This is a genomic window from Pseudomonas sp. UBA3149 (assembly GCF_002364655.1).
Classification (GTDB): Bacteria; Pseudomonadota; Gammaproteobacteria; order Pseudomonadales; family Pseudomonadaceae; genus Chryseomonas; species Chryseomonas luteola.
In genome coordinates, this window is record NZ_DEYV01000005.1 from 340870 (window position 1) to 397054 (window position 56185).

Sequence of the window (56185 nt, forward strand, 5' to 3'; positions counted from 1 at the left end):
AGGCGTCTGCAACGGCTGCCAGATGGTCTCGAACCTGCGCGAGCTTGTTCCAGGCAGTGAATTCTGGCCACGCTTCGTGCGTAACCGCTCAGAGCAGTTCGAAGCGCGTATTGCGATGCTACAGGTACAGGAATCGCCATCCCTGTTCTTTGCGGGCATGGCAGGCTCGCGCATGCCGATTGCCATTGCGCACGGTGAAGGCCATGCCGAGTTCAGGGACGCCGCGGCCCTGCAGGCAGCAGATGCCTCTGGTACCGTCTCGCTACGCTTCGTTGACAACCATGGGCGTGTCACCGAGGCGTATCCGGCCAACCCCAACGGCTCGCCGCTGGGTATTACTGGCCTGACCAGCCGTGATGGTCGCGTCACCATCATGATGCCGCACCCTGAACGCGTTTTCCGCGCAGTTCAAAATTCCTGGATCCCGCGTGATTGGCAGGGCGAGGACGGCGGCTGGATGCGCATGTTCCGTAATGCGCGTGTCTGGGTAGACTGATAAGTCCGAGAAGGCCGGTCATACTGTTTCAGGTATGACCGGCCTTTTTGCATCTGGAGGATTTATGTACAAGTTATGCTTCTATGTGCCAGGCAGCTATCTGGAGTCCGTCAAGGACGCGGTATTTGCTGCAGGAGGTGGTCGCATCGGTAATTACGAGGCGTGCTGCTGGCAGGTCTTGGGGGAGGGGCAGTTTCGCCCATGTGCTGGAAGCAACCCTTTTCTAGGGAAGATTGGCGAGCTGGAGCGCGTGGTAGAATGGAAAGTAGAGCTGGTCGTGACCGATGACCATATAAAGCAGGCTGTCGAGGCGTTACGCAAAGCCCACCCCTATGAGACGCCAGCCTATGAGGTGTGGCAGCTGGCGTCATTCTAGATCAAGGCCGAACGTTGTGACTCCTGTGCTTCAAGGTGTGTACCGGAGCTTCAGGGGCGTATCTCGATCAACGTACCGTCCTTGACCAGCGTCCAGATTTCACGCATATCCGCATTGGTTAGTGCAATGCATCCATTCGTCCAGTTCAGCGAAGAGAAATACCACTCCGGGTATTCTTCATCGATAGGGGTGCCGTGAATCATGATCATGCTGCCCGGTGGCACGCCTGCTGCTTTTGCGCGTGCCAGGTCCTGTGCATTGGGGTATGAGATGTGCATCGACAAGTTGAACTTGTCGCTCGTCTTTCGCCAGTCTATCCAGTAGAAGCCTTCTGGCGTGCGCTGATCGCCTTCGCGAAACTTGGGCCCCTTGGGGAATTTGCCCAGTGATACCCGGTAGGACTTGATGGTTTCGCCCTTGCTGAGCAGCTCAAGCTTGTTCATCGACTTTATGACCAGCACCTTGTCGATTGTCCGCCCATCAAGTGTTGTTGTCGTGCTGGCAAGGCAGAGGGTAGAGAAAAACAGGCAACAGAAAGCAGTAAGCCAATACATCCGGCGCATTTGAAAAATAATCCCTAGCTAAGCGACTGCAGAAAGCAGCCAAGGCGTGCTGCTGTTCACTCTGTATATATCAGCTGGAACTAGCGTTCCAGCATGGGTGCGATGCCTTCATGATGCACTGAATAGTGACCGGTTCGGCGATCAGCAAAAAAGCATTCTAGGGTACGCGCAATGGTCGGAAAAGCGAGTGACGACCAAGGGATATCTGCTTCGTCAAACAGGGCTGTTTCCAGGCTTTCTTCACCAATGCCAAACGACCCGCCGACAAGCTCGCCGCGGAACAGCATATAGACCTGATTGATATGGGGCAGGTCGAATAAGGTATAGAGCTTGAGGTTGCCGACGTTAGCGCAGGCTTCCTCCCAGGTCTCACGGGCGGCGGCCTGTTCGATCGTTTCGCCGTTTTCCATGAAGCCGGCCGGGAGTGTCCAGTAGCCGCGGCGAGGTTCAATGGCGCGGCGACATAAAAGTACTTTATCTCCCCAGACGGGCAGGCATCCCGCCACAATGCGAGGGTTCTGGTAGTGCACCGTGTGGCACTGTGTGCAGATGTAGCGAGGGCGCGTATCCCCCTCGGGAATGCGCTGAACCAGCGTGCCGCCGCAATAGTTACAGAATTTCATGATGCCTCCTCGTCGTCCTGCCATCTTGCGAGGAGCTAAGGCTGCAAGCAAGGGGTTGGGCAAGCTGGATATTCCATGCCATGATGCCTCAAGAGTAAGCGTGTGGAGAAAGCATCGTGGATGAGTTGCTCCATCGATTGCGGCATTATCGACCGCGTCACCTGGAGACTGATCGTACACACCCCGAAGCCGCCGTATTGTTGCCTATTATTCGAGGTGATGATCCTGAGCTGGTTCTGACGCTGCGCGCCAGCAATCTGTCGACGCATGGGGGAGAGGTCGCATTACCAGGTGGGCGACGTGATCCGGAAGATCCGGACCTTATTCATACAGCGCTGCGTGAGGCGTATGAGGAGATTGGTCTGCCGCCGGGGCTGGTTGAAGTAGTCGGGCCGTTGAGCCCCTTGATTTCTTATTACGGGATCAAGGTAACGCCTTATGTCGGCATTATTCCCGATTACGTGGAGTACACGCCCAACGACGCTGAAATCGCAGCCGTATTTACGGTTCCGCTCAGCTTTCTGTGCGAAGTGCCTCCAGAGGTCACGCCGAGGATCGATGAGCAGGGGCGACGTTCCTATATCCCAAGTTATCAGTACGGTGAGTATCGGATCTGGGGCCTGACGGCTGCCATTATCGTGGAGCTGGTCAACCTGCTTTATGATGCCGGCATTTCGCTTCATGAGCCGCCTCATTCAGTTGAGAAATGATGCCTTTTGATGCACTTCTGCCATCAGGCCAAGTAGAATTCATGCCAACGATACGTTATCAGGCCGCTGCCTGTACGAGATGACAGCCTTGGACATGAATGAAAACGAAAAGCCTGTTCGCTCTCCCTGCGTGCAAGTCTGTGTGCTGGATGAGGCCGATATGTGCACAGGATGCCAGCGCACCGCTCAGGAAATATCTCAATGGGGACGTATGACCAACACCGAGCGGCGTAGGGTCTTGCAGCTGTGTGAGGAACGTGCCTGCGCCGCTGGCCACTATTTCTAAGGGCACCTCAGATAGCGATCGAGTGCGTTGTCGCTATGGGGCAGCCCGGTTAAACCCATGACTGTATACACCAGAGGATGCTGCATGACCCAGATAGGAACTCCATTGTCACCTACCGCCACTCGCGTTCTGTTATGTGGCTCTGGTGAGCTTGGTAAAGAAGTTGTCATCGAGCTACAGCGTTTGGGTGTGGAGGTCATTGCCGTCGATCGTTATGCCAATGCACCGGCCATGCAGGTAGCCCATCGTAGTCATGTCATCAATATGCTGGATGGCGCCGCGCTTCGCGCGATCATCGAGCAGGAAAAACCTCATTACATCGTGCCCGAGATCGAGGCAATTGCCACGGCAACCCTCGTTGAGCTGGAGGGTGAAGGGTATACCGTCGTGCCTACTGCACGCGCTGCGCAGCTGACCATGAACCGCGAAGGTATTCGCCGTCTGGCTGCGGAGGAGTTGGGTTTGCCCACTTCACCGTATCACTTCGCGGACACCTTTGAAGAGTATGCCGCTGCCGTCGAATCTGTAGGCATGCCCTGTGTCGTGAAGCCGATCATGAGCTCCTCCGGCAAGGGGCAGAGCGTTATCAAGTGCAGCGAAGACATTCAGTCCGCCTGGGATTATGCTCAGGAGGGCGGACGAGCGGGTAAGGGACGCGTCATTGTTGAAGGCTTTATCGACTTTGATTATGAAATTACCTTGCTGACAGTTCGTCATGTCAATGGGACATCCTTCTGCGAACCTATTGGTCATCGTCAGGTAAAAGGTGATTACCATGAGTCCTGGCAGCCGCAAGCGATGAGTCCCAAGGCACTTGCTGAGTCCGAGCGTGTTGCCAGGGCGGTCACCGAGGCGCTGGGCGGGCGTGGTCTGTTTGGCGTTGAGCTGTTTGTAAAAGGCGATCAGGTGTGGTTCAGCGAAGTCTCTCCACGTCCCCATGATACAGGCCTGGTAACGCTGATCTCTCAGGATCTCTCTGAGTTTGCCCTTCATGCCCGTGCCATTCTGGGATTACCGATACCGGTCATTCGCCAGTTTGGTCCATCAGCCTCTGCTGTACTGCTGGTTGAAGGACAATCTACCCAGACAAGTTTCGGCAATCTGGGTGCAGCGCTAAGTGATCCGGATACGGCCCTGCGCCTGTTTGGCAAGCCTGAAGTGGCAGGGCAGCGCCGAATGGGCGTGGCACTGGCTCGAGATGAGTCGGTGGAAGCGGCCCGTGAAAAGGCGACCAAGGCGTCGCAAGCCATCAGCGTAACGCTTTAATCCTTCGGGACGACAGCCCTGCCTGCACAGGGCTGTCGCTTGATTACAATTCCCGATCTCGTGTTTCCTTAAGGCACAGTACGGCAATCAAGCTGATCAGCGCCGCTGCGGAAACATAACCTCCTACCCAGCTCAAGCCTCCGGTATCGGCCAGCTTCTGCGCAATATAAGGCGCTACCGAGGCACCCAGGATGCCGCCAAGGTTATACGCGGCCGAGGCGCCGGTATACCTGACGTGTGTGGGGAAAATCTCCGGTAACAGCGCGCCCATCGGTGCGAACGTCATACCCATGAGAAACAGCTCCAGCGCCAGGAAAAGCGCAATGCTACCTGTTGAGCCATGGGTAAGCAGCGGCTCCATGGCAAAGCCTGACAGCAGGGCGGCGGCTGCACTGATTGCCAGAACTGGTTTGCGGCCATAACGGTCGGCAAGCCAGGCCGACAGAGGTGTAGCCAGAGTCATGAACAGAACGGCAAAGCACAGGAGCCCTAGAAAGCCCTCTCGGCTGAACCCTAGTGTTTTAACGCCATAGCTCAGCGAAAACACCGTTGAGATATAGAACAACGCATAGCACACCACCATGGATAAGGCGCCCAGCAGCATGGGATGCCAGTGCTTGGTAATTGCTTCGGTTAATGGAAGACGTAGCTTTTCGTGTCGCTCCATGGCTTTAGCAAACACTGGCGTTTCACTCAGTTTGAGGCGGACATAAAGACCAACCATTACCAAGGCGGCGCTCAGGATGAAAGGAATTCGCCAGCCCCAGGCCTTGAATTGCTCGTCCGATAGCAGCACGGCCAGCGCGAGAAACAAGCCGTTAGCCGCAAGAAAGCCGATAGACGGGCCCAGTTGAGGAAACATGCCAAACCAGGCTCGCTTGTTCTTCGGCGCATTTTCCGTTGCCAGCAGCGCGGCGCCACCCCATTCTCCGCCCAGCCCAAGCCCTTGGGCGAATCTGAAAACGCACAACAGCACGGGGGCCCAGCCACCTATGCTGGCATAGCCAGGGAGCAGGCCGATCAGAGTGGTCGAAACACCCATCAAGAGGAGCGAAGCCACTAGAGTGGATTTTCGACCAATCCGATCGCCGAAATGGCCAAACAGTGCAGAGCCGAGAGGACGGGCCAAGAAAGCGATGCCAAAGGTGATGAATGCGCTGAGTGTTTGCGCAATCGCAGATGTTTGTGGAAAGAACACCGGGCCGATGACGAGTGCGGCGGCGGTAGCGTAGACATAAAAATCGTAAAACTCGATAGCCGTGCCGATAAAGCTTGCCGTTGCGATACGGGCTGTAGAGTTTGCAGGCGCGGCAGACGAAACAGGTTCCGCCTCGTAGGTTGCGGTAGCAGTCATTGGAGATCCCAGGCGCTGTCGTTTTTTTATGGCCTGACTCGTACGCTTGCCCGGGTAGGGCACAGGTGCGTAATCATCCGGTGCGGATGTGAATCGTTAGCCTGTTATGACGCGGCTCTATCGACGAAGGGGTAACCGCAGAGAGAGACGTTTAGCTGGGTAAGCCTTTGGATTATGGACAAGCCTTGCCGTTTCCGGCAAGGCTTGCGAAGGGCAAGGTGCCTATGAGGCGATCTTCAGATATGCAGGATGAATTCACGCACCAGCTTGCTGCCGAAATACGCGAGCATCAACAGGCAGAAGCCGGCCAAGGTCCAGCGGATGGCCTTGTGTCCACGCCAGCCCATGCGATGACGCCCCCACAGCAGGACGCCGAACAAGATCCACGCCACACAGGACAGAACCGTCTTGTGTACCAGGTGCTGGGCAAGCATGTCTTCGAGAAACAGCCAGCCGGAAATCAGGGACAAGGACAATACAGCCCAACCCGCCCACAGAAAACCAAACAGCAGGCTTTCCATGGTTTGCAGAGGTGGGAAGCTCCGGATCAGCCCCGATGGGTGCTTGTTCTTGAGCTGCCTGTCCTGAATCAATAACAGCAACGATTGAAAAACAGCCAGTGTTAACAGACCGTAGGCAACAATCGAGAGCAGGACATGGGTTAATATGCCCGGCGTGATATCAATCGGTTGAACAGTGCCCGACGGTAACACGTCAGCCAGGAGCGTCGTGATGGCGCCTAAGGGATAAATCAGTACCAGTAATGTCTGTAACGGCATGCGGATGCAGCCGAGCAGAATCAGGAGTATGGCTACCGCCGCGATCAGGCTGGACGCATCAAAAAAGTCCAGCGAAAGACTGCTAGGTAGAATCAGCTGAATGAACAAGGCCGCGCCATGGGCGAGCAACGCCACTACGCCCAACGAGACCAAAAGGGTATTGTTGGGACGCTTGCGCGTGGTCAGACACACACTTTGATAGGCCGTGGCGACACTATAGAGAAGGGCAGCCGTCAGGCTGGGCAACAGGGATGACATAAATCCTTGAATCACTGAGCCGAAAGCGGATGAGTTTGGCACAGATGCCAGTGTTCAAGGAAGACTGTAGACGATGCCAGCCGACGTCCTCTTCGTTATACTTCACAACCTGCCGCCAGTTTTGGACGCATTTGCATGTTTGAAAACCTGACAGATAGACTCTCACAGAGCCTTCGCCATATCACTGGCAAGGCAAAATTGACCGAAGACAACATCAAGGACACGCTGCGTGAAGTGCGCATGGCGCTCCTTGAGGCGGACGTGGCGTTGCCGGTCGTCAAGGATTTCGTCAATAAGGTCAGGGACCGTGCCGTAGGCACTGAAGTCTCCAAGAGCCTCACTCCTGGCCAGGCCTTCGTGAAAATCGTTCGAGCCGAGCTCGAAGAGCTGATGGGAGCTGCAAACGAAGATCTGGCTCTCAATGTCTCTCCACCGGCCGTTATTCTCATGGCCGGTCTGCAAGGTGCAGGTAAGACCACTACAGCAGGCAAGCTGGCGCGCTTCCTGAAAGAGCGCAAGAAGAAAAGCGTTCTTGTTGTCTCTGCTGACGTCTATCGTCCTGCCGCGATCAAGCAGTTGGAAACCCTGGCTCATGAGGTCGGCGTTACGTTCTATCCCTCCGATATCAGCCAAAAGCCTGTTGCGATCGCCGAAGCTGCTGTGCGTGAAGCCAAGCTCAAGTTCATTGATGTCGTAATCGTGGATACCGCTGGTCGTTTGCATGTCGATGCAGAAATGATGGCTGAAATCCAGCAGGTTCATGCCGCAATCAAGCCTGCCGAAACGCTGTTTGTTGTGGATGCCATGACGGGTCAGGACGCGGCTAATACCGCCAAGGCCTTCAATGACGCGCTTCCCTTGACAGGCGTCGTGCTGACCAAGGTCGACGGTGATGCCCGTGGCGGTGCGGCATTGTCCGTGCGAGCCATTACAGGCAAGCCGATCAAGTTCCTGGGTATGGGAGAAAAGAGCGAGGCGCTGGATCCTTTCCATCCTGATCGTATTGCTTCCCGTATTCTGGGTATGGGCGATGTGCTCAGCCTTATCGAGCAGGCCGAGCAGAACCTGGATAAGGAAAAAGCCGAAAAGCTGGCCAAGAAGCTCAAGAAGGGCAAAGGGTTCGATCTGGAAGACTTCCGTGACCAGCTTCGCCAGATGAAGAGTATGGGCGGCCTTGGCTCGCTTATGGACAAGCTTCCTACCATGATGGGTGGTGTCAATTTGTCCCAGATGGGAAATGCTCAGGGAGCAGCCGAAAAACAGTTCAAGCAGATGGAGGCTATTATCGACTCCATGACGCCTGCTGAGCGCCGTGATCCAGAAACGATCAGCGGCTCGCGTAAGCGTCGAATCGCCATGGGTTCCGGAACCCAGGTACAAGATGTAGGACGCCTCATCAAGCAGCATAAGCAGATGCAGAAAATGATGAAAAAGGTGACCTCCAAAGGCGGCTTGTCAAAGCTTATGCGTGGCATGGGTGGCATGTTCCCAGGAGGAATGCCCAAGCTGTAAATCCCCAGGTTGCTGCCGTTGGGCGATCAGCCCTGCATAAGATAGGGAAAAAGAGTTTGCAATCGCTCGGATTATCCTTAGAATATGCGGCCTTTCGGGCCTGAGGCCCAGCGTGCGTAACATTTGTAAAGCACCGACTACAGGAACAAAGTTCACATGTTAACCATCCGTCTTGCCCGTGGTGGCTCCAAGAAGCGCCCCTTCTATCACCTGACCGTGACCAACAGCCGTAACGCCCGTGATGGTCGTTTCGTTGAGCGCATCGGCTTCTTCAATCCGGTTGCTTCCGGTAATGAAATCCGTTTGTCTGTTGACTCCGAGCGCGCTAGCTACTGGCTGAGCCACGGTGCACAGCCGTCTGAGCGCGTTGCTCAGCTGCTCAAGGACTCTGCTAAGGCAACTGCCTGAAATTTATGAGTCAGACGCCTGCGCCTGAAGAGGACCTGGTTGTCCTCGGTAAGATTGTCTCGGTGTATGGCGTGCGTGGCGAAGTGAAGGTCTATTCCTTCACCGACCCCTTGGACAATCTGCTGGAGTATCGTCATTGGACGCTGCGTCGTGATGGCGAAATCCGCAAGATAAGTTTGGTAAAGGGCAGCCTTCACGGCAAAGTCCTGACGGCCAAGCTTAAAGGTCTGGATGATCGCGAAGAGGCACGAGCCCTTTCAGGGTTCGAAATTTGTGTGCCTCGCCATGAGCTTCCAGGCCTGAACGAAGGTGATTACTACTGGTACCAGCTCGAAGGGCTGAAAGTGATCAACCAGGAAGGGCAGATGCTCGGCGTGGTGGATCATTTGCTTGAGACTGGTTCCAACGATGTCATGGTGGTAAAACCATGTGTCGGCAGTCTGGACGATCGCGAACGTTTGTTGCCCTATGTTTTGGAGCAATTCGTCAAGTCGATTGATCTAGTGGCAGGTGAGATGCGGGTTGACTGGGACGCGGATTTTTAAATCATGCGTGTCGACGTCATCAGTATCTTTCCTGAAGTATTCACAGCCGTCCGTGATTTCGGAATTACTGGTCGTGCGGTCAAGCAGGGGTTACTTCAACTCAATTGCCTGAATCCGCGGGACTATACCGAAGACCGGCATCAGACTGTTGATGATCGTCCTTTTGGGGGTGGTCCCGGCATGGTGATGAAAATTCAGCCATTGGAGCGGGCATTGAATGATGCACGCAGCAAGGCTGAGGGCTCGGTAAAAGTAATTTACCTTTCCCCTCAAGGGCGACAGCTGTCGCAGCAAGGGGTGAAGGAGCTGGCGAAAGAAGAACACCTCATTCTGATTGCTGGTCGTTACGAAGGTATCGACGAGCGCTTTATTGAAGCGCACGTTGATGAAGAATGGTCGATTGGTGACTATGTGCTGTCTGGCGGCGAGCTGCCAGCAATGGTCCTGATCGATGCGGTGACGAGGCTACTGCCTGGAGCGTTGGGGCATGTAGATTCCGCCGAGCAGGACTCGTTTACGGACGGTCTGCTCGATTGTCCTCATTACACTCGACCTGAGGTGTATGAGGGACGGCGGGTACCTGATGTGCTGCTCAGTGGTAATCACGAGCATATCCGGCGTTGGCGTTTACAGCAGTCCCTTGGAAGGACCTATAAACGGCGCGCTGATCTTCTGGAAAGACGCTCGCTTTCTGGAGAAGAGCAGAAGCTGTTGGCGGAATTCCTTCGTCAACAGGACGATAGTTAACGTATCGATGGCAGGTCTGACGGCTTGTCTTAGGAGCACACTAGCATGACCAACAAGATTATTGCACAGCTTGAAGCTGAACAAATGAACAAGGAAATCCCGGCTTTCGCGCCCGGTGATACTGTAATCGTTCAAGTAAAAGTAAAGGAAGGCGACCGTCAGCGTCTGCAGGCCTTTGAAGGCGTTGTAATTGGCAAGCGTAACCGCGGCCTGAACAGTGCTTTCACCGTTCGCAAGATTTCCAACGGTGTAGGTGTAGAGCGTACCTTCCAAACTTACAGCCCCATGATCGACAGCATCAGCGTCAAGCGTCGCGGTGATGTTCGTAAAGCCAAGCTGTACTACCTGCGCGAACTGTCTGGCAAGGCAGCACGTATCAAGGAAAAGCTGGCTTAATTCAGCGATTCTACAAAAAAGCAGCCCTAGGGCTGCTTTTTTGTTGCGTGGATGAAAAGTCAGTATGGTGAGTTAGCTAAGCGAGTTCCCGGATGTCCATGACCCCTAGAGAGCAAGAAATCGCACGCCGAACAGAGCTGTCTGAAACGCGCGTGGCCAAAGCGGTATTTCCTCCTAATACCAATCATCATCACACGTTATTTGGCGGGCAGGCGATGGCGTGGATGGATGAAGTCTCTTTCATTACGGCGACACGGTTTTGCCGTTTGCCGCTGGTAACAGTATCGACCGACCGTATCGATTTTAATCACGCCATTCCAGGTGGCTCTATCGTTGAGCTGATTGGTCGAGTGATAAAAGTGGGTAATACCAGCATCAAGGTGGGTGTCGAGGTTTACCTCGAGAGTATGTATAACGAAGGACGTGAACTGGCGATCAGTGGTGCTTTTAGCTTTGTTGCGATCGATGAGGATAAGCGTCCCGTCGCTGTTCTGCCGGACTTCCCTCAACACTCCTGAGTTGTAACACTGCCGATGCGAGATCATCCGTACATCAATCGATTTTTGGATGCCTTATGGCTTGAGAAAGGCTTATCCGAACACACGCGTGACGCCTATTCCAATGATTTAGGGCAGTTCAACGCCTGGTTGACGGAGCAGGGCGTTTCGCTTGAAAAAGCTGGTCGAGAGATGATTCTTGATCACTTGGCCTGGCGGCTGGACAAGGGTTACAAGGCACGCTCAACGGCGCGTTTTCTGTCGAGCGTTCGTGGTTTTTATCGATATGCGGTTCGTGAAGGACTGATCGATGTTGATCCTACGCTACAGGTCGACATGCCTCGCCTTGGCGCGCCTCTACCCAAAAGCTTGTCCGAGGCAGATGTCGAGGCATTGCTTGCCGCACCGGATACTGATGACCCGCTGGGCTTGCGTGATCGAACCATGCTGGAGGTACTGTATGCAACAGGTCTTCGAGTCAGCGAGCTGGTTGGGTTGACGCTTCAGCAGGTAAATCTGCGACAGGGCTCGATGCGGGTGTTTGGCAAGGGAAACAAGGAGCGTCTGATTCCTTTGGGGGAGGAGGCTATCAATTGGCTGGAGCGGTATGTGAAGGAAGCGCGCGGCCTGTTACAGAACGGGTTGGCATCTGATGTGCTGTTTCCGAGCCTGCGTGGGACTGAAATGACACGGCAGACCTTTTGGCACCGCATCAAGCTGCACGCCCAGGTGGCCTGTATCGATAAGCCGCTTTCACCCCATACGCTGCGCCATGCCTTTGCAACCCATCTGCTCAATCATGGTGCTGACTTGCGTACCGTACAAATGCTTTTAGGGCATTCAAGCCTTTCGACAACCCAGATTTACACACATATCGCCCGGGCTCGTTTGCAGGCTCTGCATGCGGAACATCATCCTCGCGGTTAAATTGTAGGGTCGGCCTCTGTGGTAGGCTGGCAGCTATTGTTCACAGGAGTTATTCATGCGCATTAGTCGTTTGGTGCTGGCGATTTGCCTGGGGCTCGCAAGTACTTTTGCAATGGCTGAATCCGAGCAGGCTATCCGTAAGACCTTGAGTGCATTACAGCCTGATCTGGGTATCGAGTCGATTGGAAAAAGTCCTTTTGAAGGCCTTTATGAGGTTCAGCTCAAGGGCGGGCGTATCCTGTATGCCAGTGCTGATGGGCAATACATCGTTCAAGGATACCTGTACCAGTATAAGGACGGTCACGCCGTTAACCTGACGGAACAGGCTGAAAATGCAGCAGTGGCCAAGCAGATCAATGGTTTGGACAAGCAGCAGATGGTCGTCTTTCCGGCCGTGGGCGAGACGAAAGCTCACATTACCGTTTTTACGGATACCACATGCCCTTATTGCCAGAAACTACACGCCGAAGTTCCCAAGTTGAACAAGCAGGGTATCGAGGTGCGTTATCTGGCATTCCCGCGTCAGGGTTTAAATTCGGCGGGGTATAAGCAGCTTGAGGCAGTATGGTGCTCCAAGGATCGGGCCGAGGCGATGGAGCGCATGTTCGAGGGTAAGGAAATCAAGGCTGCTTCCTGTGATGATCCGGTTGCGAAGCAGTTCACTTTGGGGCAACAGATTGGCATTCAGGGCACGCCTGCCATTATTCTTGCCAATGGACATATGATTCCTGGTTACCAGCCAGCGTCAGAATTGGTAAATGACGCGCTGGCAGCCGGTAAATAGGTATAGTGCAGTCATGACGGCCGAGCTAAGCTCGGCCGTTTGGTCTTGACGATAAGCCTGAGCGATACGTGGCAGCCAAGCGGCGTGCTTGAGGTAAACTCCGTTTCCAAGTTTTTATCAGCCCGGGTGTTCTACCGAGGCCTACAGCAGGGGAATAAAGCGTGAAACCGGTAAAAGTGGGTATTTGCGGACTGGGTACCGTGGGTGGCGGTACTTTCAATGTGCTCAAACGAAACGCTGAAGAGATTGCACGTCGTGCCGGCCGTGGTATTGAAGTAGCACAGATTGCTCAGCGTCGTCCTAATCCCAAGTGTGATACCGGTATTACCCCGATTACCGACGATGTGTTCGCTGTGGTGGATAACCCGGAAATCGACGTGGTGGTCGAGCTGATTGGTGGTTACACAGTGGCCCGTGAATTGGTCATGCGTGCAATCAACAACGGCAAGCATGTGGTTACCGCAAACAAGGCGTTGATCGCAGTGCATGGCAACGAGATTTTTGCCAGGGCGCGTGAAAAAGGCATCATCGTAGCCTTCGAGGCGTCGGTTGCTGGAGGCATTCCTGTTATCAAAGCTGTGCGTGAGGGCCTTGCGGCTAACCGCATCAATTGGGTGGCGGGAATCATCAACGGTACTGGCAACTTTATCCTGACCGAAATGCGCGAAAAGGGCCGTACGTTCGAAGACGTACTCAAGGAAGCTCAGGCGCTCGGTTATGCCGAGGCGGATCCAACCTTTGATGTTGAAGGTATCGATGCGGCGCATAAACTTACTATTCTGGCATCCATTGCCTTTGGTATTCCGCTTCAGTTCGATAAGGCCTACACCGAAGGCATTACCACGCTGACCACGGCCGACGTTGGTTATGCCGAGGCGCTGGGTTACCGCATCAAGCACCTGGGCGTTGCGCGCAGCACCGAGAAGGGTATTGAGCTACGTGTTCATCCCACCCTGATCCCAGCCGATCGCCTGATTGCCAACGTAAATGGGGTAATGAACGCCGTCATGGTTAACGGTGATGCGGTGGGTTCGACACTGTTTTATGGCGCAGGCGCTGGTATGGAGCCAACGGCTTCCTCCGTAGTGGCTGATCTTGTCGATGTGGTACGTGCCATGACGTCAGATCCGGAAAATCGCGTTCCGCACCTGGCCTTCCAGCCTGACGCTTTGTCCGATCATCCGGTATTGCCTATCGAAGCCTGTGAGAGCGCCTATTACCTGCGCATCCAGGCCAAGGACCATCCGGGGGTGTTGGCCCAGGTGGCAAGTATCCTGTCGGAGCGTGGCATCAATATAGAGTCGATCATGCAAAAGGAAGCCGAGGAACATGACGGCTTGATTCCCATGATTCTGCTGACCCACCGGGTACATGAACAGCATATGAATGAAGCCATCAAGGCGCTTGAGTCACTTGAGGATGTGGTAGGGGCTGTTGTTCGTATCCGAGTCGAACATCTGAACTGATCCAGGCCGGCCGGATGATGGATCCGGCTATCAGCTGCTCTAATTGAAGGTTAAATCGATGCGTTACATCAGCACCCGCGGCAATGCGCCAGCGTTGAATTTCGAAGACGTTCTGTTGGCTGGCCTGGCCAGTGACGGAGGTCTGTATGTGCCGGAAAATCTGCCGCGGTTTACTCAGGAAGAGATTGCTTCCTGGGCTGGGCTGCCTTACCACGAGTTGGCATTCCGCGTCATGCGCCCGTTCGTTGAGGGCAGTATCAGCGATACCGACTTCAAACAGATTCTTGAGGAAACGTATGGCGCATTCGCTCACAGTGCGATTGCGCCGCTGCGTCAGCTCAATGCCAATGAATGGGTGATGGAGCTTTTCCATGGCCCAACCCTGGCGTTCAAGGATTTCGCACTACAGCTGCTGGGCCGTCTGCTGGATCATATTCTGCTCAAGCGGGATGAGCGTGTCGTGATCATCGGCGCCACTTCGGGCGATACGGGGTCTGCAGCTATTGAGGGCTGCCGTCGTTGCGAGAATGTAGACATTTTCATTCTGCATCCTCACCAGCGTGTATCTGAGGTCCAGCGCCGTCAGATGACGACCATCCTTGGTGAAAATATCCATAACATCGCCATCGAAGGCAATTTTGATGATTGTCAGGAGATGGTGAAGGCGAGTTTTGCCGATCAGAGCTTCCTCAAGGGCACGCGTCTGGTTGCCGTAAATTCGATCAACTGGGCGCGCATCATGGCCCAGATCGTTTACTACTTCCATGCAGCGCTGCAGTTAGGTGCCCCAGCGCGCTCTGTAGCGTTCTCGGTCCCGACCGGTAACTTTGGCGATATATTCGCAGGATACCTGGCGCGTAACATGGGGCTGCCTGTAAGTCAGCTTGTTGTAGCAACCAATCGCAACGATATCCTGCATCGCTTCATGAGCGGCAACCAGTATTTCAAGGAAACGTTGCACGCCTCGCTATCGCCCTCCATGGATATCATGGTGTCGTCCAACTTCGAACGTTTGTTGTTCGACCTGCACGGACGTAACGGTGTGGCGTTGGCCGAGCTGATGAGCACGTTCAAGGCCACGGGCAGGCTCTCCGTTGAAGAAGATCGTTGGGTTGAAGCGCGTAAGCTGTTTGATTCATTGGCGGTAAGTGATGAAGACACGTGCGCTACCATCGCTGATGTCTTCAAGCGTACCGGCGAGGTGCTTGATCCGCATACAGCAATTGGCGTCAAGGCGGCGCGAGAGTGTCGTCGTAACCTGTCTACACCGATGGTAGTGCTGGGAACAGCACACCCCGTCAAGTTTCCTGACGCGGTCGAGAAGGCCGGTATTGGTAAGGCGCTGGAGCTTCCGGCTCACCTGAGCGATCTATTCCAACGCGAGGAGCGCTGCACTGTGCTGCCTAACGCCATTGAGGCGGTACAGGCTTTTGTCGCTCAACATGGTAATTGCGGCAGGCCGCTCTAAATAGCATTCAGGGGCGGATGCTGTTCTGGCATTCGCTCCTGACCAGCTTCCCCTTGCTCGTTTGATTGACACGCGTACTGCCAGGAGGGCTGCCGTGACTTTGAGCATGCCTACGCTACTTGTGACCAATGTGTATGTACTCGTTCTGCTTGGCGTGCTGATGTTATTTGCATGGGCAAGAGGGAGCCGCGAGGCAACTCTGGGCTTTCTGTGCGTGATGCTATGGTCGGGCGCGCTGGGGCTGGTAATAGGTAGCCTGCGTGGACGAGGAATGGATGCGTTGCCTATCGTGCTGGGGAACGTGCTTGTTCATGTCTGTTATGCCATGGGGTGGACTGCCATGCGGGCTTTTTCCGGACGACGAGTACTCTGGTCCGGAGTGTGGGCTGGAAGTGTCCTATGGTTGCTTGCCTGTCTGATTCCCGCCTTTTACGGCTCGCTGGCTGCGCGAATTCAACTGAGCTCGCTGGTAATTGTCAGCTATACCGTGTTGGCAGGTTATGAACTCTGGCGCTCCCGGAACGAAAATCAGGTATCGCTGGCGGCCTTGTTCAGTCTGTTTGGATTGCACAGTGCTTTTTATGTCGGTCGTTTCTTTCTGGATCGCTCACTGCCGTTCGCCGGGGAAAGTCATGGAATCGACTTTGCGGCGTTTCTGCTGCTCGAGACCTTGTTGTACAGCATTGGTCTGACGTTTGCGGCGACAGCCATGGTGCAGCAACGAACGGAGAGGCGTTACCGGCAAGCCTCGTTGACGGACTCGCTGACAGGTATTGGCAATCGACGGTCCTTCGTCGAAGACAGCGAAAACATGCTGCGTCACTGCCAGGTTCAGCATGGCCCTGTGACATTGCTACTGTGTGATATGGATAATTTCAAACAGCTCAATGACAGGCATGGTCATCAGGCTGGAGACCAAGCATTGGTAGCCTTTTGTGAGGTGGCCAGGATGCGGCTTCGAAAAGGTGATGTTTTTGGTCGTTTGGGCGGCGAAGAGTTTGCGTGCCTGCTACCAGACACCACTACTGAAGCGGCGTATCAAATGGCTGAGCGGATACGGAAGGAATTTGCTTCATGCTCACGGGTAGCAGGGGTTTCCTTGAGTATCAGCATTGGTGTAGCCAGTTCGGCGGAGGCGGGTTATGTGCTTGATTCGCTGATTGCCCTGGCTGATAAGGGATTATATGAAGCCAAGGGGCTCGGCAAGAATCGAAGTGTCATTAGCCAGCCTGTCTGAGCAAGCCACTTTTCAGGCGTTTTCACGGTACACTGGTCAGCTTTACTTTCGAGCGGACATTCATGGCCCTGCAAGCCACGCCTTATAAAGTTGAACTTAACCTGACGGATCTGGACCGCAGCGTCTACGAGAACCTGCGTTTTACCGTTGCTCGTCATCCCTCCGAAACCGAAGAGCGTCTGGCTGTGCGCATCCTGGGGTACGCCTTGTGGTACGGCGAGCAGCTTGGGTTTGGTCGGGGACTTTCCGATGTAGATGAGCCTGCCCTTTGGGAAAAGAGTCTCGATGATCGTGTACTGCATTGGATTGAAGTAGGGCAGCCTGATGCTGAGCGCCTGGTTTGGTGTTCTCGCCGTGCGGAGCGGGTCAGCTTGCTTGCCTATGGCAATTTACGGGTCTGGCAGAGCAAGGTAGTCGATTCGGTAAAGATGTTGAAGAACCTGAACATTGCAGCGGTGCCTGTTGAGCCGCTGGCTGCATTGGCTACTGACCTGCCACGCTCGATCAGCTGGAGTGTAATGATCAGTGAGGGGACTGTGTTCGTGACGGACGAGCGTGGTCAACACGAGCTTCATTTCGACTGGTTAATGGGTGAGCGTTGATTCATCGGAAAACGCTTTAAAAGCCATGGAAGCAGACGCATCTTGAATCTATCCATGGCTTGAGCCGTCTGTTCGGCCTGTTCTCTATTTCTGTTGTAATGCTTGAGTAATCAATGCGTATCGAACTTCGTTCCCTGCCGGATGAGTTGCCTGATCTGGGTGATCTTCCGCCGCTACTGACCCGTCTTTATGCCGCGCGTGGTGTGAAGAGTGCTGATGAGCTTGAAAAAGGGCTGGCGCGGTTACATCCCTATCGGTTGTTCAAGGGGATGGATGACGCCATCGAATTGCTGGTCGATGCGCTGGCCAAGCGTCAACGCATCCTGGTCGTGGGTGATTTTGACGCTGATGGCGCAACCGCTACCAGTGTGGCGGTTCTTGCCTTGCGCAGCCTGGGCGCCGCTTGGGTCGATTACCTTGTTCCCAATCGCTTTGAGTACGGGTATGGGCTAACGCCTGAAATCGTCGCGGTTGCCCGGGAGCGCCAGCCTGATCTACTGGTGACCGTGGATAACGGAATTTCCAGCATAGACGGTGTCGAAGCCGCCAAAGCCGCAGGAATGCGCGTGCTGGTGACCGATCACCATTTGCCGGGCCATGAGTTACCCGCTGCTCATGCGATCGTTAACCCCAACCAGCCTGCCTGTGAGTTTCCCAGCAAGTGCATTGCTGGCGTGGGCGTTATCTTCTACGTGATGCTTGCACTGCGGACGCGGCTGCGTGAAGAGGGCTGGTTCGATGCGCTGAACATCAAAGAACCTAATCTGGCTGAGCTGCTGGATCTGGTCGCATTGGGCAGTGTTGCCGACGTGGTCCCGCTGGACGCCAATAACCGGATTCTGGTCCATCAGGGATTAGCTCGTATACGTGCCGGTCGCGCTCGTCCGGGGCTTAGAGCATTGCTGGAGGTAGCTGGGCGGCAGCCGGGTAAGATTACTTCTACTGACCTGGGATTCATTCTGGGGCCGCGCCTGAATGCGGCTGGGCGGCTGGATGATATGTCGCTTGGAATCGAGTGCCTGCTGTGCGAGGACGAAGCCCTTGCACGGGACATGGCTGTCCAACTGGACCAGCTCAATAAGGATCGAAAACTAATCGAGCAGGGCATGCAGCGTGAGGCCTTGGCGCAGCTCAAGGAATTGCCCAAGGATGATATGCCGTTCGGGTTGTGCCTGTTTGATCCCGAATGGCATCAGGGCGTCATTGGTATTCTGGCGTCTCGTCTCAAGGAACGTTACCACCGGCCCACGCTGGCCTTTGCCGATGCCGGTGACGGCATGCTCAAGGGCTCGGCACGTTCGGTTCCGGGGTTTCATATCCGTGATGCGCTGGATGCTGTTGCGGCGCGTCATCCTGGGCTAATCACTAAGTTCGGCGGGCACGCCATGGCAGCGGGGCTGTCACTGCCTCAGGAGAATTTCGGTGCGTTTGCTGCCGCTTTTGATGCGGAAGTCAGACGGCATCTAGTCGAGGATGATCTGACAGGGCGTTTGCAGTCGGACGGTTCGCTGGAAACCTGCGATTTTCAGCTGGAGATTGCACGTACACTCAAGCATGCCGGCCCCTGGGGGCAGCATTTCCCCGAGCCGATGTTTCACGGTGTGTTTGAGGTCGTGCAGCAGCGTATTGTAGGTGAGCGGCATTTGAAGCTGGTTTTGAAGAGTGAGTGCGGAGGCATTCAACTGGACGGCATTGCGTTCAACATTAATCGCGAGGTCTGGCCGAATCCGCAAATTCGCTGGGTCGAAGCCGCCTACCGCCTGGATGTGAACGAATTTCGTGGTCAGGAAAGCGTGCAGCTGATTGTGGTTCACCTGACGCCCAAGTGAAGTAATAGGCCTCATAAAAATAGTTGCATTGCTATCGAATTGATCATTCCGGCAAAGTAAGGCTCTAATAGATTCAAGTCCTTGTGCCGAGAGCGATCATGAGCAAACTTTTTGAGCCTTTTACCCTTCGCCAACTGACGCTTCCGAACCGCGTTGTAGTTTCCCCCATGTGCCAATATTCAAGCGAAGACGGCTTCGCCAATGATTGGCACTTGGTCCACCTGGGCAGCCGTGCCGTTGGTGGCGCGGGTCTGGTCATCAGTGAAGCTGTTGCCGTTACGCCAGAAGGTCGTATTACTCCACAGGATCTGGGTCTATGGAAGGACGAGCAGATCGAGCCGCTGCGCCGCATCACTCAATTCATTCAGTCACAGGGCGCGGTACCAGGTATCCAGATTGCCCATGCCGGGCGTAAAGCCAGTACGTGGCGTCCTTGGGAAGGCAAGCACGGCAGCGTTCCCATCGCTGAAGGTGGCTGGGTTCCCGTAGCTCCGTCAGCGATAGCCTTTGACCCCCAGCACACACGTCCTACCGAGCTGGATGCTGAGGGTATTGCCGGTCTCACCAAAGCCTTTATCGCAACAGCCGAGCGCGCACTGGCTGCCGGGTTCAAGGTTGCTGAAATCCACGCGGCCCACGGTTATCTGCTACATCAGTTTCTTTCACCGATTTCAAACCAGCGTAGCGATCAATACGGTGGCAGTTTCGATAACCGTATCCGTTTCCTGTTGGAGGTTACACAAGCCATTCGAGCAGTCTGGCCTGATGAGCTGCCTGTCTTTGTTCGGTTATCGGCAACCGATTGGGTAGAAGATGGCTGGAATGTAGACGAGACGGTAGAGCTGGCCAAGCGCTTGAAACCCCTGGGTGTCGATCTGATTGATGTCTCCTCGGGAGGTACTGCGGCAAACGCCGAAATCCCGGTAGGCCCAGGTTATCAAACGCAATTTGCAGAGCGGGTTCGCAAGGAGGCTGAGATTGCCAGTGGCGCCGTTGGCATGATTACCGATGCGGCCCAGGCTGAGCACATCATTCGTACCGGTCAGGCCGATGTGGTACTGCTGGCACGCGAACTGCTGCGTGATCCGCACTGGCCGCTGCAGGCCGCTGAAGCATTGCGCGACAAGGTTTCCTGGCCCGCACAGTACGTTCGCGCGGCACACCGGGATACGCCCCTTCGCAAGCCGCTATCGTTCGATTGACCCTGTCAGGGCGAGCTTCCAGTAGGTTCGCCCTGTTTAATCCTCCCTCCAAGCGTCCTTGCAATATCTCGCAGCAGAAGAGCGCTCCGCTGCATGAACCATCTGCCGGTGTGTCTTGCCCTAATAGGTATCTGCCATTATCTGGAGAGCAATGATGCAAACACGTGGCCTGCTGGATCAATTACTCAAGACAGGGCAGGACATGCTCGCCAAGCAGGGCGGCCTGTCCGGTGCACTTGGAAAGTTGAATCAAGGTAATACGAAGTTTCAAACCCCTTCGTCGAAAGATCCTCTGGGCGGCATGCTGTCGAGTGCGGGCGGCGGAGCGCTGGCCGCCAGTGTGTTAGGGATGCTTTTGCGCGGCAAGGGCGCCAGCCGTATGGGAGGTGGCCGGATGGCCAAGTATGGTGGGCTGGTCGCGCTGGGTACCCTGGCCTACCAGGCTTATACAAACTGGCAGAAAAGCCAGGCCAATGCGCCTCAGACCGAGCCTCAGACAGTGGATCGTGCGCCGGAAGGAAAGGTGGAGCAGCACAGTCAGGCCATTCTGAAGGCACTTATTGCGGCAGCCAAGGCAGACGGGCATATCGATGATCAGGAGCGTAAGCTCATTGATGACGAAATGAATCGACATGCAGAGGATCCTGAGCTTCAGAATTGGCTGCGTCAGGAAATCAATAAGCCACTGGACCCTGCCGAAATTGCTGCCAGCGCCAAGACGCCGGAAATGGCTGCCGAGATTTACCTGGCAAGTCTGTTGATGGCCGATGATCAGCAAGTGATGGAAAAGGCCTATCTCGACGAGCTGGCGCGTCATCTAAACCTGGATCCTGCCCTCCGGGCTGAGCTGGATAGCAAGGCCAAGGGCTGATCATGCGTCCGGGCCGTCTTGCTCGGCGGCCTGGCCCATCAAGACATGTTGGTGTTGCTCGCACAGGCCAACCAGAAAATCCCAGACAACGCGCAGCCGCACCGTTCGATGAAGTTCTCGGCGCGATGATATCCAGTAGTGCCGAATGACGCGCTCCTGCGACAGGACTGGTATCAACAGGGGATCGCGGCTTCCCAGGTAGTAGGGAAGGATGGCAATGCCGATTCCCGCCTGAGCCGCCATTTGCTGAGCCAGCACGCTGGTGCTCCGGAATGCTACTTGCGGGTGCTTGCACATTGTCTGGAGAAAAAGCAGTTCTTTGGTGAATATCAGGTCGTCTACGTAGCCAATCCAGCGTTGGCGGGAGAGATCTTCCCGGGAGTGGAGGGGAGGTGCTTTTTCTAGATAAGCTGGACTGGCGTACAGCTGGAGACAATAGCTGCTGAGTTTTCGAGCGATGACCAAGTCAGCGCTAGGCCGCTCGAGCGTAATGGCGATGTCCGCCTCCCGGTTGGTAATACTGACAAAGCGGGGAACCGAGACCAGCTCGATTTCAAGGCCCGGATAGCGCTCCAGTAAGGTTGCCAGCCGCCCGGCCAGGAAGCCCGTGCCCAGTCCTTCCGTCACCCCAAGGCGAACCTGGCCCAGGGGATTTACGCTACAGGTCATTTCTTCCTGCGCCAGAAGGGCGGATTCCTCCATGGCCTCGGCATGCTTGAGTAATGCCTGACCGGCTGGTGTGAGCTGATACCCCTGGGTGTGCTGAACGAGAAGCTGCGTGCCCAGGGTGCGTTCGAGCGATTCGATGTGCCGAGCGACGGTCGTGTGGCTGGTTCCCAGACGCCTGGCCGCGGATAGCAAGCGCCCGCTGCGCTGTAGCTCCAGAAAGAAGCGGAGGTCGTCCCAGTTGAACATTCGCGTGACTCCTCACCTAGGTAACTGCTGTGCATTTTTGAACAACGGCTGCCTGAAAATGATTGTTCTTGTTCTGAAATACTCCGTCTAGCATGAAGAGCAATAACAAGTACAACAAGAGCAGATGTTCTGATGACCACTCTTCCGAATTCATACGACTATGTCATCGTTGGCGCAGGTCCTGCCGGTTGCCTGCTGGCCAATCGGCTATCGGCTGATCCTTCGGTTCGCGTGTTGCTTCTAGAGGCGGGCGGCCGTGATACCTATCCCTGGATTCACATCCCTGTCGGCTATCTCTACTGTATCAATAATCCCCGTACTGACTGGTGTTTCAAGACCGAGCCCGAACCTGGTCTCAACGGGCGGGCGCTGGGTTATCCGCGCGGCAAGGTGATGGGAGGTTGCTCTTCTATCAACGGCATGATTTATATGCGTGGTCAGGCGCGTGACTATGACGAGTGGGCGGCTGCGGGTAATGCCGGTTGGGGTTGGCAGGATGTCTTGCCGCTATTCAGGCGCATGGAGAATCACTACGCAGGAGCGTCTGAGCTGCATGGGGCGGGTGGTGAGTGGCGCGTCGAGAAACAGCGCCTGAGCTGGGATATTCTCGAAACATTCCGTCGCGCAGCGGCAGAGTCGGGCATTCCTTCGGTCGAAGACTTCAATACGGGTGACAATGAAGGCTGTGGTTTCTTTCAGGTCAATCAACGTAGCGGAGTTCGATGGAACGCAGTCAAGGCCTTTCTCAAGCCTGTCCGGCAGCGAGCCAACCTGACGATCGTGACCAATGCCGAGGCGGATCGGGTCATCCTGGAGGACGGACGGGCCCGTGCCGTTCAGGTCGTACGGAAGGGGCAATTGCAGCGCTTTATCGCGCGTCGGGAAATTATCCTGTGCAGCGGTGCCATAGGCTCTCCCGCCATCTTGCAGCGCTCGGGTATTGGCCCGCGACCGCTATTGGAGCGGCTCGGGATTGGTGTTCAACATGAACTGCCCGGCGTTGGTGCAAACCTTCAGGATCACCTGCAGTTACGGCTGATCTACAAGGTCTCGGGTATTCATACGCTCAATCAAATGGCCAGTAGCCTATGGGGTAAGCTGAACATGGGCCTGCAGTACGCATTCGGACGCCGCGGCCCGCTGGCCATGGCGCCGAGCCAGCTGGGTGCTTTCGCTCGCTCCGAGCCGAGCCAACCGTCTGCCAATCTGCAATACCATGTTCAGCCATTGTCGCTGGATCGCTTCGGCGAGCCGCTGCACACCTTTCCAGCATTCACGGCCTCAGTGTGCAACCTGCGGCCAGAGAGCCGGGGGCGAGTGGAAATTCGTTCGGCAGAACTAGATGCTGCGCCGCTGATCCAGCCGAACTATCTCAGCCATGAGGCGGATCTCAAGGTCGCTGCCGATGCTATTCGTCTAACACGACGTATTGTCGGCTCGCCGGCCCTGGCACCTTATGCACCGGAAGAGTACCTGCCGGGTCCGGACTTTCAGACAGAGGAGCAGCTAAGAATGGCTGCCGGCAGTATTGGTACTACCATCTTTCATCCTGTGGGGACCTGCAAGATGGGGGCAGGTCCCGAGGCGGTCGTGGATGCTCAGTTGCGCGTTCATGGGATACCGGGGCTACGTATTGCCGATGCGTCGATCATGCCCACTATCGTGTCGGGTAATACCTGCTCACCTACGTTGATGATCGCGCAGAAGGCGGCCGAACTGATAGTGGCAAGCCAGCGAGACGAGCGGCTGACCCATGCTGCCCAGACGATCCGACGTGAGCCGGAGCGGCTGGCAATCTGAGCAACACAAGGCAATCTCAACGAAGGCAGTACCGCTTGAACAGGCCGTATGAGGTTCTGGCGTCCCGCAGTGAATAACAATGACAACAGACACTGAGACCCCACGAGGGTCGGGAGACAAGCATGGCAGAGTATGCCCAGGCCAGCGGCTACAGCCGCACCGTCAGCAGCACCCGTGAAGAGCGCAAGGTTATCTTTGCTTCTTCTTTGGGAACTGTGTTCGAGTGGTATGACTTTTTTCTCTATGGCGCTCTGGCGGCCGTGATCAGCAAGCAGTTCTTTGCAGGTGTCAACGAAACTACCGCCTTCATTTTTGCCCTGCTGGCTTTTTCGGCGGGTTTTCTGGTCAGGCCGTTTGGTGCGCTGGTCTTTGGCAGGCTAGGCGACAAGATCGGCCGCAAATATACATTTCTGGCAACTATCCTATTGATGGGTGTTTCTACCTTTGGGGTTGGATTGTTGCCTACCTATGCCTCCATCGGACTTGCCGCCCCCATTTTGTTAGTTACGTTGCGATTGCTTCAGGGGCTGGCGCTGGGTGGCGAATATGGAGGAGCCGCCACTTATGTGGCTGAACACGCACCGGCTGGCAAGCGGGGTAGCTATACCAGTTGGATTCAGTCAACAGCAACCCTTGGGCTTCTGCTTTCACTGTTGGTCATTCTGGTCTGTCGAAAGCTGACCGGTGACGCCTTCGAAACCTGGGGCTGGCGCTTGCCGTTCCTGTTTTCGATTGTGCTGTTGGGTATCTCAACCTGGATTCGTCTGTCGATGCACGAGTCCCCGGCGTTTCTCAAAATGAAGTCCGAAGGCAAGACGAGTCATTCTCCTATTAGGGATTCGTTCACCCGCTGGAGCAATTTGCGCGTTGTGTTGATTGCGTTATTCAGCATCAATGCCGGCCAGGCAGTAACTTTTTATACCGCGCAGTTCTACGTCCTGTTCTTTCTGACGCAAATGCTCAAGATGGACGCCGCCCTGGCTAATACGCTGCTTATCATCTCGATTGTCATCGGTGCGCCTTTCTTTGTCTTTTTTGGTTGGCTGTCCGATAAGGTCGGTCGCAAGCCGATTATGATGCTAGGACTGCTGCTGGCAACGGTTTGCTATTTTCCAATCTTCAAGGCTTTGGGGCATTACGCCAATCCGGAGATTGATATGGCCAGCCGGCAGGCACCGATTACCGTCGAGGCGGATCCTGCCACCTGTACCTTCCAGTTCGATCCTGTCGGCAAGGCACGCTTCGACAGTCCGTGCGATCGGGTCAAGGCACTTCTGGTAAAGCGCGGCCTGCCTTATCAGACCGCTGAAGGTGCCGCTGGCAGTGAGATCGTCGTACGGGTAGGGCAACAGGAAGTACGCGGTTATGATGCGGCTACCCTGAGCGCAGCAGTGGACGCAGCCGGTTATCCACAAAAGGCTGATCCGGCGGCCATCAATCAGGGCATGGTCGTGCTGTTGATCGTTGCGCTGATTCTGATCGCCACAATGACGTATGGTCCATTGGCAGCATTGATGGTGGAGTTGTTTCCGACCCGTATCCGATATACCTCTTTATCGCTGCCATACCACGTTGGCAACGGCTGGTTCGGCGGTCTGTTGCCTACCGTGTCCTTTGCGCTTGTCGTGTATACCGGCGATATTTTTTATGGCCTGTGGTATCCAGTGCTTATTACTGGGGGCAGTCTGGTGGTAGGCCTGCTGTTCCTGCGTGAGACCCGTCATGTCGATATTCACGCAGATTAAGCGCACTCAAAGGTCTGGGCTGTGTAGGCCGCGCTGTAAACTGTGCCGCCTGTATCGAATGTCGTACCGGTAGGCGCCAAGCGGCATGAGTCGACTAGAGCCTGCAGCAGTGCTTTTCCATGCTGCTGTAGGCCACTCGGAGGGGCTGAATAACGGAGGGACGAACAAACACCGGCAAAGGCTGCCGGATCGTAGCCGGTTGCAGTATACTCGCAGGCTTTTCCACGTTTTCCGCGAGTGATTGCCAGCCATGGAAATCAACCCGATTCTGAACAGTATCAAAGACCTTACCGGACGTACCCAGACTATTCGGGGGTATCTTTGACTACGATCATAAAAAAGATCGTTTGACCGAAGTTGAGCGCGAGCTCGAAGATCCAAGCGTCTGGAACAAGCCTGAGTACGCTCAGAGTCTTGGCAAGGAGCGCGCCCAGCTGGCTCAGGTAGTCGAAACCCTTGATGAGCTTTCCGGTGGTCTGGCCGATGCAAACGACCTGCTGGAAATGGCTGCCGAGGAAAATGACGAAGGCGCTGTCAACGATGTGGCCACTGAGGTCGAGCGTTTGCGCGAGATTCTCGAGAAGCTCGAGTTCCGTCGCATGTTCAGTGGCGAGATGGATCCGAACAATGCCTACCTCGATATCCAGGCTGGCTCCGGCGGCACCGAGGCTCAGGATTGGGCTAATATGCTGCTGCGCATGTACCTGCGCTGGGCAGACAAACACGGCTTCGAGACGACCATCATGGAGCTCTCCGAAGGTGAAGTGGCTGGTATCAAGGGCGCAACCGTTCATGTGAAGGGTGAGTATGCGTTCGGCTGGCTCAAGACTGAAATCGGCGTACATCGCCTGGTTCGCAAGAGTCCATTCGATTCGGGCAACCGCCGCCACACGTCGTTTACAGCCGTCTTCGTTTCGCCGGAGATCGATGACAACATCGAAATCGAGATCAACCCAGCCGACCTGCGGATCGATACCTACCGTTCCTCCGGCGCGGGTGGTCAGCACGTTAACACCACGGACTCGGCGGTGCGTATCACCCACGTGCCCACCAACACGGTGGTCAGCTGCCAGAACGAGCGCTCCCAGCACGCCAACAAGGACACCGCCATGAAAATGCTGCGGGCCAAGTTGTATGAGCAGGAAATGCAGAAACGTACGGCCGCTTCCCAGGCGTTGGAAGACTCCAAGTCCGATATCGGCTGGGGCCACCAGATCCGCTCCTATGTACTCGACCAGTCTCGGATCAAGGATCTGCGTACCGGCATCGAGAACAGCAACTGCGATGCGGTACTGGACGGCGACCTGGACGAGTTTATCGAGGCCAGCCTCAAGCAGGGCCTGTAACACTACCTTAAACGCCTTCTCCGACAGGAGAGGGCTGATCCCGTGATGGAAATACCCAGACCATGAGCGAACAACCTTTAGACCAACATGCCCAAGAGCAGGAACACAACAAGCTGATTGCCCAGCGCAAGGAAAAGCTTGCAGCCCTGCGCGCCGAGCAGCGCATCGCGTTCCCGAATGACTTCCGCCGCGACAGCTACTGTGCGGATCTGCAGAAGGCCTATGAAGGCAAAAGCAAGGAAGAGCTGGCCGAAGCGGGCATCAAGGTCAAGATTGCTGGCCGCATCATGCTCAACCGCGGTGCGTTCATGGTTCTTCAGGACATGACCGGCCGGCTTCAGGTTTATGTAGACCGCAAGAAGCTGCCAGCGGAAACGCTGGAAGCCATCAAGACCTGGGATCTGGGCGATATCATCGCGGCCGAGGGCACACTGGCCCGCTCCGGCAAGGGCGACCTGTATGTAGACATGGACAATGTTCGTCTGCTGACCAAGTCTCTGCGTCCTCTGCCTGACAAGCATCACGGCCTGACCGATACCGAGATGCGCTACCGTCAACGCTACGTCGACCTGATCGTCAACGACGACGTCCGCCATACGTTCCGTGTACGCTCGCAGGTGATCGCTCACATTCGCCAGTTCCTGCGGGATCGTGACTTCCTCGAAGTCGAAACGCCCATGCTGCAGACCATTCCAGGCGGTGCGGCGGCCAAGCCCTTCGAGACGCATCACAATGCGCTGGATATCGATATGTTCCTGCGTATTGCTCCAGAGCTTTATCTGAAGCGCCTCGTAGTAGGTGGCTTCGAGCGCGTGTTCGAGATCAACCGCAACTTCCGTAACGAAGGCGTATCGACTCGGCATAACCCCGAATTCACCATGCTTGAGTTCTACCAGGCGTATGCCGATTACGAAGACAACATGGACCTGACCGAGGAATTGTTCCGCGAGCTGGCCATGGCGGTTCTGGGTACCACCGATGTGCCATACCAAGGCAAGGTCTTCCACTTCGGTGAGCCGTTTGCACGCTTGTCCGTGTTCGACTCGATCCTGAAGTACAACCCTGAGATCAGCGCTGATGATCTGCGCAACATCGAGAAAGCACGTGCGATTGCCAAGAAGGCCGGTGCGGACGTCAAAGGCTTCGAAGGGCTTGGCAAGCTACAAACCATGATTTTCGAAGAGCTGGTCGAGCACAAACTGGAGCAGCCTACGTTCATTACTCAGTATCCGTTCGAAGTCTCTCCGCTGGCCCGTCGTAACGACGACGATCCAAGTGTGACTGACCGCTTCGAGCTGTTCATCGGTGGCCGTGAAATCGCCAACGCCTATTCCGAGCTTAACGATGCGGAAGACCAGGCTGAGCGCTTCCACGCTCAGGTGGCCGATAAGAACGCCGGTGATGACGAAGCCATGCATTTCGATGCCGACTTCGTGGCGGCGCTGGAGTACGGCATGCCGCCAACGGCAGGTGAGGGCATCGGTATCGACCGTCTGGTCATGTTGTTGACCGACTCTCCGTCGATCCGTGACGTAATTCTGTTCCCGCATATGCGCCCGCTGTAAGCAGTTGCTGTAAACAAAGAACCGCCTTTATGGCGGTTCTTTTATTTCTGGCGTACCGAGATCTGTCGAACCGCCGTCTACCCAGGCAGTCGATACGCTATCCTGCATACGTCAGGGTTTGTCTTCCCTGTAATGAGGTGGGCATGAATTCACGCAAGGTGAAAAACCAGTACCAAGAGACGATTCGCACGCTTTCCGATCGTATCGTGGCGGCCCAGGCCCCCATCCGGATTCTCGATGCGGTGAAGTGGGATGATGAGGTCAAACAGCGCTTTCTCGATGGCAAGGGCAAGATGCTACCCCTGGTGGATCGCGCCTACTATGAGCAGCGGCCGTTGGGGTTTGACCCGGATGAGGTCAAGGGCGAGTTTCAAAGCATCGAGCGGGAAGTGACCCGGCACCTGGGGCAATTCAGCCCGGTGGGGCAGATCATGCGGCGTATGTGCCGTGAGTACCGCATGGTCGTGCGGATGCTTCAGGCGCGAGGGACGCGAGATTTTGGCCTGATCTCCCAGGAACTTTATGGGGCAGCGTCCGATGCCTTTCATGCCGGTGATCCGACTCTGGCGGATCTAGGCATGATGATGTCGGACTATCTGAACAACATCGATAAGCGCAGCGATCTCAAAGACGAGCCCAAGACACTCACCGCCAAGGAAGCTGCACCGATGCTGCAGCAGCGCCTGAGTGCAGTGTTTGGAGAGGACGAAGGCACTATCCGTGTGTTCGAGTCAGATGGAATCGTTGCCGACGCTGCTGCAGGTGCGGATTACATCAAGATCCGGGCGGACGCCATGTTCAACGAACGTGATATTCGTGCGTTGGAGGTTCATGAGGGGTTGGTCCATGTTGGGACAACACTGAACGGTCAGAATCAGCCGATCTGCACCTTTCTCTCGAAAGGACCGCCATCGTCCACCGTTACGCAGGAAGGCTTGGCTATCCTCATGGAGGTCATCGCCTTTACTTCTTACCCTTCACGCCTGCGCAAGCTGACCAATCGTACCCGTGCCATTCATATGGCAGAGGAGGGTGCTGATTTTCTGGATGTCTTCCGCTTCTATGAGGAGCAGGGTTACAGCCTGGAGGATGGTTACCAGAATGCCAGTCGCGTATTCCGCGGTTCTACGCCTTCCGAATTACCGTTTACCAAAGACCTCTCCTATCTCAAGGGCTTCATTCTCATCTACAACTACATTCAGCTGGCCGTTCGTAAGGGCAAGGTAGAGCAGATTCCCCTCTTGTTTTGTGGCAAGACCACCCTGGAAGACATGCGCATCCTGAGCCAGCTGGTTGAAGAGGGTCTGGTCGCGCCGCCCAAATATCTGCCGCCCCAATTCCAGGATCTCAATGCCTTATCGGCCTGGATGTGTTTTTCCAACTTCCTGAACCATCTCAGCCTGGATCGAATCGAAGCGGATTACGCCAATATCATTTGACCACGCCGACGCCTTGTGTCGGCTTACAGGAGTAAGCCATGCCCAGTCATGAGATCGATTACCGCATCATTGGCGAGTCCATGCAGGCGGTGGAAATCGGACTTGATCCCGGCGAGACCGTTATCGCCGAGGCAGGTGCCATGACCTATATGGAGGAGGACATCGATTTCACCGCCCGCATGGGGGACGGATCCGGCGGGGTGCTGGGCAAGCTATGGAGCGCAGGTAAACGCATGATGGGCGGCGAATCGCTATTCATGACGCACTTCACCAATGAGGGGAAGCGCAAGCGTCATGTAGCCTTCGCTGCGCCTTATCCAGGACACGTTGTGCCGGTTGACCTCTCAGCTATTGGCGGTACGCTTTTCTGTCAGCGCGATGCCTTCCTCTGTGCTGCGCTAGGTACGCGTGTAGGCGTAGCGTTTACCCGCCGCCTGGGGGCCGGCTTCTTTGGTGGTGAGGGTTTCATCCTAGAAAAGCTGGAAGGCGATGGTCTGGCCTTCATGCATGCGGGCGGTACGGTCATTCGCAAAGAGCTCAATGGGGAAACGCTCCGGCTTGATACCGGGTGTCTGGTTGGTTTCACCAAAGGTATCGATTACAGCATTGGCTTGGCAGGCGGCCTACGCAGCATGCTGTTTGGCGGTGAGGGCTTGGTATTGGCAACCCTAAAAGGACACGGCTCCGTATGGGTCCAAACGCTCCCTTTTTCACGTCTCGCTGAGCGCGTCTATGAAGCAACGACCAAGGCGCAAGGCGAGAAAGGCAGTGAATAGCCATCCATCGCTCGTAGAGGTTTGAATGAAAATTCGGGTATGGCAAGGGGATATTACCGCGTTGGATGTTGATGTCATCGTCAATGCGGCGAATGAGCGTCTGTTAGGCGGGAGTGGCGTTGATGGCGCGATTCACCGGGCAGCGGGTCCTGAGCTCCTGGAGTATTGTCGACGACTGGGCGGATGCCCGGTAGGAGAAGCCAGGCTTACGCCTAGTTTCAATCTTCAGGCCCGCTTCATCATTCATACCGTCGGGCCGGTTTGGAGCGGAGGCAATTCAGGTGAGCCCGAGCAGTTAGCGCGGTGTTATCGAAACACGTTGGCGCTGGCTGAAAGTATCGATGCCCGTACCCTGGCCTTTCCTGCGATCAGCTGTGGTGTCTATGGATATCCTGCGGAGCAAGCGGCACGCGTTGCGGTATCCGTTCTCCAAGAGCCCAGACCGGAAGGCAGCTCGGTTCGTGAAGTCATCCTCGTAGCGTTCTCCACTGAAATGGCAGAGGTATTAACTAACGCTACGCTCATTGATTGATCACCCACCCATAAAAAAGCCCGGCATTAGCCGGGCTTTTAGGACGGTCACCTATTACATGCGTGGTGCAACCGGATTCGCGTCGTTGGAAATAGTAACCTCTACGCGACGATTCATGGCGCGATCAGCTGCAGTAGAGTTGCTAGCTACCGGGAATGCCTTGCCATAGCCTCGGGTTACGATGCGATTAGGCGATATGCCCATGCTGACCAGCGCGGTCTTGATAGCATTCGCACGGCGCTCGGACAGCTGCTGGTTGTACGAGTCGGAGCCAGTGCTATCAGTGTAGCCTTCAACAATGACCTGACGTTCTGGGTTCTGCTGCAGGAAGCTGGCTAGCTGCTGAACGTTGGTCATGCCTGCGGGCTTAAGTGTGGCCTGGTTCAGATCGAATAGTACGTTGCCAAAGGTTACGACAGTACCACGATCCGTCTGCTTGGCGTTAAGCTGGCTTTGCAGCTGCTTGAGCTGTGCAGTACGGGCATCCAGACGAGCCTGGGTACGCTGTGCGTCAACGCCTTGCAACTGCTGCTCGGTCATGCGCAGCTTGACAGTTTGCATGGCCAGTTGAATGCGCTGGTTGGCCAGGTACGCTAGTTGGTCGACCTTCTCCTGCTTGTCGCCTTCACGGTAAGCACGGCTGGCCTTGTCTACCCAGTCACCAGCATCCTTGGTTTCCAGCGCAGCCAGCTGAGAGGACTGAGGCTGGGATTGTAGTGCTGCATAGTCAGCCTGGGCCTTCTCAAGGTTCGGGTTTGGTGGAGTCGAACAGGCAGCCAGGGCGATGCTCAGGGCAGATACGGCAGGGATAAGAAACTGTTTACGCATAACATTCATCCTTTAGGCATAAGGCGGGAATAGGGGATGGGTCAGCTTATTGCTGGCGTTGGTTCTGCTTTTGCTGCAGCTCGCCGTTGATCATCCCTTCCTCGCGGATCTGCTGAATGCTCTTCTGAGCGTCCTGGAGGGCTGCATCAGCCTTGGCAGCCTGAGTCTTGCGAGTTGCCAGACGTGCGTCCCACTCGGCCTGCTCAGCCAATTGCTTGGCTTTTTCGTAGTTCTTTTCGTTCAGTGCTGTTTGAGCCTGTGTCCACTTGTCCTGGGCAGACTTGGTTTCCAGCGGAGCGTACTGATTGCCGCCACTACTTACCGCTTCATTGACTGCGGATTGAGTAACGGCCATCTGCTCACTAGGCGGATCACCTGCGCAGCCGGTCAGGATCAGTGCACTGCCTAGCGCCAGTGCAGCGAATTTCAGACCACAGGCCTTTTGTATCGATTTCTTGGCAGTCAATGTATTCATAGGGCTCAGCTCCATTAATAGTCCAAACAGCTAAATTGTTCCCTGGCTGACAGGGTGGCCGAGGCCTTTTATTACCTTCGCTATTTATCGGATCGAAGGTTATTGACAAAAAGCCTCTCATTTACTGGCTAACGTATGGACCGCTTCAAGTCACGAAATGTTCATCCCTTGTCTAAAAATCCATAGCACGCTAAGCGGTAAAACAGCATTTCAATCCAGCTAATGGCTTGTTCTGGCTAGGGTTATTGTGCGTCTGCCGATCATGTGGACGAATCGTTTTTGTTGAGCTCAGCCAGGTGCTTCTTCGACAGTTCCAGAAAGCGTGGCGTGGGGCCAACATCTTCATAAAGTGGATCACCCAGCTCGTCCGTTGCTACGACTCGCTGTCCCTTGACATAGGGAAAACTGGCTTCAAGTTCCTCTAGCGCCGCGCCTACCAGCTCAGCTAAGAGTTCTTCTACGCTACGCTTTGGATACATTTCGTGGAGGGCATGCAACCGGGCCGCGGATTCAAGGTCCAGAACCAAGTTGTAGTGTGCGTGGGCCATACGGCCTGTAGCGTTCTGCTCCCATTCCTGTACGAGCTCGCTGATCTTCATGAGAATCTCCTTCGCCTGACCGTTTCGTTGCAGTTCTACAAAAGCTAGACAGCAGAGTGTCGTACGAGGTCCCTGGCGCAGGTGTGCTAGAACAACAAAGAGAACAACGAAAGAGGGATAAACATGGTCGTCGAGATTGATGTTCGTCTGCGGGAAGATGTTCACCGACTGGGAGAGCTGTTAGGACAGACCATTAGCGATCAGTATGGTCCTGCCTTTCTGGAAAAGATCGAGCGTATCCGAAAGGGCGCGAAAGCTTCGCGTGGCGGGTCGCTCCGTGGCGAAAGACAGCTGTCCGAGACGCTCAATTCGCTGGATGAGTCCGAGCTGCTACCAGTTGCCAGAGCCTTCAATCATTTCCTGAACCTGGCCAATATCGCCGAGGAGTATCACCGTATCCGTCGGCGTAGCGCTGGCGAGCCGGCACCGCTGGAAGACCGGGTGCTCCAGGAAGTTCTGTCCCGGCTCAAACAGGCGGGGCACACTGGGCCAAAGCTTGCCGAGCAGCTGTCTCAGCTGAGTGTCGAGTTGGTTCTCACGGCGCATCCAACGGAGGTTGCTCGCAGAACGCTGATTCAGAAGTACGAGGAGATTACCGAACAGCTGGCCGCCCAGGATCACGATGATTTGACGGCTGCCGAGCGGCACGAGGTGCAGCAGCGACTGCGCCGCCTCATTGCGGAAGCCTGGCATACCGAAGAGATTCGCCGACAGCGGCCCACGCCTGTCGATGAAGCCAAATGGGGATTCGCCGTTATTGAAAACTCCCTTTGGCATGCAGTACCCAGACTGCTGCGGCAAGTAGACGAAACCTTACAGGAGGCTACTGGAGAACGTCTGCCGTTGCTGGCAACGCCTGTTCGATTCGCTTCCTGGATGGGCGGCGATCGTGATGGGAATCCGAATGTAACGGCTACGATAACGCGCGAAGTGCTGCTGTTGGCACGCTGGATGGCGGCCGACTTGTACATGCGTGATGTAGACCGCCTTGCATCGGAGCTTTCCATGCAGCGTGCCTCGGCTGAACTCATGGCAGAGGTAGGTGATACACCTGAGCCGTACCGCGCCCTGCTCAAGCAACTACGCGAGCGACTCAAGGCCACGCGCGACTGGGCTGCCCGAGCCGTTCATGAGCCTCATATCCCCAGCACAGGGGTGCTTGAGCACAATGAAGAGCTCCTGGGACCTCTCAAGCTCTGCTATGAGTCGCTCCATGCTTGCGGAATGGGCGTTATCGCTGACGGGCCGTTGTTGGATGCGTTGCGTCGCGCTACTACCTTCGGGCTTTTCCTGGTGCGGCTGGATATCCGTCAGGATTCGACCCGCCATGCGTCAGCCATGAACGAAATTACAGAATATCTGGGGCTTGGCAGCTATGCCGACTGGGATGAAGCGCGTCGGCTGACGTTTCTGGAAACCGAGCTTTCCAATCGCAGACCCTTGCTGGCACCGGATTACACGCCCTCGGCAGACACTGCCGAAGTGCTTGCAACCTGCCGTGTAATTGCCGAGTCACCTGCAGCAGCGCTGGGGTCCTATGTGATATCGATGGCGGGCTCAGCGTCAGATATCCTGGCCGTGCAACTCTTGCTCAAGGAAGCAGGCGTACGTCGACCCATGCGGGTGGTACCTTTATTCGAGACACTGGATGATCTTGATCATGCAGGCGAGGTCATTGAAAGCCTGCTGGCGCTGCCGGGCTATCGCGAACGGCTTCAGGGGCCCCAAGAGGTCATGATCGGCTATTCCGACTCGGCCAAGGATGCAGGAACCCTGGCTGCGGCCTGGGCGCAGTATCGTGCCCAGGAAGCCTTGGTAGACATCTGCAGCCGGCAGGGTATCGAACTCATCCTGTTCCATGGGCGCGGAGGCACGGTGGGACGCGGTGGCGGTCCTGCCCATGAGGCGATCCTTTCGCAGCCGCCAGGTTCGGTCTGCGGCCGTTTCCGGGTAACGGAGCAGGGTGAGATGATACGCTTCAAGTTTGGTCAGCCCGATATCGCGCGGCAGAATCTCAACCTTTACCTGGCTGCTGTCTTGGAGGCTACATTACAGCCGCCTCCAGTCCCTGAGCCGGAGTGGCGGGCTGACATGGATCGTCTGGCTGCAGACAGCCTGAAGGCTTATCGTGGCGTGGTGCGGGAGCATCCTCAGTTTGTTGACTACTTCCGCAGGGCTACGCCTGAGCAGGAACTGGGCCGTCTGCCCTTGGGCAGCCGCCCGGCGAAGCGTCGTGAGGGCGGGGTGGAAAGCCTGCGTGCCATCCCCTGGATTTTTGCCTGGACACAGACCCGCCTGATGTTGCCTGCCTGGTTGGGCTGGGAAACAGCGTTGGCTAGGGCCTTGGAGCGGGGTGATGAACAGCGGTTACAGCAGATGCGTGAGCGCTGGCCGTTCTTTCGTACTCGCATCGATATGCTGGAAATGGTTTTAGCCAAGGCTGACGGAGACATTGCCCGGCTCTATGACGAGCAGTTGGTGCCGGAGCAGTGGCGTGCGCTAGGGCAAGAGCTCCGCGACCTGTTGTCGCAGGCGGAGCGCTCTGTACTGCGTCTGACCGGCCAGGCCGAGCTGCTGGCTCACAACCCTCAAACGCGGGCGTTCATTGCCGTACGTAATATCTACCTTGATCCGCTACACCTGCTTCAAATCGAGCTGCTGGAACGTTCTCGACAAGCTGGAGAGGGCACGGCAAGCCCCCTGGATCAGGCCCTGCTGGTCAGCGTTGCAGGCATTGCGGCAGGCCTTCGCAATACGGGTTGAGGGCCGGTCCTGTTGTTTGAAAACGTCCTGTCTGCTCCTCATGAGGGAGCAGCAGGACGGTCAGCCAGGCAATCCTTCCATTTCATCTGGAAAGCACGAATAAATCCCTGCGACTTTTAGTGGCTTGTGCCCCCTCGTGATGCTGTGTATTTTGAATCCCCTTGACCGTCAAACGGCCAAATAAAACATCGAGACAGCCTGAGGATCGCAATGGCTCTGTTGAGCGGGCCACTTCAAGGCAAGTCCTGGATACCATCATTTAAGGAGCGACGTGCATGCGCGTGATACTGCTAGGGGCGCCCGGTGCCGGTAAAGGTACTCAGGCTCGGTTCATTACCGAGAAGTTTGGCATTCCGCAAATTTCCACTGGGGACATGCTGCGTGCTGCCGTTAAAGCCGGGACTCCGCTAGGTCAACAGGTCAAAGGCGTCATGGACAGTGGTGGCCTGGTTTCCGACGAAATCATTATTGCCCTGATTTCCGAGCGTATTCTGGAAGCCGATTGCTCCAACGGTTTCCTCTTTGATGGTTTCCCTCGCACCATTCCACAGGCCGAGGCGCTGAAGAACGCTGGCGTCACCATCGATCACGTGCTTGAAATTGCCGTGGATGATGAAGAGATCGTCAAGCGTATGTCGGGTCGTCGCGTACATCCGGCTTCAGGTCGTGTGTACCACACGCTCTACAATCCGCCGAAAGTCGAAGGTAAAGATGACGAAACCGGAGAAGATCTGGTTCAGCGTGAAGATGACAAAGAAGAAACCGTACGTAAGCGTCTCGATCTGTACCATTCCCAGACCAAGCCGCTGGTAGACTTCTACCAGAAGCTAGCAGACGCTGAAGGCACGCCGAAGTGCAGCCGGGTTGAAGGTGTCGGGTCCGTCGAATCGATTACGGCCAAGGTACTCGAAGCGCTCAAGTAAAGGCGTTTCCATCTGTTGCCAAACGGTCCTTTCAGGGCCGTTTTTAGTATCTGAAGGGAAAATGCAAAAAACCAAAAAGCACCCTCTCAAACAGGGATAGTTGAACTCCTCTGCCTTGCGCTTAGTCCTAATAAGGCACACAACGAAATTAGGAGAACGCTATGAGCAGCACAACAGATAAGATCAAAGGCACTGCGAACGAAGTAGCGGGTAAAGCCAAGCAAGGTGTAGGTGAGGCCACCGATAATCAGAGCCTCAAGAATGAAGGCGATACCCAAGAGATCAAGGGTAAAGGCCAGAAAGTGGTTGGCGATGTCAAAGATGGCGTCAAGAAAGCCGGCAACTTGTAAGCATTAGAGATTCGATCAACGGCCATCTTCGGATGGCCGTTGTCGTTTCTGGAACTTATACTGGCAGACTTTGCTGTTTTGTCTGGATACCACCGATGCCTACGCTGTTGGCCATTGATACTGCTACCGAAGCTTGTTCTGTTGCGCTCCTCCATGAAGGAAGCGTCATGTGCCGCTATGAAGTGATTCCCCGTATGCATGCACAGAAAGTGCTGCCCATGGTTCAAGAACTCATGGCTGAATCAGAACTTGCGCTAACGGCCATAGACGCCATCGCATTCGGTCGCGGTCCTGGCGCATTTACCGGCGTGCGTATTGCGATTGGTGTTGTTCAAGGCCTGGCTTTCGGTCTGGACCGGCCAGTGCTGCCGGTGTCCAATCTGGCTGCACTGGCGCAGCGGGCTTATCGTGAGCGAGGCGTTAATCAGGTAGCCGCCGCTATCGATGCACGTATGGATGAGGTCTACTGGGGTTGTTATCGCTTGGGGCAAGAGGTGATGCAACTGGTCGGAGTTGAAGCGGTGCTTCCTCCCGAGCAGGCGCAGCTTCCAGCAGGCAGTGCAGGAGAATGGTTTGGGGCCGGTACAGGATGGGGGTATGTTGGCCGCATAGCCGCTTCTGTTGCCGAAACGGATGGTAATCTTCTGCCCCATGCCAAGGATATCCTGACCCTGGCGACGTATGCATGGAGTCAGGGAGGCGCCGTATCAGCAGAAGAAGCGCAGCCTGTCTATTTGCGTGATCAAGTTGCCACGCCTAAGCAGCCACGCTGATCCGGCCTCGACAGCAACAGGCGACAGGCGGTAAAACCCTGTGTGTATTACTGAGGTCAATAGATGAACTGCTGATTTCATCGACCGTATGGTATTTGAGATAGTTTGCTAAGCGCAGGCGATCTCATACAGTGGCGATACTGGCAAAAGGGCATTAATCATGCGTATCGATAGCTACACTTCCTCTTACTCATTAGATCGTCCTGGTCGTAATCGGGCGGACAGCTCGTATCATGAGATACAGAATGAGGAAGAAGTCCGTCGTGAGCAGCCCGCTACGGGTAATGTTTCCTCGCAGGGGTTGGGTACTGCGCCACTGATTCGCAGAGTCGAGTCAACCCAGCCAGATGATGAAGTGACCAGTGATGCTCAGCTGCTGACAGCGCGGGAATATGTTCTCTATGAACAGCCGATCAGCGCCCGTAGCGCACGTGCCATTGCCAGTTACGACAGTATTGCCATGCTGCCACGAGATACCGGGGCCGCTCAGGTAGTAGGCCTGGACTTTTATGTCTGAAGCTTGATGCTGCCTTATTATATTGGTTGCCCATCATGGAGTGATCCTCACTGGCGAGGTTCACTCTATCCAGCATCTACACGATCCTCGGAGTTTCTTCCGCGCTATGCTCAAGTGTTTAACGCGGTAGAGGGAAACACCACGTTCTATGCCGAGCCCTCTGTCGAGACGGTATCGAGATGGGCTGAGTTGATGCCGGATCACTTTCGCTTCTGCGCCAAGTTTCCTCGCGAGATCAGCCATGACGGTGATCTAAGAGCCTGCTTATCCCATGCGCATTCCTTCATGCAGTTGCTGGTCCCGTTAGGGAGGCGTGTCAGCCCATACTGGCTTCAGTTTTCTTCAAGCTTTGGTCCGAATCGACTGGCCGAGCTGGCTGATTTTCTGGATGCACTGCCTTCCTCAGGGCGAATAGCAGTAGAGGTGCGACATGACGATTTTTTCAGCAAGGGTATGGCTGAGCGTGAGCTCAACAATTTGCTGATGGCCAGAAATGTCGAGCGTATCGGACTGGATTCCCGTGCCTTGTTCAGTAGCGAACCGGTCTCCGATGTCATTCGTGACGCGCAAGCCAAAAAGCCTCGCGTGCCTGTCCGTGTTCCTGCTTTTACCCAATCACCACAGATCCGCTTCATTGGTCGGTTGGAACTTGAGGCCAATGATATCTATCTAGAACCTTGGGTGAATAAATTTGCAGAATGGATCAAGGAAGGGCGTACCCCTTACATATTTCTGCATACACCTGACAACCGTCATGCTCCTGAACTTGCCATGCGTTTTCATGCGCAACTGCAGGAGCGCTTGCCGGAACTACCGCCATTGCCAGTCATGGCTGAGCCTGTCGAGCAGCTAGGCTTGCTGTAAGCCAGATCATATACGCCAGTCATGACCGCTCACCGTCAGGACAGGTATGCGTTACGTCTTTGCTCTAATGTGCTTGATCATTCTGGTGGCCGGGATCAGTCTGGCCTATGACTGGATCCGTGTTCCGCCTCAATGGAATCCATTTAAGCCGCTTGATGTGCGACAGCCACCCAATTTTCTGACCCGATACAAGCTGATGAGGCTGCAACACGATCCTGAGCTATGCGCACAGGCGTTGCAGACGTCACCGCTGCGCTACGCCCAGATGCCTGCTAATGCCGGGACCAAGCAGTGCCCGCTGGAGAATGTCGTTAGGGTGCAACGCTCCAATGTAGCCTTCAGCGGTAGTTTCCTTGCGACATGTCCTTTAGCAACAGCCTACGCCTTGTTTGAACTGCACACGTTACAACCAGCAGCAGAGGCCGTTTTCGGGCAGCGTGTCGTCAGTGTCGAGCATTTTGGAAGTTTCGCCTGTCGCAATATCTATCATCGTGCCAATGCCCGTCGTAGTGAGCATGCTACCGCCAATGCGTTGGACTTGGCTGGCTTTCGCCTGGAGAACGGACAGCGCATTACCGTAGCGCGTGATTGGAAAGGGGACGATAGCAAGGCACGGTTCTTACATTTGCTTCGAGAAGGAGCCTGTAAATCCTTTAACACGACGCTGTCTCCAAATTACAACGCGGCGCACCATGACCACTTTCATCTCGACATGGGGGGCTTCCATGTGTGCCGTTAAGCGTGCCTATCCGGCAGCGCTCTGGCAAAATGCGGGCTTTGTTTCTTGATTGACCTTGTCATGATTACTGATCCAAGTGCTGTCGCCGTTTCCATCCAACCGCTTGATGCCGCATGGCAGGGACAGGCAGATGCCTTGGGCTTGCAGCTAGGCCTGCCTGTCACTCAAGCGCCTGAGACGGATTTTGTGCTTCAGTTGGGGGAGTCGGGTCTTCAACTGGTTCAGCGTGGCCCAGATGCGCCAGGACCGGTGCGGGTTGATCTTTTGGAAGGTGCAGCAGCGCATCGGCGACGGTTTGGAGGCGGCAGTGGGCAGATGATTGCCAAGGCTGTCGGTGTTGGCACAGGCATACGTCCGAATGTACTCGACGCCACGGCCGGCCTTGGCCGTGATGCCTTCGTTCTGGCGACGCTGGGCTGCGCGGTCACATTAATCGAGCGCCAGCCCTTGATTGCTGCTCTGCTTGAGGACGGTCTAAGGCGTGCAACAGGCGACAAGGAAGTCGGCGCTATCGTGGCGCGCATGACCCTTCTCAAGGGAAATGCCATTGAGCTGATGCGGAAGATGGATGAGGCACCTCAAGTGATCTACCTCGATCCCATGTTTCCCCATCGTGATAAGTCGGCGCTGGTAAAAAAGGAAATGCGCATTTTTCGTCCCTTGGTAGGTGATGATCCTGACGCACCAGCCTTGCTTGAGGCTGCCCTCGGGTTGGCCAGTCATCGCGTGGTGGTGAAGCGTCCACGCAAGGCGCCTCCTATCGAGGGGGCGAAGCCCAGTTATAGTCTGGATGGCAAATCCAGTCGCTACGATATTTATCCCAAAAAGGCGTTGGGCAAGGGCTAATCGCTAGTCAGTCGCTCGGCGCATCCAGAGCCGGTAGACCGGTTGTGCCAGGAAAAGAACCAGCAGCAGCCGAAGCACCTGCATGGCGGTGACCAGCGGTACCAGCAAATGCAATGCTTCGGCGGTCAGGCTCATCTCGGCGATACCTCCAGGTACCATCCCCAGCAAAAGCGAGCGGGCATCGAGTCCGGTCAACCAGCCCAGTCCCATTGCAATAGGGGTGGCAATGAGGATGGCCAAGCAGGTAGCCAACACCGTGCGTGCCATGAAGGCGGGCGCCTGGCGAAAGAAGGGGCGATCGAAATAGCATCCTAGTGAGCTGCCAATGAGCCACTGGCCGATGTCCCCCGCTCCTGCAGGTAAGCCGATATTCAAATTGAATGTCACGCTGGCTGTAATGCTGGTCAGGAGGGCGCCCAATTGCCAGGCGTTTGGCAGTCGCAGCTTTTGAAAGATGAATGCCAGACCGGCACCGGTCACCATGATGGGCAATAACCAAGAAAAACTGACTTCAATAGTGTGCGCAACAAGAGCATGCTCGCCGGCAAATAAATACTTGTAAGCTGCCGGAACGCTTAACAGCACAAACACCATTCTCAGGCTCTGAGCAGCGGCCACTCGAGCCAGTACGGCGTCGTTGCGTTTGGCCAGATTGACCATTTCATTGGCGCCCCCAGGCATGCTGGCAAAAAAAGCAGTTGCACGGTCCTCGCCGCTGCGTCGTAATAAGACGATGCCTATCACACTGGCGGTGACGGTCAGCACCGTGCCAAGCACAATGATCAGCGCGTGTGCTGCAATCTGCTCAACAATGGTTTGGTTGAAATGCAGGCCAATGCCTGTGGCGATCACCCATTGGCCTCCTTTGCGCGCGTGAGGCATTTCCTGAGTCCGCCAGCCACAGCAGCGGATAGCGATAACTCCAAGCAGTGAGCCGATCATCCAGGGAAGGGGCCAGTGCGCGAGACTGGCCAAGTATCCTCCGGCTGCTCCGGCCAGGGGAGTCATCCACCAGGGCCGGAGCGAGATGATCAACGTGTGATAGAAACGCTTCACTGTTTGGTTTTTGCCTTTATCACGCGTTGGCCAAGTTGGCTTTACGGCGAAGAGAGCGACGACGCCAGATGCGAACTATCGGCAGGATCAACATGACGATGACCAGCAGCCATACGATTTGGCTGATGCCACTGGACCATAGAATGTCCATGCTGCCATTGGAGATCGAAAGCGCCCGGCGCAGGTTCTGCTCCATGAGGCCGCCCAGAATGAAGCCCAGCAGCAGCGGCGACAGTGGGAAGTCCAGCTTGCGCAGGATGTATCCAATGATTCCAATAATCACCATGAGGATCAGGTCAAACGTTGTCGCGTGCACGGCATAAACGCCAATTGACGTGATGATGGCAATGATAGGGACCAATGCCCAGTTCGGTACTGCCAGGATCTTGGTGAAGACCTTGATCATGGGTACGTTCAGGATGAGCAGCATCACGTTGGCAATGAACAGCGAAGCGATCAGACCCCAGACCAGCGTAGGTTCGTTCTGAAACAGAAGCGGGCCAGGAGTGATGTTGTACAGCGTAAGGGCACCAATCATGACTGCTGTCGTTCCCGACCCTGGAACACCCAGCGTCAGCATAGGGATCATGGCGCCACAGCAGGACGCACCGATCGCGGTTTCGGGCGCAGCAAGGCCGCGAAGGTCTCCTTTGCCAAACTCACCCTTTTCACCAGCCATGCGCTTTTCAGTCATGTAGGCCAAGGCACTGGCCAGTGTCGCACCCGCACCGGGCAATACACCCATGACAAAACCGCCAACAGCACAGCGAAGGTTGGTCAGGAATACCGACTTGGCTTCCTTGAAGTTGAACAGCATGCGACCTGTTGCCTTGACAGCTTCCTGGCCATGGTGGGTTTTCTCAAGCAGCAATAACACCTCGCTTACTGAAAACAAGCCCAGGACCAGCACAACAAACTGGATGCCGTCTGCCAGATGGATGCTGTCAAAGGTGAAGCGATAAACACCGCTGTTGGCATCAATGCCGATGGCTGCCAGGAAAAGCCCTAACAACGAGGCGACCAGCGTTTTGACGGGTTTGTCACCCGCCATGCCTGCCAGACAGACAATGGCAAAGACCATCAGCACGAAGTATTCAGCTGGGCCAAAGGCAATTGCCCATTTAGCCAGCAGCGGGGCAAACAGTACCATACCGCATGTCGCCACGAAGGCGCCAATAAAGGAGCTCCAGGCCGACAAAGACAGGGCTACGCCGGCCAATCCTTTACGAGCCAGTGGATAGCCGTCCAGGGTGGTCATGAGCGTTGATGCTTCGCCCGGGATGTTCAGTAGAATCGACGAAATACGTCCGCCGTATTCACAGCCAAGGTAAACCGCTGCTAAAAGAATCAAAGCGGATTCAGGCGGCAGACCTAGCGCAAACGCTACCGGGATCAACAGGGCCACCCCATTGATAGGGCCTAAGCCTGGGAGCAGACCAACTACGGTTCCGATCAGCGTACCGATCAGGGCGATAATAAGGTTGGTAGGCGTTAAGGCAACACCAAAGCCTTGGGCAAGAAAATTCAGGGTTTCCATCTTAGATCTCCAGGCCGTCTAGGATGCCCAAGGGCAGTGGAACGTCCAGAATGCGATCGAATAGTATGTATAGGCAGATGGACATGACAATGCTGGTCACGAGGCTGGGCAACCAGCGCCCGCCATAGAGTCGAGCAAACAGAAAGCCTGCAACGATGCTGCTGGGAACAAAGCCGAATGGCTCGAACAGCAGGGCGTAAGCCAGTAGCAGCAGAACGCAGCTGACTACCTTGCGCGCAGTCGGTGCATCCATGGGTTGTTCGTCATGGGCGTGATCAATTGGCGTAGGCTTGACCAGAAGGTAAGCCAGCCCTGCTGACATCAGTCCCAGCATCAACATGGGGTAGGCGCGGGGGCCGACCGGCTCGTAAGAGAACGGTGCCTGATAGTCCAGGGCAAGGTACATCATGACCAGGCCGGCAATTAGCCAGACGCCCAGAAAGAGACGTTGAAAAAGCATGGCATTTCCCTCGGACGCTCCGCCTGCGCGGAGCGTCAGGTAGCGTTATTGGATCAGGCCAAACTCTTTGGCCATGCCCCGGTACTTGGCAACTTCCTTCTGTACGTAGGCATCCAGCTCACTGCCAGTCATGGCAAATGGGAAAAGCTCACGCTGGTCGCGTAGTTTGGCAAAGTCATCCGAAGCCAGCAGTTTGTCGAAAGAGGCTTTCCACCAGTTGTAGTCTTCATCACTGACTTTCGGGCCGAGGTAATAGCCGCGCACTACAGGCCATACGATATCGTACCCCTGCTCGCGAGCGGTGGGGATGTTGGCCATGGCAGGCTCATCCAAACGGTTTTCGGAAAAAACCGCCAGGATTCTCATATCACCGCTCTCGATGTGAGGCATGGAGTCGGAAATATCCGTACTGCCCACTTGAATATGCCCACCCAGCAGAGCCGTTGCGATCTCGCCTCCGCCTTCCAGTGAGACATAGCGGAGGTCACGCGGATTGATACCCGCGGCCTTGGCAACGAGGGCGGTCTGCATCCAGTCCTGGCTACCGACGGTTCCGCCAGAGCCAATGACCACTTTGCCTGGATCCTTTTTAAGCGCTTCGACCAGATCGCCAAGGGTCTTGTAGGGGGAATCATTCTTTACGGCGATGGCACCGTAACTGGTTCCTACCGCTGCCAGCCATTTAACGGCCTTTTCATCGAAGCGGCCAAACTTGCCCTGCGCCAGGTTGAGCAGGGAGCCGCTTGAAAACGCAACGATTGTTCCGCCTTCCTTGGGGCGTTGTGCCACAACGGTATTGTAAGCCACTGCGCCTACACCTCCTGGCATGTAGGTAACCCGCATAGGTTTTTCTAGTAGCTTGGCGTTTACCAGCGCGCTCTGGGCAAGTTTGCAGGTCAGGTCGAAACCACCGCCTGGAGAGGCTGGTGCAATACATTCAGGGCGTTTGGGTTCAGCTTGCAGCTGTGTAGAGAGCATTGCTGCAACAGCAGCGATTGCCAGGGGGCGTAGGGATAGGGCCATGGTTATCTCCTTTTGTTTTTATAGTGCGGAACGGCAACGGAGCAGCGTGATTCCATTGCTGAAGCAATCTTGCGTCAGTTAAAAACTGATACGTAAACAGGTAGCGAGCCTGGCGGCTGGCGGCTGGCGAAGTGCGTAAGTAGGGTAGGGCGGAAGAGTTTCCGACGAGGCGAGTACGCGACGGGTCTGCATGATGGGATTCCGTATTGTTGTTTTTGTAAGGCCTTTGGTGCGTATAAGGCTTATTAACCTGATCGTAGTGGCACAAGCTTTCACGAAGCTTTCAATCTGAAAGGATCTAGACCATTTATCAGTCGCTCTGGGTACACTGAGACGATCTAACACGATTTCGGAGAATCGAGTGCGTATCTTGCTCGTCGAGGATCATCTGTCACTGGCTGAAAGTGTGGCACAGGCGCTGAAGGGAGAAGGTTGGACTGTCGACGTCATCAATGACGGTGTCGCTGCTGACCTGGCACTGGCAAGTGAGGAATACGCATTGGCCATTCTGGATGTTGGGTTGCCGCGAATGGATGGCTTCGAAATCCTGGCCCGTCTTCGTGAGCGGGGTAACCGTTTGCCGGTATTGATGCTGACGGCGCGCGGGGAAGTGAAGGATCGGGTTCAGGGGCTTAACCTAGGGGCTGACGATTACCTGGCCAAACCCTTCGAACTTACCGAGCTCGAAGCTCGAGTCAAGGCGCTGCTTCGACGCAGTGTGTTGGGCGGCGAGCGCCAACAGCGCTGCGGCCCGCTCGTCTATGACCTCAACACCCGACGCTTCACGCTTGATAATGAACCCTTGACCCTGACCTCGCGTGAGCAGGCAGTGCTTGGCATTCTGATTGCCCGCCCCGGTCGGGTGATGAGTAAGGAACAACTGGCTTCCCAGGTCTTTGGTCTAGATGAAGAAGCCAGCCCTGAAGCCATCGAAATCTACATACATCGTTTGCGCAAGAAGCTTGAGGCCAGTGCTGTTCGTATCGTGACCTTTAGAGGGCTGGGCTACTTGCTGGAGTTTTCAGGTGCTTGAGCGCAGGGAAGGCGTGCGGGTAAGCCCGGAGATCTCTGAAGCCAATAGCAGCGTTATCATCGAGGGCAGTCTGCGGGGTCGATTGCTTGGTCGTCTGGCTGTTTTGCTGGCCTTGTTATTGATCGTGAGCAGCCTTAGCGCCTATATCAATGGTCGCCAGGTTGCCGACACCGCCTATGACAGGACGCTTTTAGCATCAGCCCGAACCATCGCAGCCGGACTGTCTGCAGAGGACGGTACCTTGAGGGCCGATGTGCCCTATGTCGCGCTGGATACCTTTGCTTATGACAGTGCCGGCCGAATCTATTATCAGGTGCTCGACATTGAAGGGCATCTGACCTCCGGGTACGAAAATCTTCCGCCACCGCCTCCGGATACGCCGCTGACTCAGGACTATCCTGCCTTGGCGCGCTTCTATGACGGACAGTACCGGGGGCAAGGTGTACGAGTTGTCAGTTTGATGCAGCCGGTCAGTGAAACCAACATGAACGGCATGGCTGAAATACGGGTAGCGGAGACAGAGCAGGCTCGTGAAAACATGGCGCGTAGCCTGCTGGTTGATACCTTGTTGCGGCTCTGCCTTCTTTCCGTGGGAGCTTTGCTGCTGGTTTGGTGGGTTGTAAGCGTAGCGCTTCAGCCGCTTGAGCGATTAAGGGCTGCGGTTGAGGAGCGTCAGGCGGACGATTTGCGTCCACTGCCTAGGGTGGTGATTCAGCGGGAGCTGTTTCCCTTGGTAAGCGCATTGAACCAGTTTACGGTCAGGCTGAGAGGGCTCTTCGAGCGTCAGGCTCAGTTCATTGCCGACGCCGCTCATGAATTACGTACACCACTGGCCGCGCTAAAGGCTCGTCTTGAGCTGGGTGTTCGTGAGCAGAGCCCGCAGCAATGGCATGCAACCCTGCTTGATGCCCAGCGCAATACAGACCGTTTGGCTCATCTCGCCAATCAGCTCCTGTCCCTGGCAAGGATCGAAAGCGGGGCACAGGCCATTGCCGAAGGTGGAGCAGAGCGCATCGAATTGGGAGCCTTGGCCAGAGATCTTGGTCTTGCGCTTGCGCCGTTGGCCTATAAGCGAGGTGTCTCGCTGGAGCTGGAAGCGGAAGCTGAGGTATGGGTAAAGGGCGAGCCGACCTTACTCAATGAGTTGTTATCCAACCTTATTGATAACGCACTGGCTCACACGCCTGAAAATGGTACGGTCATAATCCGGGTGCTCACACCCTGTATTCTTGAGGTCGAGGATGATGGCCCGGGTATTCCTGCCGATGCGCGAGCGCACGTTTTCGAGCGATTCCACCGGCTGGATCCTCAGCGGGGCGGTGCCGGGTTGGGATTGGCTATCGTGGGAGAGATCTGCCGCGCTCATCAGGCTGCTATAACCTTGCATGATGGCGCGGCGGGAGGGCTGCGTGTAAGGGTTGTATTCCCTGACGAGCGCGTGATCCCCAATATCGATTGGACGGCCTATTGAAGGAAGTGCTTGGACTGTTCCAGTGCTTCCCCTAGATCCTCATCGGCCTTGATGTCGGTAGAAGGATCCAGCCCCAGCTTTCTGAAGGAAGCAATAGGCGTCCAGTCCATTTTAGTCAAGGGGTGCTCCGTGCCGCTAAGGCTCTGCAGGTAAGCAACCTGAACAATGTCGGCGTAATCCACCTTGGGCGTATTGCGCTCGAAGTGCAGATAATCCTGAGGCACGTTGACAATGGACTCCTGGAAATCCCAGGCTTTCAGAATCCGCTTTCCTATCTTGGGATGGATTTCCTCGATTACACGATCCAGTGTCAGCGAGTTGGCCAGCAGTGAACTGTGTTCTTCGGCATACGTCAGGATGGGTAGCACACCGATCTGATGCACCAGGCCCGCCAGTGCAGCCTGATCGGGAGAAAGACGAGTGAAGTGCTTGCACAGAACATAGCTGATACCCGCGATTTCCGTACTTTTAGCCCATACCTCACGCATCTTATGATCAACCGCGTCGGTAGTAGCTTGGAACATCTGCTCCATTGCAAGTCCGATTGCAAGATTGCAGGTGTAGTTGATACCTAGCCGATTGATAGCGGTGTGAAGATCCGTGATCTCGTTGCTAATTCTGAGCAGCGGACTGTTTACTACCTTAATGATTCGCGCCGTCAATGCCGTATCGTTGCCGATGAGCTTGCCCATGTCAGCGCTTGTGACATCCGGATCCTCGGCGGCCTCGCGAACACGCAGGGCCACTTCAGGTAACGTTGGCAGAACCAGCTGATCGTTTTCAATGGCCTCGTTGAGCTCTTGAGCTACCTGTTCGGCAAGCATGATCATTCTTTATCCCTCGAAAAGCATTCGTCTGATACGTCAGCGTTGAATTTCGCGATCCGTATCGATTACATAAGGCAGATCCAAGAGCTCGCACACGGGGCCCTCGTTAGATGCGAGATGAATGCGGCCATCCTCTTTCGCATCGATTTGTAAAACAGCCAGAAACTCTGTTCTACCGTCATCCCGCGCAGCCAATACCACTTCTCCCACGCTGCTATTATGCACCGGAGAAAACAGCTCGGTGCCAGGCGCTGGTGCATCAGCGTCTACCTTTAGGCGATAGAGTCGGCGCTTCAGTCGCCCAAGGTATTGCATGCGTGCGACGATTTCCTGACCGGTATAGCAGCCTTTCTTGAAGCTGACGCCATCCACGGCCTGCAGGTTGATCATTTGAGGAATGAACAGCTCGCGGGTGGGGCCGAACACCTGTCCGATTCCCTCGCGTATCTGGCCCAGCAGCCAGTGCTCCAGGGCGACCTCAGGCGCTATGCTGCTTAATTGCTGATGGAAGGACTCAGCAAGCGCGCTAGGAGTCCAGATTTCGATACGCTGTCCACTCAGACGTATCGCCAACATGCCGTCAAAATGAGCAACACCATTAACCTGTTCGGGAAGAGTCAATGACGGCAGTGCTTTCTGCGCTGTCTCAACACTGGCGCCGAATCGCACCCATTCAGCACTTTCGTCTGCCAGCGTCGACTTGGAAAACACTGCGTATTTCTTTAGGTCCGTCAACTGCGGCTCTACTAATTCCTTCGCCATCGCCAGCAGGTATCCTTCCTGGATTTGCACGATGCGAAAGCTCGAAACCATTCTTCCCTTAGGCGTACAGCGAGCACCCAGGCTGGATGTTTCTGCATTGAGATAATTGATGTTGCAAGTCACTTGGCCTTGCAGGAATTTTCCCGCGTCCGCTCCGCGAATCGCCAGGATGCCTTCATGAGACAGTGCGCAAAAATATAAGGAGTCAGCCATAGAGCATCAACGGCAAGAGAATGAACGCTCATCATAGAACGCAGGCGTGTTCTTGTCAGTTGCGATAACAACAAGATGCCTTCCTGCAGGTAGAGCTGAGCAATCTGATGAACTCGCCTATAATGCGCCCAACTTTGAGGAGCCACCATGACAGACGAAACCGAACTCAAGCGACTTTTCTGGCACAGCCGTCGCGGCATGCTTGAACTGGACGTGTTGCTGGTACCTTTCGTTCAGGAAGTTTACCCTTCACTGAGCCAGCAGGATCAAGACCGCTACAAAAAACTCCTCGACTGTGAAGATCAGGACATGTTCGTCTGGTTTATGCAGCGGGGCGAGCCTGAAGATCCAGACCTAAAGTATATCGTTCGGATGATTCTGGATCGTGTCCAACCGGATTGAGCCGTTTGAATGCCACTGGCAGCACTCTCGACAATTATTTTGTGTCTATTGTGCGACCTTGCTGTTGGCCTTCGTCTCGTTATTTATGGCCAACATTCCGACATGGGCGGCCATCATGGGCGCTCTCATGTGTGTCGCCCATGCTGCCTGGGTAATTCCGGGCGCCATATTGTTGCATCGGCCAAATGAGCCGCGCCGCCTGAAACATGATGAGAGCGGATGGCAACTCTGGTCTCCAGGGCAGGGGTGGCACCCTGTTCAGCTATGCCGGGATAGCATGGCGCTGCCGCTTATTATCGTGTTGCGATATCGGCGTGTAGACGAAAAGTGGACCCGGGCAGTTTGTATCCCGTCCGATGCCATGACGCCGGATGCTCACCGGCGTCTGCGGGTCAGGCTCAGGTTTGCGCAGCGGCGTTGGGCGGCACCAGAATAGTATCCTGTACCTGATTGCACGGCCTGGGATAATCCAGTGTGTAGTGCAGGCCACGGCTTTCCTTGCGCGCCATGGCGGAGCGGACAATCAACTCTGCTACTTGGGCAAGATTTCTAAGCTCAATCAGATCACGGCTTACTTTGTAATTGCTGTAGAAGTCATCTATTTCTTTCATTAAAAGCTGTATGCGGTTGTAGGCGCGTTGCAATCGTTTGTCGGTTCGGACGATACCTACATAGTTCCACATGAAGCGGCGCAGCTCCTCCCAGTTATGCGTAATAATGACATCCTCATCCGAATCGGTTACCTGGCTGGCATCCCAGTTGGGAAGGTGGGGAGGGTGCTGTGTCTTGTCGAGCTGACTCTCGATATGCCTGGCCGCCGAGCGCGCATAAACGAAGCATTCGAGTAGTGAGTTGCTGGCCATTCGATTGGCACCATGCAATCCCGTAAAGCTGGTTTCTCCGACGGCATAGAGCCCCGGCAGGTCAGTACTTCCGTTTTCATCTACGCATACCCCGCCGCAGGTATAGTGAGCAGCCGGTACGACAGGGATTGGCTCGTGGCGAATATCGAAGCCCAGGCTCAGGCATCGCTCATAGACCGTAGGAAAGTGTGCAGTAATGAAGTCGGCCGGCTTATGGCTAATATCGAGATGGACATAAGGAATGCCAAGTCGCTTCATCTCATGGTCGATCGCCCGGGCTACGATATCGCGTGGCGCCAGTTCGGCTCTCTCGTCAAAGCGCGGCATGAACCGCTCACCGTTTGGCAGCTTCAGAAGAGCCCCTTCGCCTCGCAATGCTTCCGTAATCAAAAAGTTGCGGGCCTGCGGATGATAAAGGCAGGTAGGGTGGAATTGATTGAATTCCATATTGCTTATACGGCAGCCGGCTCGCCATGCCATGGCAATGCCGTCACCGCAGGCGCTTTCTTGGTTGCTGCTGTAGAGGTACACCTTGCTTGCTCCACCGGTCGCTAAGACTGTGAAGCGTGCACCGTATGTATCAACTTCACCGGTGTTTCGGTCAAGTACGTATGCACCTAGGCAGCGGTTGTTTTTTAGTCCGATCTTGATGCCTGTAATCAGATCGACCGCAACCTGTTGTGAAAGCAGATGAATATTAGGCCGTTCCTTAGCGGCAGCCAGTAGAGTATCGAATATTGCAGCGCCAGTTGCGTCGGCAGCATGGATGATCCGCCTATGGCTGTGGCCACCTTCACGGGTAAGATGAAGAGGAAACCTTTTCTGTGCGTCTCCTTCGCTTCGAGTAAAAGGAACGCCTAAGTCGATTAGCCATTCCATGGCCTCACGGCTTCTTTCCACCGTGAAACGAACAGCCTGTTCGTTGCATAATCCAGCACCCGCTATCAATGTATCCTTGACGTGGGAGTCTATGGTGTCGTCCTCATCCAGCACAGCGGCTACACCACCCTGTGCCCAGTAGGTTGAACCATTGGAAAGGTTGCCTTTGCTGAGAACTGCGATCCGAAGGTGCGAGGGTAAGGTTAGTGCCAGGGTAAGGCCAGCAGCGCCGCTGCCGATGATCAGAACATCATGATCGATGTGTTGGCCCATATATCGTCTCTTTTTGTTGGTTTAGCTATACGATTAACTAGCGTAATGGCGATGTCATTCTATGGAGGAAGGAACTTTATAGGGCCCGGAGCCGTCCATGTGAGGATAATTTTCCACACGGACAGTAAAAAGTGGCCGAGAGAATGAATAGTGGAATGACTGCTAATAGCTATCAGCGGATGTCGGCGGAAGACCGGCTTACCGATCAGCGAATCGAAGACAAGGTTCGCCCGATATCTGCCGTGGGGAGAACTTTTACGCAGCACCCTGGTCTATCCAAGCAACAGGATGAGAAGGGTGAAGCGGGTCTCCTTCGGAATCAACAAGGAGCTCCCATGCAAACCCAGGAACAGGATCAGCAGCTTGTCGAGCGCGTGCAGCGAGGCGATAAGCGTGCATTTGATCTCCTGGTGCTGAAATACCAGCACAAGATTTTAGGGTTGATCGTGCGCTTCGTGCACGACACCCAGGAAGCGCAAGACGTAGCGCAAGAAGCTTTCATCAAAGCCTATCGCGCGCTAGGGAATTTTCGTGGTGATAGTGCGTTCTATACCTGGCTATACCGCATTGCGATAAACACAGCAAAAAATCATCTGGTTGCTCGTGGTCGTCGTCCACCGGACAGCGACGTGAGCGCAGAAGATGCTGAGTTCTATGAAGGCGATCATGCCTTAAAGGATATTGAGTCGCCTGAGCGTTCGTTGTTGCGGGACGAAATTGAAAGTACCGTTCATCGCACCATTCAGCAATTGCCAGAAGATTTAAGAACCGCGCTAACTTTGCGTGAATTTGAAGGTCTTAGTTACGAGGACATTGCAAATGTGATGCAGTGTCCAGTAGGTACAGTACGCTCGCGCATATTCCGTGCGCGGGAAGCCATCGATAAAGCCCTGCAACCTTTGTTGCGGGAAGCATGAGACAGCGGCGACAGCTATGAGAGAGGTTGATATGAATCGTGAAGCTCTGCTGGAATCACTGTCCGCTGTTATGGATAACGAAGCGGACGAACTGGAAGTCAGACGTGTACTCGCGGCGACAAGCGAGGACGCTGAACTCCGTGCTACTTGGTCCCGTTATGCAATGGCTCGTGCAGTCATTCGCAACGAACCTATCATGCCAAAGCTTGATATCGCATCTGCAGTATCGGCTGCGCTGGCTAACGAAGAGGCGCCTGTGGTGACTACACCTGCTGCAGTGGCTAAGCCCAAGGCAGGCCGGTGGAGTGCGATCAGTCGAGTGGCAGTCGCGGCTTCTGTAACAGTGGCTGTGTTGGCAGGTGTGCGGCTGTATAACCAGGAAGGCGTCTCTGAACAGATGGCCCAACAGGCTCCAGCACCTATCAGCGTACCGCAGGTACAGAGTCCTGCTGTATTGGCTAATTACAGCGAAGAAAGTGCTCAGAGCGCTGAGTCCAAGGCGGCTAATCCGTCTGCAGTGGCCAACCCACAGCTGCCTGGCTACATTCGTCAGCATGCACAGCAGGCTACTTTCAACAGTATTGAAGGTTCCGCGCTTCCTTATGCACGTGGTGCTAACGCAGAAACTCGTTAATCCCTGATAAGGAAGAGCATGCGGTTTGCTCCAGTTATATATGGAATAGGCGGTTTGTTACTGATAACTCAATCAGTACAAGCCGCCGAGTCAACGGATTGGTTGAACAAGCTATCAACCAGTGACAAGGTTAATTCCCAAGGTTCTTTTATCTACGAGAGCAATGGGAATCTAACTTCACATCATATCGCCAGAAAAGTCGATTCCAATGGGGATGTTAAAGAGCGTCTCTACCGGCTTGATGGCACTCCTTATGAAGTAGTGCGTGATAATAATCGCATTGTCTGCAGTACTTCAGCAGATGATCAGGTTGATGTGGCAAAAAGCCTTGCTCCCAAATTGAGGCCTGATCAAATCGATAAAGGCTATACCCTCAAGCATCTCGGAGAGTCGCGCGTTGCAGACAATCCTACGGATGTCATAGCGTTTATTCCCAAAGATTCCTATCGATACGCTTATGAAATGCAACTAAGCAAGTCGACTGGACAGGTCCTCAAATCCACCACATTCGATCAAAAGGGTAATGCACTGGAAAGACTTCAGTTCATTACTTACTCGTCGCTTGCGCCAAGTACAGCTGAGCTTGATCCTAAAGGTGACTGTGCTCCTAGCGCAGAAGCGGAAGAGGCGAGCCATGCAGACCAAGCTACATGGGCGGCTTCCTGGCTTCCCTCCGGCTTCGAGCAGGTACGATCATTGAAGAGCTGGCAGGCAGGTGGGGACGGACGACCTGTACAGTACCTTCTATACAGCGATGGTCTGAGTAATTTTTCTGTATTTGTTGACTCTGATAGTCATACAGCGATGACCGATAGTCGAAACCAGTTTGGTCCTACCAGTGTCGTATCCAAGCGCATCAATCCATCTGACAAGGATGTGTTGATTACTGTCGTAGGCGAAGTTCCTGCCGGTACGGCCGAGCGCATAGCGTTATCCGTACGGCCCGACTAAGTCTGTGCCGCTAATAAGTACATGTTTCCTGATACCCATAGGGAGTATCAGGAAACATTCAGCTTTTCTATGGTATTTCGTCAGGTGACTCTTTTAAGGCGGTTCGTCTGCTGCCTGAAGTAGTGATGCGGTGGGTACTGCACCATCGCTTGGTAAAAGCTAACTGTTAGCACTGTCTGTCCCCTGCAAGAACGGGAGCTGTATTTCATGCGAATGTTTAAACATTACCTGGCAGCCTTGATGGCAACATGGGCGCTAGGCGTATCGCTATTGGCCCATGCGGATCTTCCAGACTTTACTCCGCTGGTAGAGTCGGCAAGCCCTGCCGTTGTTAATATCAGTACTCGCCAAAACCTGCCGGCTAGCCGTGGCGGTGCCATGTCCATGCCTGATCTCGAAGGGCTGCCGCCAGGTATTCGTGAATTCTTCGAGCGAAGCATTCCTCAAATGCCGCAAGGGCCGGACAGTCGTCGGCGAGAAGCCCAGTCGTTGGGGTCCGGTTTTATTATCTCGGCTGATGGTTATGTCCTGACCAATAACCATGTGGTAGCCGATGCGGACGAAATCATCGTGCGCCTTTCTGACAGAAGCGATCATACTGCCAAATTAATTGGTGCTGATCCGCGTACAGACGTGGCGCTCCTCAAGATTGACGCCAAGAATCTTCCGACCGTTAAGTTAGGTAATTCTGACAAGCTCAAGGTCGGTGAGTGGGTGCTGGCTATTGGTTCGCCCTTCGGGTTCGACCACTCCGTGACAGCCGGTATCGTAAGCGCCAAGGGGCGTAGCTTGCCAAACGAGAACTATGTTCCATTCATCCAGACGGATGTTGCGATCAATCCTGGCAATTCTGGTGGCCCGCTGTTCAATCTGAGCGGGGAAGTGGTAGGTATCAACTCTCAGATATTTACGCGTTCGGGCGGCTTTATGGGGCTTTCCTTTGCTATCCCGATTGATGTGGCTATGAATGTGGCCAATCAGTTGCGTACCGAGGGTAAGGTGACACGCGGTTGGTTGGGAGTTGTCATTCAAGAAGTAGACAAAGACCTGGCAGAGTCCTTTGGCTTGGAGAAGCCAGCCGGCGCTTTGATCGCTCAGGTTTTGGAAAACGGACCTGCAGCCAAGAGTGGCTTGAAGGTGGGAGATGTCATCCTGTCGGTTAACGGGCAACAGATTGTTGAGTCAGCAGATCTGCCTCATCTGATCGGTAACCTGAAGCCTGATGCCACCGCGGAAATGAATATTGTGCGTGAAGGCGCACGCAAGACCGTATCCGTTAAGGTCGGTGATATGCCCGATGATGATTCCATTGCTGCCTCAGGTCAGCCCGGCGCTGAGCGTAGCAGTAATCGAATGGGGATTGCTGTTGCGGATCTGACTGATGAGCAGAAGAAAAGCCTTCAGTTGCAAAGTGGCGTGGTAATCAAGCAGGTAACGGACGGACCGGCTGCCATGATTGGCTTGCGTCCGGGCGATGTAATTACTCATTTGAATAATCAGCCGGTTTCCTCGGCGCGCCAATTCCAGGACACAATGAAGAAGCTTCCTGCCGACAAGTCCATTTCCATGCGCGTCATGCGTGATGGACGAGCCAGCTTTATTACTTTCAGGCTGCCCAAGTAAGGCCAATGAGGCGAGGTGGAAACACTTCGCCTTTTTACCTTATGTAAGTCCGTGCGTGACGGGTTTCCATAGTATCGGGTAAACTCCCAGGCTATTTTTTCCAGCGGGCATTCCGCTGCTGGCCTTTCGAGTGTTGATCCGTGAGTGACCTAAGTCATATCCGTAACTTTTCCATCATTGCCCACATTGACCATGGCAAGTCGACGCTAGCCGACCGCTTTATTCAAATGTGTGGCGGCCTGTCCGACCGCGAAATGGAAGCCC

General features: G+C 55.1%; 59 protein-coding genes (2 of these 59 running past the window's edge). 44 read left to right on the forward strand and 15 right to left on the reverse strand.

What is annotated here, in order from left to right:
- Positions 1 to 496: the 3' portion of a phosphoribosylformylglycinamidine synthase gene (purL, locus tag B3729_RS03315; protein WP_286787048.1), read on the forward strand. The gene continues 3404 nt to the left of window position 1, outside the view; the window shows 496 of its 3900 coding nt (coding positions 3405-3900); the start codon falls outside the window, past its left edge; it ends in the stop codon at positions 494 to 496.
- 64 nt (positions 497 to 560) lie between these two features.
- A complete protein-coding gene (locus B3729_RS03320) occupies positions 561 to 872 on the forward strand; it encodes a YqfO family protein (protein ID WP_286787049.1) in 312 nt (103 codons plus the stop codon).
- Between the two features lie 50 nt (positions 873 to 922).
- Here the strand turns inward: B3729_RS03320 and B3729_RS03325 are convergent, their stop codons facing one another.
- The gene (locus B3729_RS03325; protein ID WP_037030094.1) at positions 923 to 1426 is read right to left on the reverse strand and encodes a L,D-transpeptidase family protein; all 504 of its coding nucleotides are present in this window, start codon (positions 1424 to 1426) and stop codon (positions 923 to 925) included.
- Between the two features lie 89 nt (positions 1427 to 1515).
- The gene (locus B3729_RS03330) at positions 1516 to 2058 is read right to left on the reverse strand and encodes an NUDIX hydrolase (protein ID WP_010797584.1); all 543 of its coding nucleotides are present in this window, start codon (positions 2056 to 2058) and stop codon (positions 1516 to 1518) included.
- Positions 2059 to 2171: 113 nt separating this feature from the next.
- Between B3729_RS03330 and B3729_RS03335 the strand changes: the two genes are divergently transcribed.
- The 3 genes from B3729_RS03335 to purT all read left to right on the forward strand — a co-directional run bounded on the left by B3729_RS03335 (position 2172) and on the right by purT (position 4320).
- Positions 2172 to 2768, forward strand: coding sequence for a CoA pyrophosphatase (locus B3729_RS03335; RefSeq protein ID WP_197872740.1), 597 nt, complete (start codon positions 2172 to 2174; stop codon positions 2766 to 2768).
- Positions 2769 to 2862: 94 nt separating this feature from the next.
- The gene (locus B3729_RS03340; RefSeq protein ID WP_073450372.1) at positions 2863 to 3054 is read left to right on the forward strand and encodes a DUF1289 domain-containing protein; all 192 of its coding nucleotides are present in this window, start codon (positions 2863 to 2865) and stop codon (positions 3052 to 3054) included.
- Positions 3055 to 3138: 84 nt separating this feature from the next.
- A complete protein-coding gene (purT, locus tag B3729_RS03345) occupies positions 3139 to 4320 on the forward strand; it encodes a formate-dependent phosphoribosylglycinamide formyltransferase (protein ID WP_286787050.1) in 1182 nt (393 codons plus the stop codon).
- A 43-nt stretch (positions 4321 to 4363) separates the two neighbouring features.
- Here the strand turns inward: purT and B3729_RS03350 are convergent, their stop codons facing one another.
- Positions 4364 to 5674 carry an MFS transporter gene (locus tag B3729_RS03350; RefSeq protein ID WP_286787051.1) on the reverse strand — a complete coding sequence of 437 codons (1311 nt, stop codon included), beginning with the start codon at positions 5672 to 5674 and terminating at the stop codon, positions 4364 to 4366.
- 236 nt (positions 5675 to 5910) lie between these two features.
- Positions 5911 to 6711, reverse strand: coding sequence for a cytochrome C assembly family protein (locus B3729_RS03355; RefSeq protein WP_286787052.1), 801 nt, complete (start codon positions 6709 to 6711; stop codon positions 5911 to 5913).
- Between the two features lie 135 nt (positions 6712 to 6846).
- Between B3729_RS03355 and ffh the strand changes: the two genes are divergently transcribed.
- From ffh to B3729_RS03430, 15 genes are all read left to right on the forward strand, one after another.
- The gene (gene ffh / locus B3729_RS03360) at positions 6847 to 8223 is read left to right on the forward strand and encodes a signal recognition particle protein (protein WP_010797589.1); all 1377 of its coding nucleotides are present in this window, start codon (positions 6847 to 6849) and stop codon (positions 8221 to 8223) included.
- 156 nt (positions 8224 to 8379) lie between these two features.
- Complete coding sequence (rpsP, locus tag B3729_RS03365) at positions 8380 to 8631, forward strand: 30S ribosomal protein S16 (protein ID WP_010797590.1); 252 nt, start codon at positions 8380 to 8382, stop codon at positions 8629 to 8631.
- A gap of 5 nt (positions 8632 to 8636) precedes the next feature.
- A complete protein-coding gene (gene rimM, locus B3729_RS03370; RefSeq protein WP_122043137.1) occupies positions 8637 to 9176 on the forward strand; it encodes a ribosome maturation factor RimM in 540 nt (179 codons plus the stop codon).
- 3 nt (positions 9177 to 9179) lie between these two features.
- Entirely contained in the window at positions 9180 to 9923 is a 744-nt protein-coding gene (trmD, locus tag B3729_RS03375; protein WP_019366571.1) for a tRNA (guanosine(37)-N1)-methyltransferase TrmD, read from the forward strand.
- Positions 9924 to 9968: 45 nt separating this feature from the next.
- Complete coding sequence (gene rplS, locus B3729_RS03380; RefSeq protein ID WP_019366570.1) at positions 9969 to 10319, forward strand: 50S ribosomal protein L19; 351 nt, start codon at positions 9969 to 9971, stop codon at positions 10317 to 10319.
- Positions 10320 to 10417: 98 nt separating this feature from the next.
- Entirely contained in the window at positions 10418 to 10837 is a 420-nt protein-coding gene (locus tag B3729_RS03385) for an acyl-CoA thioesterase (protein ID WP_286787085.1), read from the forward strand.
- 15 nt (positions 10838 to 10852) lie between these two features.
- On the forward strand, positions 10853 to 11743 hold the full coding sequence (gene xerD, locus B3729_RS03390) for a site-specific tyrosine recombinase XerD (RefSeq protein ID WP_372238859.1): 891 nt from the start codon (positions 10853 to 10855) through the stop codon (positions 11741 to 11743).
- Positions 11744 to 11798: 55 nt separating this feature from the next.
- Positions 11799 to 12527, forward strand: a complete 729-nt coding sequence (gene dsbC / locus B3729_RS03395) for a bifunctional protein-disulfide isomerase/oxidoreductase DsbC (protein ID WP_286787053.1) — start codon at positions 11799 to 11801, stop codon at positions 12525 to 12527.
- A 161-nt stretch (positions 12528 to 12688) separates the two neighbouring features.
- Positions 12689 to 13993, forward strand: a complete 1305-nt coding sequence (locus B3729_RS03400; RefSeq protein WP_239382880.1) for a homoserine dehydrogenase — start codon at positions 12689 to 12691, stop codon at positions 13991 to 13993.
- Positions 13994 to 14051: 58 nt separating this feature from the next.
- Complete coding sequence (thrC, locus tag B3729_RS03405; protein ID WP_286787054.1) at positions 14052 to 15461, forward strand: threonine synthase; 1410 nt, start codon at positions 14052 to 14054, stop codon at positions 15459 to 15461.
- A gap of 94 nt (positions 15462 to 15555) precedes the next feature.
- Complete coding sequence (locus tag B3729_RS03410) at positions 15556 to 16698, forward strand: GGDEF domain-containing protein (RefSeq protein WP_286787055.1); 1143 nt, start codon at positions 15556 to 15558, stop codon at positions 16696 to 16698.
- Positions 16699 to 16760: 62 nt separating this feature from the next.
- Positions 16761 to 17300 (forward strand): YaeQ family protein, encoded by a 540-nt coding sequence (locus B3729_RS03415; protein ID WP_286787056.1) that lies wholly within the window; start codon positions 16761 to 16763, stop codon positions 17298 to 17300.
- A gap of 113 nt (positions 17301 to 17413) precedes the next feature.
- The gene (gene recJ / locus B3729_RS03420) at positions 17414 to 19129 is read left to right on the forward strand and encodes a single-stranded-DNA-specific exonuclease RecJ (RefSeq protein WP_286787057.1); all 1716 of its coding nucleotides are present in this window, start codon (positions 17414 to 17416) and stop codon (positions 19127 to 19129) included.
- A gap of 98 nt (positions 19130 to 19227) precedes the next feature.
- The gene (locus B3729_RS03425; RefSeq protein ID WP_286787058.1) at positions 19228 to 20331 is read left to right on the forward strand and encodes an NADH:flavin oxidoreductase/NADH oxidase; all 1104 of its coding nucleotides are present in this window, start codon (positions 19228 to 19230) and stop codon (positions 20329 to 20331) included.
- 154 nt (positions 20332 to 20485) lie between these two features.
- On the forward strand, positions 20486 to 21202 hold the full coding sequence (locus B3729_RS03430; protein WP_286787059.1) for a tellurite resistance TerB family protein: 717 nt from the start codon (positions 20486 to 20488) through the stop codon (positions 21200 to 21202).
- On the opposite strand, the gene B3729_RS03435 is transcribed toward B3729_RS03430, so the two are convergent.
- Positions 21203 to 22117, reverse strand: coding sequence for a LysR family transcriptional regulator (locus B3729_RS03435; RefSeq protein WP_286787060.1), 915 nt, complete (start codon positions 22115 to 22117; stop codon positions 21203 to 21205).
- A gap of 132 nt (positions 22118 to 22249) precedes the next feature.
- On the opposite strand from B3729_RS03435, the gene B3729_RS03440 reads away from it, so the two are divergent.
- From B3729_RS03440 to B3729_RS03470, 7 genes are all read left to right on the forward strand, one after another.
- Positions 22250 to 23917 carry a GMC family oxidoreductase gene (locus tag B3729_RS03440; RefSeq protein ID WP_286787061.1) on the forward strand — a complete coding sequence of 556 codons (1668 nt, stop codon included), beginning with the start codon at positions 22250 to 22252 and terminating at the stop codon, positions 23915 to 23917.
- 122 nt (positions 23918 to 24039) lie between these two features.
- Positions 24040 to 25662 (forward strand): MFS transporter, encoded by a 1623-nt coding sequence (locus tag B3729_RS03445; protein WP_010797606.1) that lies wholly within the window; start codon positions 24040 to 24042, stop codon positions 25660 to 25662.
- Positions 25663 to 25912: 250 nt separating this feature from the next.
- Positions 25913 to 27008 (forward strand): peptide chain release factor 2 gene (gene prfB, locus B3729_RS03450; RefSeq protein WP_100217761.1). Its coding sequence is split into 2 segments (ribosomal slippage): positions 25913 to 25984 and positions 25986 to 27008, totalling 1095 coding nucleotides; the frame shifts between segments, so codons are not numbered across the junction.
- Between the two features lie 62 nt (positions 27009 to 27070).
- Positions 27071 to 28573: a lysine--tRNA ligase gene (lysS, locus tag B3729_RS03455; RefSeq protein ID WP_286787062.1), complete on the forward strand. Its 1503-nt coding sequence runs from the start codon at positions 27071 to 27073 to the stop codon at positions 28571 to 28573.
- A gap of 143 nt (positions 28574 to 28716) precedes the next feature.
- A complete protein-coding gene (locus B3729_RS03460; RefSeq protein WP_286787063.1) occupies positions 28717 to 30012 on the forward strand; it encodes a flavohemoglobin expression-modulating QEGLA motif protein in 1296 nt (431 codons plus the stop codon).
- Positions 30013 to 30050: 38 nt separating this feature from the next.
- Complete coding sequence (locus B3729_RS03465; RefSeq protein WP_286787064.1) at positions 30051 to 30788, forward strand: TIGR00266 family protein; 738 nt, start codon at positions 30051 to 30053, stop codon at positions 30786 to 30788.
- Between the two features lie 25 nt (positions 30789 to 30813).
- The gene (locus B3729_RS03470; protein ID WP_286787065.1) at positions 30814 to 31320 is read left to right on the forward strand and encodes an O-acetyl-ADP-ribose deacetylase; all 507 of its coding nucleotides are present in this window, start codon (positions 30814 to 30816) and stop codon (positions 31318 to 31320) included.
- Positions 31321 to 31374: 54 nt separating this feature from the next.
- Here the strand turns inward: B3729_RS03470 and B3729_RS03475 are convergent, their stop codons facing one another.
- From B3729_RS03475 to B3729_RS03485, 3 genes are all read right to left on the reverse strand, one after another.
- The gene (locus tag B3729_RS03475; protein ID WP_010797612.1) at positions 31375 to 32148 is read right to left on the reverse strand and encodes an OmpA family protein; all 774 of its coding nucleotides are present in this window, start codon (positions 32146 to 32148) and stop codon (positions 31375 to 31377) included.
- 46 nt (positions 32149 to 32194) lie between these two features.
- Positions 32195 to 32638 carry a DUF4398 domain-containing protein gene (locus B3729_RS03480; RefSeq protein WP_286787066.1) on the reverse strand — a complete coding sequence of 148 codons (444 nt, stop codon included), beginning with the start codon at positions 32636 to 32638 and terminating at the stop codon, positions 32195 to 32197.
- Positions 32639 to 32883: 245 nt separating this feature from the next.
- Positions 32884 to 33222: a hypothetical protein gene (locus B3729_RS03485; protein ID WP_010797614.1), complete on the reverse strand. Its 339-nt coding sequence runs from the start codon at positions 33220 to 33222 to the stop codon at positions 32884 to 32886.
- A gap of 123 nt (positions 33223 to 33345) precedes the next feature.
- On the opposite strand from B3729_RS03485, the gene ppc reads away from it, so the two are divergent.
- The 8 genes from ppc (at position 33346) to B3729_RS03525 (ending at position 40997) form a co-directional block, all read left to right on the forward strand.
- The gene (gene ppc, locus B3729_RS03490; RefSeq protein WP_150347770.1) at positions 33346 to 35985 is read left to right on the forward strand and encodes a phosphoenolpyruvate carboxylase; all 2640 of its coding nucleotides are present in this window, start codon (positions 33346 to 33348) and stop codon (positions 35983 to 35985) included.
- Positions 35986 to 36260: 275 nt separating this feature from the next.
- A complete protein-coding gene (gene adk / locus B3729_RS03495; RefSeq protein ID WP_010797616.1) occupies positions 36261 to 36908 on the forward strand; it encodes an adenylate kinase in 648 nt (215 codons plus the stop codon).
- A 161-nt stretch (positions 36909 to 37069) separates the two neighbouring features.
- Positions 37070 to 37258 carry a CsbD family protein gene (locus tag B3729_RS03500; protein WP_010797617.1) on the forward strand — a complete coding sequence of 63 codons (189 nt, stop codon included), beginning with the start codon at positions 37070 to 37072 and terminating at the stop codon, positions 37256 to 37258.
- Positions 37259 to 37353: 95 nt separating this feature from the next.
- Positions 37354 to 38031 carry a tRNA (adenosine(37)-N6)-threonylcarbamoyltransferase complex dimerization subunit type 1 TsaB gene (gene tsaB / locus B3729_RS03505; RefSeq protein ID WP_286787067.1) on the forward strand — a complete coding sequence of 226 codons (678 nt, stop codon included), beginning with the start codon at positions 37354 to 37356 and terminating at the stop codon, positions 38029 to 38031.
- Between the two features lie 160 nt (positions 38032 to 38191).
- Positions 38192 to 38548 (forward strand): hypothetical protein, encoded by a 357-nt coding sequence (locus tag B3729_RS03510; protein WP_010797619.1) that lies wholly within the window; start codon positions 38192 to 38194, stop codon positions 38546 to 38548.
- Between the two features lie 6 nt (positions 38549 to 38554).
- Entirely contained in the window at positions 38555 to 39412 is an 858-nt protein-coding gene (locus tag B3729_RS03515) for a DUF72 domain-containing protein (RefSeq protein ID WP_074827587.1), read from the forward strand.
- Between the two features lie 46 nt (positions 39413 to 39458).
- The gene (locus B3729_RS03520) at positions 39459 to 40151 is read left to right on the forward strand and encodes an extensin family protein (protein WP_286787068.1); all 693 of its coding nucleotides are present in this window, start codon (positions 39459 to 39461) and stop codon (positions 40149 to 40151) included.
- A gap of 60 nt (positions 40152 to 40211) precedes the next feature.
- On the forward strand, positions 40212 to 40997 hold the full coding sequence (locus B3729_RS03525; protein ID WP_219652784.1) for a class I SAM-dependent methyltransferase: 786 nt from the start codon (positions 40212 to 40214) through the stop codon (positions 40995 to 40997).
- 3 nt (positions 40998 to 41000) lie between these two features.
- Here the strand turns inward: B3729_RS03525 and B3729_RS03530 are convergent, their stop codons facing one another.
- From B3729_RS03530 to B3729_RS03545, 4 genes are all read right to left on the reverse strand, one after another.
- A complete protein-coding gene (locus B3729_RS03530; protein WP_051370189.1) occupies positions 41001 to 42005 on the reverse strand; it encodes an AbrB family transcriptional regulator in 1005 nt (334 codons plus the stop codon).
- 67 nt (positions 42006 to 42072) lie between these two features.
- Complete coding sequence (locus B3729_RS03535) at positions 42073 to 43590, reverse strand: tripartite tricarboxylate transporter permease (protein ID WP_010797624.1); 1518 nt, start codon at positions 43588 to 43590, stop codon at positions 42073 to 42075.
- A 1-nt stretch (position 43591) separates the two neighbouring features.
- Positions 43592 to 44050, reverse strand: a complete 459-nt coding sequence (locus B3729_RS03540) for a tripartite tricarboxylate transporter TctB family protein (protein WP_073450334.1) — start codon at positions 44048 to 44050, stop codon at positions 43592 to 43594.
- A 45-nt stretch (positions 44051 to 44095) separates the two neighbouring features.
- Positions 44096 to 45079 carry a Bug family tripartite tricarboxylate transporter substrate binding protein gene (locus B3729_RS03545; RefSeq protein WP_173869112.1) on the reverse strand — a complete coding sequence of 328 codons (984 nt, stop codon included), beginning with the start codon at positions 45077 to 45079 and terminating at the stop codon, positions 44096 to 44098.
- Positions 45080 to 45434: 355 nt separating this feature from the next.
- Here B3729_RS03545 and B3729_RS03550 point away from each other — a divergent pair, with 355 nt between their 5' ends.
- Entirely contained in the window at positions 45435 to 46106 is a 672-nt protein-coding gene (locus B3729_RS03550; RefSeq protein WP_010797627.1) for a response regulator, read from the forward strand.
- Between the two features lie 55 nt (positions 46107 to 46161).
- The gene (locus tag B3729_RS03555) at positions 46162 to 47577 is read left to right on the forward strand and encodes a sensor histidine kinase (protein WP_409438649.1); all 1416 of its coding nucleotides are present in this window, start codon (positions 46162 to 46164) and stop codon (positions 47575 to 47577) included.
- Here B3729_RS03555 and B3729_RS03560 read toward each other — a convergent pair.
- Both B3729_RS03560 and B3729_RS03565 read right to left on the reverse strand, forming a co-directional pair.
- Entirely contained in the window at positions 47571 to 48407 is an 837-nt protein-coding gene (locus B3729_RS03560; protein ID WP_125888700.1) for an HDOD domain-containing protein, read from the reverse strand. The two genes, B3729_RS03555 and B3729_RS03560, sit on opposite strands and share 7 nt — an antisense overlap.
- Positions 48408 to 48440: 33 nt before the next feature.
- Entirely contained in the window at positions 48441 to 49379 is a 939-nt protein-coding gene (locus B3729_RS03565; protein ID WP_074827581.1) for a YgfZ/GcvT domain-containing protein, read from the reverse strand.
- Between the two features lie 147 nt (positions 49380 to 49526).
- Here B3729_RS03565 and B3729_RS03570 point away from each other — a divergent pair, with 147 nt between their 5' ends.
- Both B3729_RS03570 and B3729_RS03575 read left to right on the forward strand, forming a co-directional pair.
- Positions 49527 to 49781, forward strand: a complete 255-nt coding sequence (locus B3729_RS03570; RefSeq protein WP_010797631.1) for a succinate dehydrogenase assembly factor 2 — start codon at positions 49527 to 49529, stop codon at positions 49779 to 49781.
- Positions 49765 to 50217: a protein YgfX gene (locus B3729_RS03575; RefSeq protein ID WP_073450332.1), complete on the forward strand. Its 453-nt coding sequence runs from the start codon at positions 49765 to 49767 to the stop codon at positions 50215 to 50217. Before B3729_RS03570 ends, B3729_RS03575 begins: the two co-directional genes overlap by 17 nt.
- Here B3729_RS03575 and nadB read toward each other — a convergent pair.
- Positions 50180 to 51796: an L-aspartate oxidase gene (nadB, locus tag B3729_RS03580; protein ID WP_286787069.1), complete on the reverse strand. Its 1617-nt coding sequence runs from the start codon at positions 51794 to 51796 to the stop codon at positions 50180 to 50182. The genes B3729_RS03575 and nadB overlap by 38 nt on opposite strands.
- A gap of 335 nt (positions 51797 to 52131) precedes the next feature.
- Between nadB and rpoE the strand changes: the two genes are divergently transcribed.
- The 5 genes from rpoE to lepA form a co-directional block, all read left to right on the forward strand.
- The gene (gene rpoE, locus B3729_RS03585) at positions 52132 to 52713 is read left to right on the forward strand and encodes an RNA polymerase sigma factor RpoE (RefSeq protein ID WP_010797633.1); all 582 of its coding nucleotides are present in this window, start codon (positions 52132 to 52134) and stop codon (positions 52711 to 52713) included.
- 31 nt (positions 52714 to 52744) lie between these two features.
- Positions 52745 to 53347: a sigma-E factor negative regulatory protein gene (locus tag B3729_RS03590; protein WP_286787070.1), complete on the forward strand. Its 603-nt coding sequence runs from the start codon at positions 52745 to 52747 to the stop codon at positions 53345 to 53347.
- A gap of 18 nt (positions 53348 to 53365) precedes the next feature.
- On the forward strand, positions 53366 to 54298 hold the full coding sequence (locus tag B3729_RS03595; RefSeq protein ID WP_074827573.1) for a MucB/RseB C-terminal domain-containing protein: 933 nt from the start codon (positions 53366 to 53368) through the stop codon (positions 54296 to 54298).
- A 207-nt stretch (positions 54299 to 54505) separates the two neighbouring features.
- Positions 54506 to 55921, forward strand: coding sequence for a DegQ family serine endoprotease (locus B3729_RS03600; protein WP_019366536.1), 1416 nt, complete (start codon positions 54506 to 54508; stop codon positions 55919 to 55921).
- A gap of 140 nt (positions 55922 to 56061) precedes the next feature.
- Positions 56062 to 56185, forward strand: partial view of a translation elongation factor 4 gene (gene lepA / locus B3729_RS03605; RefSeq protein ID WP_010797637.1) — the beginning only. Its footprint extends 1676 nt past the window's final position; 124 of the gene's 1800 nt are visible here — the first part of the coding sequence; its start codon is at positions 56062 to 56064; its stop codon lies off the right edge, out of view.

What these genes read in the sequence shown, in the direction of transcription:
- B3729_RS03320 (WP_286787049.1), top strand. Translation starts at nt 561, where the DNA reads ATGTACAAGTTATGCTTCTATGTGCCAGGCAGCTATCTGGAGTCCGTC.
- B3729_RS03325 (WP_037030094.1), bottom strand. Translation starts at nt 1,426, where the DNA reads ATGTATTGGCTTACTGCTTTCTGTTGCCTGTTTTTCTCTACCCTCTGC.
- B3729_RS03330 (WP_010797584.1), bottom strand. Translation starts at nt 2,058, where the DNA reads ATGAAATTCTGTAACTATTGCGGCGGCACGCTGGTTCAGCGCATTCCC.
- B3729_RS03340 (WP_073450372.1), top strand. Translation starts at nt 2,863, where the DNA reads ATGAATGAAAACGAAAAGCCTGTTCGCTCTCCCTGCGTGCAAGTCTGT.
- purT (WP_286787050.1), top strand. Translation starts at nt 3,139, where the DNA reads ATGACCCAGATAGGAACTCCATTGTCACCTACCGCCACTCGCGTTCTG.
- B3729_RS03350 (WP_286787051.1), bottom strand. Translation starts at nt 5,674, where the DNA reads ATGACTGCTACCGCAACCTACGAGGCGGAACCTGTTTCGTCTGCCGCG.
- B3729_RS03355 (WP_286787052.1), bottom strand. Translation starts at nt 6,711, where the DNA reads ATGTCATCCCTGTTGCCCAGCCTGACGGCTGCCCTTCTCTATAGTGTC.
- ffh (WP_010797589.1), top strand. Translation starts at nt 6,847, where the DNA reads ATGTTTGAAAACCTGACAGATAGACTCTCACAGAGCCTTCGCCATATC.
- rpsP (WP_010797590.1), top strand. Translation starts at nt 8,380, where the DNA reads ATGTTAACCATCCGTCTTGCCCGTGGTGGCTCCAAGAAGCGCCCCTTC.
- rimM (WP_122043137.1), top strand. Translation starts at nt 8,637, where the DNA reads ATGAGTCAGACGCCTGCGCCTGAAGAGGACCTGGTTGTCCTCGGTAAG.
- trmD (WP_019366571.1), top strand. Translation starts at nt 9,180, where the DNA reads ATGCGTGTCGACGTCATCAGTATCTTTCCTGAAGTATTCACAGCCGTC.
- rplS (WP_019366570.1), top strand. Translation starts at nt 9,969, where the DNA reads ATGACCAACAAGATTATTGCACAGCTTGAAGCTGAACAAATGAACAAG.
- B3729_RS03385 (WP_286787085.1), top strand. Translation starts at nt 10,418, where the DNA reads ATGACCCCTAGAGAGCAAGAAATCGCACGCCGAACAGAGCTGTCTGAA.
- xerD (WP_372238859.1), top strand. Translation starts at nt 10,853, where the DNA reads ATGCGAGATCATCCGTACATCAATCGATTTTTGGATGCCTTATGGCTT.
- dsbC (WP_286787053.1), top strand. Translation starts at nt 11,799, where the DNA reads ATGCGCATTAGTCGTTTGGTGCTGGCGATTTGCCTGGGGCTCGCAAGT.
- thrC (WP_286787054.1), top strand. Translation starts at nt 14,052, where the DNA reads ATGCGTTACATCAGCACCCGCGGCAATGCGCCAGCGTTGAATTTCGAA.
- B3729_RS03415 (WP_286787056.1), top strand. Translation starts at nt 16,761, where the DNA reads ATGGCCCTGCAAGCCACGCCTTATAAAGTTGAACTTAACCTGACGGAT.
- recJ (WP_286787057.1), top strand. Translation starts at nt 17,414, where the DNA reads ATGCGTATCGAACTTCGTTCCCTGCCGGATGAGTTGCCTGATCTGGGT.
- B3729_RS03425 (WP_286787058.1), top strand. Translation starts at nt 19,228, where the DNA reads ATGAGCAAACTTTTTGAGCCTTTTACCCTTCGCCAACTGACGCTTCCG.
- B3729_RS03430 (WP_286787059.1), top strand. Translation starts at nt 20,486, where the DNA reads ATGCAAACACGTGGCCTGCTGGATCAATTACTCAAGACAGGGCAGGAC.
- B3729_RS03435 (WP_286787060.1), bottom strand. Translation starts at nt 22,117, where the DNA reads ATGTTCAACTGGGACGACCTCCGCTTCTTTCTGGAGCTACAGCGCAGC.
- B3729_RS03440 (WP_286787061.1), top strand. Translation starts at nt 22,250, where the DNA reads ATGACCACTCTTCCGAATTCATACGACTATGTCATCGTTGGCGCAGGT.
- B3729_RS03445 (WP_010797606.1), top strand. Translation starts at nt 24,040, where the DNA reads ATGGCAGAGTATGCCCAGGCCAGCGGCTACAGCCGCACCGTCAGCAGC.
- lysS (WP_286787062.1), top strand. Translation starts at nt 27,071, where the DNA reads ATGAGCGAACAACCTTTAGACCAACATGCCCAAGAGCAGGAACACAAC.
- B3729_RS03460 (WP_286787063.1), top strand. Translation starts at nt 28,717, where the DNA reads ATGAATTCACGCAAGGTGAAAAACCAGTACCAAGAGACGATTCGCACG.
- B3729_RS03465 (WP_286787064.1), top strand. Translation starts at nt 30,051, where the DNA reads ATGCCCAGTCATGAGATCGATTACCGCATCATTGGCGAGTCCATGCAG.
- B3729_RS03470 (WP_286787065.1), top strand. Translation starts at nt 30,814, where the DNA reads ATGAAAATTCGGGTATGGCAAGGGGATATTACCGCGTTGGATGTTGAT.
- B3729_RS03475 (WP_010797612.1), bottom strand. Translation starts at nt 32,148, where the DNA reads ATGCGTAAACAGTTTCTTATCCCTGCCGTATCTGCCCTGAGCATCGCC.
- B3729_RS03480 (WP_286787066.1), bottom strand. Translation starts at nt 32,638, where the DNA reads ATGGAGCTGAGCCCTATGAATACATTGACTGCCAAGAAATCGATACAA.
- B3729_RS03485 (WP_010797614.1), bottom strand. Translation starts at nt 33,222, where the DNA reads ATGAAGATCAGCGAGCTCGTACAGGAATGGGAGCAGAACGCTACAGGC.
- ppc (WP_150347770.1), top strand. Translation starts at nt 33,346, where the DNA reads ATGGTCGTCGAGATTGATGTTCGTCTGCGGGAAGATGTTCACCGACTG.
- adk (WP_010797616.1), top strand. Translation starts at nt 36,261, where the DNA reads ATGCGCGTGATACTGCTAGGGGCGCCCGGTGCCGGTAAAGGTACTCAG.
- B3729_RS03500 (WP_010797617.1), top strand. Translation starts at nt 37,070, where the DNA reads ATGAGCAGCACAACAGATAAGATCAAAGGCACTGCGAACGAAGTAGCG.
- tsaB (WP_286787067.1), top strand. Translation starts at nt 37,354, where the DNA reads ATGCCTACGCTGTTGGCCATTGATACTGCTACCGAAGCTTGTTCTGTT.
- B3729_RS03510 (WP_010797619.1), top strand. Translation starts at nt 38,192, where the DNA reads ATGCGTATCGATAGCTACACTTCCTCTTACTCATTAGATCGTCCTGGT.
- B3729_RS03515 (WP_074827587.1), top strand. Translation starts at nt 38,555, where the DNA reads ATGCTGCCTTATTATATTGGTTGCCCATCATGGAGTGATCCTCACTGG.
- B3729_RS03520 (WP_286787068.1), top strand. Translation starts at nt 39,459, where the DNA reads ATGCGTTACGTCTTTGCTCTAATGTGCTTGATCATTCTGGTGGCCGGG.
- B3729_RS03525 (WP_219652784.1), top strand. Translation starts at nt 40,212, where the DNA reads ATGATTACTGATCCAAGTGCTGTCGCCGTTTCCATCCAACCGCTTGAT.
- B3729_RS03530 (WP_051370189.1), bottom strand. Translation starts at nt 42,005, where the DNA reads ATGACTCCCCTGGCCGGAGCAGCCGGAGGATACTTGGCCAGTCTCGCG.
- B3729_RS03535 (WP_010797624.1), bottom strand. Translation starts at nt 43,590, where the DNA reads ATGGAAACCCTGAATTTTCTTGCCCAAGGCTTTGGTGTTGCCTTAACG.
- B3729_RS03540 (WP_073450334.1), bottom strand. Translation starts at nt 44,050, where the DNA reads ATGCTTTTTCAACGTCTCTTTCTGGGCGTCTGGCTAATTGCCGGCCTG.
- B3729_RS03560 (WP_125888700.1), bottom strand. Translation starts at nt 48,407, where the DNA reads ATGATCATGCTTGCCGAACAGGTAGCTCAAGAGCTCAACGAGGCCATT.
- B3729_RS03565 (WP_074827581.1), bottom strand. Translation starts at nt 49,379, where the DNA reads ATGGCTGACTCCTTATATTTTTGCGCACTGTCTCATGAAGGCATCCTG.
- B3729_RS03570 (WP_010797631.1), top strand. Translation starts at nt 49,527, where the DNA reads ATGACAGACGAAACCGAACTCAAGCGACTTTTCTGGCACAGCCGTCGC.
- nadB (WP_286787069.1), bottom strand. Translation starts at nt 51,796, where the DNA reads ATGGGCCAACACATCGATCATGATGTTCTGATCATCGGCAGCGGCGCT.
- rpoE (WP_010797633.1), top strand. Translation starts at nt 52,132, where the DNA reads ATGCAAACCCAGGAACAGGATCAGCAGCTTGTCGAGCGCGTGCAGCGA.
- B3729_RS03590 (WP_286787070.1), top strand. Translation starts at nt 52,745, where the DNA reads ATGAATCGTGAAGCTCTGCTGGAATCACTGTCCGCTGTTATGGATAAC.
- B3729_RS03595 (WP_074827573.1), top strand. Translation starts at nt 53,366, where the DNA reads ATGCGGTTTGCTCCAGTTATATATGGAATAGGCGGTTTGTTACTGATA.
- B3729_RS03600 (WP_019366536.1), top strand. Translation starts at nt 54,506, where the DNA reads ATGCGAATGTTTAAACATTACCTGGCAGCCTTGATGGCAACATGGGCG.